Annotated in this window: 43 protein-coding genes, 2 tRNA genes and 1 riboswitch (1 of these 46 running past the window's edge); of the genes, 6 read left to right on the top strand and 39 right to left on the bottom strand. The window is 45.0% G+C overall.

Annotation, left to right across the window (positions count from 1 at the left end; translation table 11 throughout):
- Both OB236_RS18105 and OB236_RS18100 read right to left on the bottom strand, forming a co-directional pair.
- Positions 1-1,075: the 5' portion of an ATP-binding protein gene (locus tag OB236_RS18105; protein WP_262685273.1), read on the bottom strand. 743 nt of this gene lie to the left of the window's left edge; only the first 1,075 of its 1,818 coding nucleotides appear in the window; the start codon lies at positions 1,073-1,075; its stop codon lies off the left edge, out of view.
- Positions 1,076-1,210: 135 nt separating this feature from the next.
- The gene (locus OB236_RS18100; RefSeq protein ID WP_262685272.1) at positions 1,211-2,128 is read right to left on the bottom strand and encodes a nucleoside hydrolase; all 918 of its coding nucleotides are present in this window, start codon (positions 2,126-2,128) and stop codon (positions 1,211-1,213) included.
- 138 nt (positions 2,129-2,266) lie between these two features.
- On the opposite strand from OB236_RS18100, the gene OB236_RS18095 reads away from it, so the two are divergent.
- On the top strand, positions 2,267-3,022 hold the full coding sequence (locus OB236_RS18095) for an AraC family transcriptional regulator (RefSeq protein ID WP_262685271.1): 756 nt from the start codon (positions 2,267-2,269) through the stop codon (positions 3,020-3,022).
- A 68-nt stretch (positions 3,023-3,090) separates the two neighbouring features.
- A complete protein-coding gene (locus tag OB236_RS18090) occupies positions 3,091-3,438 on the top strand; it encodes a hypothetical protein (protein ID WP_262685270.1) in 348 nt (115 codons plus the stop codon).
- 81 nt (positions 3,439-3,519) lie between these two features.
- On the opposite strand, the gene OB236_RS18085 is transcribed toward OB236_RS18090, so the two are convergent.
- From OB236_RS18085 to OB236_RS18010, 16 genes are all read right to left on the bottom strand, one after another.
- Positions 3,520-4,488, bottom strand: coding sequence for an aldo/keto reductase (locus tag OB236_RS18085; protein WP_262685269.1), 969 nt, complete (start codon positions 4,486-4,488; stop codon positions 3,520-3,522).
- Positions 4,489-4,526: 38 nt separating this feature from the next.
- Complete coding sequence (dhaL, locus tag OB236_RS18080) at positions 4,527-5,195, bottom strand: dihydroxyacetone kinase subunit DhaL (RefSeq protein WP_262685268.1); 669 nt, start codon at positions 5,193-5,195, stop codon at positions 4,527-4,529.
- Positions 5,196-5,247: 52 nt separating this feature from the next.
- A complete protein-coding gene (locus OB236_RS18075; protein WP_262685267.1) occupies positions 5,248-6,243 on the bottom strand; it encodes a dihydroxyacetone kinase subunit DhaK in 996 nt (331 codons plus the stop codon).
- Between the two features lie 383 nt (positions 6,244-6,626).
- Positions 6,627-8,951 carry a helix-turn-helix domain-containing protein gene (locus OB236_RS18070; protein ID WP_262685266.1) on the bottom strand — a complete coding sequence of 775 codons (2,325 nt, stop codon included), beginning with the start codon at positions 8,949-8,951 and terminating at the stop codon, positions 6,627-6,629.
- 147 nt (positions 8,952-9,098) lie between these two features.
- The gene (locus tag OB236_RS18065; protein WP_262685265.1) at positions 9,099-10,664 is read right to left on the bottom strand and encodes a type 2 periplasmic-binding domain-containing protein; all 1,566 of its coding nucleotides are present in this window, start codon (positions 10,662-10,664) and stop codon (positions 9,099-9,101) included.
- A gap of 26 nt (positions 10,665-10,690) precedes the next feature.
- Positions 10,691-11,572, bottom strand: coding sequence for a carbohydrate ABC transporter permease (locus OB236_RS18060; RefSeq protein WP_076234037.1), 882 nt, complete (start codon positions 11,570-11,572; stop codon positions 10,691-10,693).
- A 14-nt stretch (positions 11,573-11,586) separates the two neighbouring features.
- On the bottom strand, positions 11,587-12,540 hold the full coding sequence (locus tag OB236_RS18055) for an ABC transporter permease (protein ID WP_262685264.1): 954 nt from the start codon (positions 12,538-12,540) through the stop codon (positions 11,587-11,589).
- A 10-nt stretch (positions 12,541-12,550) separates the two neighbouring features.
- A complete protein-coding gene (locus OB236_RS18050; RefSeq protein ID WP_262685263.1) occupies positions 12,551-13,027 on the bottom strand; it encodes a heme-degrading domain-containing protein in 477 nt (158 codons plus the stop codon).
- A gap of 187 nt (positions 13,028-13,214) precedes the next feature.
- Positions 13,215-14,066, bottom strand: coding sequence for a phytanoyl-CoA dioxygenase family protein (locus OB236_RS18045; protein ID WP_262685262.1), 852 nt, complete (start codon positions 14,064-14,066; stop codon positions 13,215-13,217).
- 397 nt (positions 14,067-14,463) lie between these two features.
- Positions 14,464-15,468 (bottom strand): copper amine oxidase N-terminal domain-containing protein, encoded by a 1,005-nt coding sequence (locus OB236_RS18040; protein ID WP_262685261.1) that lies wholly within the window; start codon positions 15,466-15,468, stop codon positions 14,464-14,466.
- A 440-nt stretch (positions 15,469-15,908) separates the two neighbouring features.
- Positions 15,909-16,928 carry an ABC transporter substrate-binding protein gene (locus tag OB236_RS18035; RefSeq protein WP_262685260.1) on the bottom strand — a complete coding sequence of 340 codons (1,020 nt, stop codon included), beginning with the start codon at positions 16,926-16,928 and terminating at the stop codon, positions 15,909-15,911.
- Positions 16,929-17,175: 247 nt separating this feature from the next.
- Positions 17,176-21,036: an Ig-like domain-containing protein gene (locus OB236_RS18030; protein ID WP_262685259.1), complete on the bottom strand. Its 3,861-nt coding sequence runs from the start codon at positions 21,034-21,036 to the stop codon at positions 17,176-17,178.
- 94 nt (positions 21,037-21,130) lie between these two features.
- Positions 21,131-22,792 (bottom strand): extracellular solute-binding protein, encoded by a 1,662-nt coding sequence (locus tag OB236_RS18025; protein ID WP_262685258.1) that lies wholly within the window; start codon positions 22,790-22,792, stop codon positions 21,131-21,133.
- Between the two features lie 112 nt (positions 22,793-22,904).
- Positions 22,905-23,780 (bottom strand): carbohydrate ABC transporter permease, encoded by an 876-nt coding sequence (locus OB236_RS18020; RefSeq protein ID WP_262685257.1) that lies wholly within the window; start codon positions 23,778-23,780, stop codon positions 22,905-22,907.
- A 15-nt stretch (positions 23,781-23,795) separates the two neighbouring features.
- The gene (locus OB236_RS18015) at positions 23,796-24,716 is read right to left on the bottom strand and encodes an ABC transporter permease (RefSeq protein WP_076237617.1); all 921 of its coding nucleotides are present in this window, start codon (positions 24,714-24,716) and stop codon (positions 23,796-23,798) included.
- A gap of 205 nt (positions 24,717-24,921) precedes the next feature.
- Positions 24,922-27,174, bottom strand: a complete 2,253-nt coding sequence (locus OB236_RS18010) for a helix-turn-helix transcriptional regulator (RefSeq protein ID WP_262685256.1) — start codon at positions 27,172-27,174, stop codon at positions 24,922-24,924.
- A 228-nt stretch (positions 27,175-27,402) separates the two neighbouring features.
- Between OB236_RS18010 and aspA the strand changes: the two genes are divergently transcribed.
- Positions 27,403-28,827: an aspartate ammonia-lyase gene (gene aspA / locus OB236_RS18005; protein ID WP_262685255.1), complete on the top strand. Its 1,425-nt coding sequence runs from the start codon at positions 27,403-27,405 to the stop codon at positions 28,825-28,827.
- A 93-nt stretch (positions 28,828-28,920) separates the two neighbouring features.
- Here aspA and OB236_RS18000 read toward each other — a convergent pair whose 3' ends face one another.
- Positions 28,921-29,223: a Dabb family protein gene (locus tag OB236_RS18000; RefSeq protein WP_262685254.1), complete on the bottom strand. Its 303-nt coding sequence runs from the start codon at positions 29,221-29,223 to the stop codon at positions 28,921-28,923.
- Between the two features lie 111 nt (positions 29,224-29,334).
- On the opposite strand from OB236_RS18000, the gene OB236_RS17995 reads away from it, so the two are divergent.
- Positions 29,335-30,192, top strand: coding sequence for an AraC family transcriptional regulator (locus OB236_RS17995; protein WP_262685253.1), 858 nt, complete (start codon positions 29,335-29,337; stop codon positions 30,190-30,192).
- Positions 30,193-30,222: 30 nt separating this feature from the next.
- Here the strand turns inward: OB236_RS17995 and OB236_RS17990 are convergent, their stop codons facing one another.
- The 16 genes from OB236_RS17990 to OB236_RS17915 all read right to left on the bottom strand — a co-directional run bounded on the left by OB236_RS17990 (position 30,223) and on the right by OB236_RS17915 (position 54,680).
- Complete coding sequence (locus OB236_RS17990) at positions 30,223-30,981, bottom strand: phytanoyl-CoA dioxygenase family protein (RefSeq protein WP_076237623.1); 759 nt, start codon at positions 30,979-30,981, stop codon at positions 30,223-30,225.
- Positions 30,982-31,172: 191 nt separating this feature from the next.
- A complete protein-coding gene (locus OB236_RS17985) occupies positions 31,173-36,698 on the bottom strand; it encodes a glycoside hydrolase family 99-like domain-containing protein (RefSeq protein WP_262685251.1) in 5,526 nt (1,841 codons plus the stop codon).
- A gap of 133 nt (positions 36,699-36,831) precedes the next feature.
- Positions 36,832-38,472: an extracellular solute-binding protein gene (locus OB236_RS17980; protein ID WP_262685250.1), complete on the bottom strand. Its 1,641-nt coding sequence runs from the start codon at positions 38,470-38,472 to the stop codon at positions 36,832-36,834.
- 81 nt (positions 38,473-38,553) lie between these two features.
- Positions 38,554-39,429: a carbohydrate ABC transporter permease gene (locus OB236_RS17975; RefSeq protein WP_076237625.1), complete on the bottom strand. Its 876-nt coding sequence runs from the start codon at positions 39,427-39,429 to the stop codon at positions 38,554-38,556.
- A 24-nt stretch (positions 39,430-39,453) separates the two neighbouring features.
- On the bottom strand, positions 39,454-40,413 hold the full coding sequence (locus OB236_RS17970; RefSeq protein WP_408638491.1) for an ABC transporter permease: 960 nt from the start codon (positions 40,411-40,413) through the stop codon (positions 39,454-39,456).
- 277 nt (positions 40,414-40,690) lie between these two features.
- Entirely contained in the window at positions 40,691-42,931 is a 2,241-nt protein-coding gene (locus OB236_RS17965; protein WP_262685249.1) for a helix-turn-helix domain-containing protein, read from the bottom strand.
- Between the two features lie 138 nt (positions 42,932-43,069).
- Complete coding sequence (locus OB236_RS17960; protein ID WP_262685248.1) at positions 43,070-43,687, bottom strand: rhomboid family intramembrane serine protease; 618 nt, start codon at positions 43,685-43,687, stop codon at positions 43,070-43,072.
- 23 nt (positions 43,688-43,710) lie between these two features.
- Positions 43,711-44,589, bottom strand: coding sequence for a radical SAM/SPASM domain-containing protein (locus tag OB236_RS17955; RefSeq protein ID WP_262685247.1), 879 nt, complete (start codon positions 44,587-44,589; stop codon positions 43,711-43,713).
- 176 nt (positions 44,590-44,765) lie between these two features.
- Complete coding sequence (locus tag OB236_RS17950; protein ID WP_262685246.1) at positions 44,766-46,649, bottom strand: SpoIIE family protein phosphatase; 1,884 nt, start codon at positions 46,647-46,649, stop codon at positions 44,766-44,768.
- 102 nt (positions 46,650-46,751) lie between these two features.
- Complete coding sequence (locus tag OB236_RS17945) at positions 46,752-47,693, bottom strand: aldo/keto reductase (RefSeq protein WP_262685245.1); 942 nt, start codon at positions 47,691-47,693, stop codon at positions 46,752-46,754.
- 57 nt (positions 47,694-47,750) lie between these two features.
- A complete protein-coding gene (gene ybaK / locus OB236_RS17940; protein WP_262685243.1) occupies positions 47,751-48,230 on the bottom strand; it encodes a Cys-tRNA(Pro) deacylase in 480 nt (159 codons plus the stop codon).
- A 143-nt stretch (positions 48,231-48,373) separates the two neighbouring features.
- Entirely contained in the window at positions 48,374-49,771 is a 1,398-nt protein-coding gene (gene thrC / locus OB236_RS17935) for a threonine synthase (RefSeq protein WP_262685241.1), read from the bottom strand.
- A gap of 243 nt (positions 49,772-50,014) precedes the next feature.
- Positions 50,015-50,950: a YbjN domain-containing protein gene (locus tag OB236_RS17930; RefSeq protein WP_262685240.1), complete on the bottom strand. Its 936-nt coding sequence runs from the start codon at positions 50,948-50,950 to the stop codon at positions 50,015-50,017.
- Positions 50,951-51,057: 107 nt separating this feature from the next.
- Positions 51,058-53,940 (bottom strand): hypothetical protein, encoded by a 2,883-nt coding sequence (locus OB236_RS17925; RefSeq protein ID WP_262685239.1) that lies wholly within the window; start codon positions 53,938-53,940, stop codon positions 51,058-51,060.
- A 106-nt stretch (positions 53,941-54,046) separates the two neighbouring features.
- Positions 54,047-54,355 carry a hypothetical protein gene (locus OB236_RS17920; RefSeq protein ID WP_076237643.1) on the bottom strand — a complete coding sequence of 103 codons (309 nt, stop codon included), beginning with the start codon at positions 54,353-54,355 and terminating at the stop codon, positions 54,047-54,049.
- 40 nt (positions 54,356-54,395) lie between these two features.
- Positions 54,396-54,680: a hypothetical protein gene (locus OB236_RS17915; protein WP_262685237.1), complete on the bottom strand. Its 285-nt coding sequence runs from the start codon at positions 54,678-54,680 to the stop codon at positions 54,396-54,398.
- 203 nt (positions 54,681-54,883) lie between these two features.
- Positions 54,884-55,028, top strand: a riboswitch (cyclic di-AMP (ydaO/yuaA leader).
- 74 nt (positions 55,029-55,102) lie between these two features.
- On the opposite strand from OB236_RS17915, the gene OB236_RS17910 reads away from it, so the two are divergent.
- The gene (locus OB236_RS17910) at positions 55,103-55,270 is read left to right on the top strand and encodes a hypothetical protein (protein ID WP_179097729.1); all 168 of its coding nucleotides are present in this window, start codon (positions 55,103-55,105) and stop codon (positions 55,268-55,270) included.
- A 513-nt stretch (positions 55,271-55,783) separates the two neighbouring features.
- Positions 55,784-56,353 (top strand): ribonuclease H-like YkuK family protein, encoded by a 570-nt coding sequence (locus tag OB236_RS17905; protein WP_076237636.1) that lies wholly within the window; start codon positions 55,784-55,786, stop codon positions 56,351-56,353.
- Between the two features lie 151 nt (positions 56,354-56,504).
- On the opposite strand, the gene OB236_RS17900 is transcribed toward OB236_RS17905, so the two are convergent.
- The 4 genes from OB236_RS17900 to OB236_RS17885 all read right to left on the bottom strand — a co-directional run bounded on the left by OB236_RS17900 (position 56,505) and on the right by OB236_RS17885 (position 57,650).
- Complete coding sequence (locus OB236_RS17900; RefSeq protein WP_262685236.1) at positions 56,505-57,044, bottom strand: hypothetical protein; 540 nt, start codon at positions 57,042-57,044, stop codon at positions 56,505-56,507.
- Between the two features lie 16 nt (positions 57,045-57,060).
- Positions 57,061-57,309 (bottom strand): hypothetical protein, encoded by a 249-nt coding sequence (locus OB236_RS17895; protein WP_262685235.1) that lies wholly within the window; start codon positions 57,307-57,309, stop codon positions 57,061-57,063.
- A 167-nt stretch (positions 57,310-57,476) separates the two neighbouring features.
- A tRNA-Leu gene (locus tag OB236_RS17890) sits at positions 57,477-57,562 on the bottom strand.
- Positions 57,563-57,576: 14 nt separating this feature from the next.
- Positions 57,577-57,650 (bottom strand) — tRNA-Cys (locus tag OB236_RS17885).
- Positions 57,651-57,671: the final 21 nt, after the last annotated feature.

Here is a 57,671-nt window from a genome sequence, read left to right as displayed (position 1 = left end):
CGGCTTCTTCTTGATCCGTAGAGACGGGCTCGACACGCATTTCTATGTAATACCTGACCTTATCCAGCGGCATCGAGAAACGCACTCGATAGGAGGCTTCGCGTCCTGCGAGTACATCTTCCGCATGCTCACGAAGCTTCAAATTCGCTGGCTGTACGAGGCGCTGCCAGGAATGCAGCCAAACCATAATATTATCCCAGTGTGCACAGCCCAAGCCAAGCTGCTTCATTTGCTCGTTGGAATAACGGATATGACCCGAAGCATCACATAAGATCACTCCATCCGAGCTGGCTTGCAGAATACGCTCAATCATCCCGTATTGAGATTCATTTTTTTTCAGCATCGTTTCCAATTCGTCCTGTTGGGTTACGATTTCCTCGTTCTGTGCTTCCAATTGCTCATTCTGCAGCAGTGATTGCTGCAAATATTTGCGGTTCTGTCTGGCCATCACGGCAGAGCTCTTCAACAGCTCGACCAGATAGGTAACACCCGCTCCACCGACAACGCTTATTAATGAAAAAGCGGCCGCACTGCTCCATAATTTATCGGTGCCCCATAGCCCCAGAGCCAATAAGCCCAATGTGCAGATGAGACTCCATGCAGTAGCCAGGGACCATACCCGCCATAAGCGGCCCATCCTTGTCACAGCAGCCACCCCTAAAGTGGTCACAATAATGGACAATGCTGCAATCAATGAAGCCTCATTGAAGCCAAAGAGCAAATAACGCGCCAATGCAATCAAGCCACCTGCCAGCATCGCCGGAACCGGACCACTAAATGCCGCAATAATGATAATCGGTATGTTCCGCAGATCAAGTCGGATATTATTCGTAACTTCAACGGAAAAATACATCAAAAGGATACCCAGAAAAGCAGCACTGAAAGCCGCCTTTATTTGCTCACTCCTGCTTAAATCAGGCCTGAAGGGCTCCTTGACAATAATACTGACCAGAAAGAAGTAGGAGATCATGATACCTGCATTGAGAATCAAATCTTTTATGATGTAAACCCCATCCTTCGGCGCAATGATGATGCATTTATTATATAACGTTTCAACCTTGTTGAATATAGCCATACCTTAAGCTGTAGCGCTTTGCGACACTACGGCAGATAGTGGACTCTCTGGCCTAAAACAACCGAAAAGCCTATATGCACAAAAAACTGCAACCGGTTCGCCTTCACCGATTGCAGCGTTTTCAATTTGAATGTGTTATTTGCTGGCAGCAAGCCGCATTTTGGTAAACAAATCCTTAAAGATATCATCTCGCTTAAGATCATGAACATAACGAATGAAGTGCCGATTAGAATCAAAGCTCCAGCGAAAATCCTCTGAAATCAGCGGACTGTGTACCAGCGTGCTCGGCAGCCAATCTGACTGTACGAGATAGGCTATGGCCGATATATCCCAGATCACACGAGAGTATGCATAGTGGTCCTCTCTGCAATTTTTGTAAGTCTCATACAAATATTCGCCGATAGGCCCACTGTCCTTGACGTAGTCCCGTATTTCCGAGAGACTTGTGCTCAGATGCGAAGCAACACCCTTGCAAGGAATCAGTACCAGCGGCACCCCGCTGTCAAATAGGATACGGGAAGCGTGCAGATCCTGCTTTAAGTTAAATTCCTTCGTATCCTTCCAATGGAGCGCATGACCACCCAGCCAGACGACCACGATTTTATCAATAATTTTAGGCTCCATTAATAGGGCCGAGGCTACATTCGTTATAGCCCCAATCGAAATTACATATAGTGGGTCATCTGCCGTCGATGCCAGCGCCCTCTCCACCAGGTTACGCGCCCCTTCGCTCTCTACAGGAGTTGAAGGATCAGGCAAATAAGCTTCCGATCCTCGATAGGATGGAATGGATTCCCGCACCCCCATAATCTCTAAAATACGCTGCAGCTCATCAAAGCTCTTTTCCATACCGTCCTTGGGTCCATTTGATAATTCATTATAAAAGGGTGCTGCGTAGAACGCCTCCATCTGCAGCTTTTCTTTGGACAGCAGGCTGTAAACAACGGCAAATTGGTCATCGATCTCATTAAAGGTGTCCGTGTCCAGAACCGCCCGTATTCGGCTCGTAGGTACCTTTAATCGATTTATTAATTGTTCAGTGGTCAGTGCCATAATTCAATCTCCTCACTATTTACGATATGTAAATCCCGGTGCTATTATGGTAACAGAAGAACGTTGAAAGCCTTATCATGTTTCGGTCAATTTTTTATATGATATGGCTATTTAATGAAAGTGAGGCGTGGCTGACACTTGTGCCGTTTTGAATTCCTTTCCCATCTGACTCACCCGCAAGCAAGCTACGTTCAGCCCCATCAGCATGCCTGCTGTGAGCTGGTTTACTATGTACAAGGAAGCGGACAAACCTGTATAGGCACCCAAACCTCGACATACGTTTCCCACTCCTATTCTTTTATTACACCCGGGATGGTTCATGATGAAAGGCATCTGGAAACGACAGAGGTTCTGTTCATCGGGTTTACTGCAGATACAGCGATATCGATCGATAAAAATGCCATCTACCATGATGATACGCAGCACAGTCTGCTTGAACTGCTGTTACGCTTAAAAAGCGAATTTACTCTGCAAAAGCAGGACTACGATAAGATGCTCAATCTCCTGACCGGAGAACTCATCATTCATCTGCAGCGCTTATGGGGACAAAAAAGTCAGCCTGTGCTGCACTACGATCACCTCGTCTACACACGCAATTATATGGATGAGCATTACCGGCAAAAAATTCAAATCGAATCCTTGGCTGACATGGCAGGATACAGCTACGACAGGTTTCGCCATCTTTTTAAAGAAAGGTATGGAGTTGCTCCCCTGCAGTATATATTTCGCAAAAGGCTGGCATACGCCCGTCACATGCTGATCCATTTCAACCATAGTGTGGCTGAGATTGCTTTTGAGGCCGGATTTTTTAATGATGCCCAGTTTTGCAGTATGTTTAAGCGGGAAACTGGATTAACCCCCAAGCAGTTCCGCAAGCAGAACGCTCGGGTCTAATTGATCCCCCCATCCCATACATATGAAGAAAGGACTGTAGAAATGGAGCGATGGGAGGGCTAAAACCGTTGTCCGATAAAGTCATTGGCAAATATTCATTACTTCCGTTAGGCGGCTTGCTGCTGCCGATTGTGCTGCACAGTATCCATCTGCTGCTGCCGGTACTTATGGCTGGAAGTGCAAGCTTGAACAGCGGCCACAGTCATACGCAGCATCAGGGTATGACTGGCACAATGGTACCGTTCACTATGACACCCTGGTTTACTAATACGCTGAGCCTGATAACGATTGTGTCGGCTGGATTTACCCTGTGGTACTTGATTCGGCTGTGGAGAAACAAAACCTACAGTCGAAAATGGGTCTGGTTCTATACAGGCCTTTCCGTTGTCTGCTTTGGCTTGATGGCTGCTCTGTAAAGACTGATAAGCAAATGAACCTCCCATCCACAGCTTACGTGGCATTGGAGGTTCATTTATTTTCATGCTGCTATCGGGTGATTACACTTCTTCTGCACGGTCTGTTGCTGGTGGAGGTGTTACAGACATCGCCGATATTTGCTTACGCAAATCCGGTGTCATCTCAATGTCGAGCGCGCCCAATAAAGGCTGCAGTTGCTCCATATTGCGGGCACCAATGATCGGAGCGGTAACTGCCGGATTGCCCATAACCCAGGCAATAGCCAGTGAAGCGGGATGTGCTCCGAACTCACCTGCGAATTTGATAAAACGATCGGCCACCTCATAGTTCATCTGATCGGCGTAACGATCCTGTGTGCCCTTATGGTCGATAAATCGACCTTCCTGAGGCTTAACGCCCTGGTTATACTTGCCGGATAACAGGCCTGCCGCAAGCGGACTGTAAGAAATAACGCCAATTTGCTCGGATGCTGCCAGAGGCAATATTTCGACTTCGGCTTGACGCTTCACCAGATTGTACATCGGCTGGATACATTCAAAGCGGGCCAAAGCTCTATGGTTTGAAATCCCCAAGGCTTTGGCAATTTGCCAAGCCGCCCAATTGCTGACCGCCGGATACAAAATTTTGCCCTGCTTTTGCAGATCGTCCAGGCCGCGCAGCGTTTCTTCCATATCTGTCGTAGCGTCGAAGTGATGTACAAAATATACATCCAGGCGATCAGTATTCAGACGCTTCAAGCTTTTCTCAACCGAAAGCATCATATGTCTGCGGGACATACCCTTCGAATTGATCCCGTTACCCATCGGCAGACAAAACTTCGATGTAATGACAACCTCATCCCGACAGTCGGCGATACATTTACCCAAAATTCCCTCTGAACGTCCACCTGCATACACATCTGCGCAATCAAAAAAGTTGATGCCCACCTCGCGGCAACGATTAAACATAGCCAGGGATGTCGCTTCATCAGCAATCCCGCCAAATGACATCGCTCCAAAGCAAATATTGGATACCTGTATTCCTGTCTTACCCAACGTACGATAATTCATTGTGTTTCCTCCACGGATTCTTATTTGGATAGATCCTTTTATTGAAATAGTGATTTCTGCACATTGATGCGCTGCAGTTCTTTGATTTGTTCATAAAAGGTAGACAAAATCACGTAAGCTGAGGTCGCCCCCGGGTCCTGATGTCCCAAAGCGCGGTCGCCCAATTTGTTGGATCGTCCTGTTTTGGACAGCATGTTTTTCGTCAATTCCATCCCAAATTTGCCTGCCTGAACGGCTTCATGGAAGCAAGCTGCCAGATCCTTGTCCTCACGATACGCTTGCTGCAAGCTCTCGATAGCGGGTATCCACGTATCGAGCATTGTTTTGCTTCCTCGCTCGGCTTTTCCCCGTTCTTGAATCCCTTGTACCACCGCTGTCCAGAATGCGATCATATCGGCCTGACTGATAACCGATTGGCCTTGCAGCACAGCTCCTCCCCGGATAAAACCCGTGGCATACAATGGACCTACCGAGGAGCCCACCGCATTAAGAAAGCTCATTGCCATGTCCTTGCACAACAATCCACATTCTTCCTTTTCAAAAGCATTTACCGTATCAGCTATCGCCTGCCATCCTAGCGACATCGTTACACCGTGGTCACCATCGCCTAATGCTCGATCCAGCTCGGACAAATATTCTTTTTCTTCTTCGATGCGAACTTGAGTAGCTAACAGCATGTTTTTGAATTGTTGAATCGATATGTTCATGGATTTCCCTCCTAAGAGTTTTGCGTAGCAAAACTGACTTCGTAAGCATGATTTACACCTGAACAAACATGGCGCAATCGGCTGGCTCATCGATCAATTCGGCAAGCTCATCATCCAGCTTCATGATGGATACGGAGCAGCCACCCATTTCCAACGATGTCACATACTCACCAACGTAGGAACGGTGGATCTGAACGCCTCTTTCCTCCAGCAGCTTTGCAATGCTTCTATATATAATGAATAACTGCATTTGTGGAGTAGAGCCCAATCCATTGACAAGCACCGCAGCACGTTCACCTGTACCCATCGGCATATCCTCCATAATACGGTCAAACAAGATCCGGGCAACCTCATCAGCGGTTTGGAGCGGTCCCCGCATAACTCCAGGTTCACCGTGGATGCCCAAACCGATTTCCATTTCATCATCACCCAGCGTAAAGCTCGGCTCTCCGGTTTGTGGCAAGTAACACGGCGATAATCCAACCCCCATGGTTCGAACACTATCATTTGCATGGGAAGCTAGTCTGACAACCTCGTCCAGTGACAAGCCTTTGTTAGCTGCTGCCCCGGCCGCTTTATAAACCAGAAAACAGCCTGCAATTCCACGGCGCTGATCCGAGCTCGCTGCTGAGGCTACATCATCCGTTACCCGGACCGTCTCCACACGAATGTCCTCAAAGCCTGCCAATTCAACCGCCATGTCAAAGTTCATACAGTCTCCTGCATAGTTTCCATACAAATAAACGACACCTGCGCCCCCGTGTATTTCCTTGGTAACCTCCAAAATAGGGGCAGGTGGTGGAGATGCGAATACGTTGCCGACGGCAACACCATCAGCCAGTCCTTTGCCGATCAGTCCCAAAGAAGCAGGTTCATGACCTGAGCCTCCACCGATCACGATACCCACTTTGCCGGGACGTGCCGTATTGACGCTCACGATCGACCGCTTGTTTTGTGGCAGAATTCTCACATACTGAGGATAGGCCGCTGCATATCCTTCCATCATTTCATCAACTACCGAGTTAGGTGCATTGATTAGCTTTTTCATGGTTGAATGTTAGCCTCCCATTGATTTCTTGCAGAAAAGCCGGATTGCCAGCTTTCCTCGTTCACGTACTCATTATAGGGTCACTTCCATACAGCATTAAACTGACAATTCATATGAATCGGGACTGAACAAGATTTGTCAATTGAATCGAGATGCAATAAGTGGATCGTAAAGGGTTGAGGCTGCACTTTTTACGGGTATCCTACGTACAGGACATTTTTTGTCCAATCTTCAGCAGCTTAGAAGTCCGGTGAATAAGTCCCGCTGCGCGTCCAAATATCCCTCAGTAATACCACTGCATCCTTCCAGTATTCAAATTTCACAGGATAGACTACAGCAAAAAAAGCCGTTCATAAATGAACGACTTTAAGTGCATGACTAAGCTAACGATTCGAAATTCGATACTGCTTCGGCGACATGCCTACATAACGCTGAAAGGCCCGGTTCAAATTCCGTTCCGAATACCCGACCACCTCTGCAATTTCCATCACACTCAGATCGGTATCCTGCAGCGATTGCTTCGCCTTCTCCACCTTGTATTCAGTCAAATATTCAATAAACGCAACGCCAACCTCCTTTTTGAACATACGGCTCAAATAGGAAGGACTCATCCCGATCATCTCGGCACTTTCGATCAGGGAATGATTGGCACCGGGATTTTCGCGGATATGCTTGCATACTTTCTGGATGGCGATTTTGACACTTTTTTTACGGAATTCTTCAGTAAGCTGTTGATACAATGGAAAAATAATCTCAATGTACCATTCATAGATTTCGCGTGCGGTTTGCCTTGCCTTGAGCTGATCAAACCAGTTGCCCTCCAACGAATCGATCACGCCCGGCCCCTGCTCCTCCAATGATTGAATAATCGAAGAGAGCAGCACATGATAGCAATGATAGATCGTATTATAGGAGCCGGAGTCACGCAAGGTTTTGGCAAATTCGTTCAAGCCTTTCTCCGCATACACAAGCTCGCCTCTGGACAAAGCTTCGACAATGACCCTTTCCTGTTCACGAGGATAGAAAAATAACGATTGCTTCGCTGAAGGCTCCAGCTCGTCAAAAAATAAAATGGCCTGCGAATCACTGAAAATCCGGTTTTGCAAAGCTGCCTGAGCTTCATGATAACCATCCGATAATCGGGTGATGTCCAGATAAATACCACCAACGCCATTGGATACCGAGAAGGATAAGTATTTGTTAAGAGCTTCCTTGATCTCCTCGGCAAACGTCCGTGTCAGCTGCAGAATCCGTTCTCTCGGCACGCTTTCATCAAAGTGCAGAATGGTGATGCTCTCCTGTTCATTGTTCTCGACAACATAGCCATTTAGCTGGGATTTGGTCAGCAGCTCCTTGATTACATTCATGACCGCAAACAGAACAATAGCTCCTTCATTGGGCAAAAAGCGTTTTTCTTTAAATAAATTTTCAACAATCGTGATCAATACAACAAACGAGCCCTTTGTCGGGATTTGAAAATCAGCACAGTCTCGCCGCAGCGATTCACCGCTTCCCGTGAAGCCCTTCAAAAACTTTCTCAACAGCTGATCTCTAAGGTTGGGCTGTGTTTTTTGCATATACGTTTCCAACGCCAACGCTTGCTCGTTCAAATGACCCAGACACGATTTCAAGAACTCAATTTCATTGCCCTGCTGCTTGATCGACCGTCCGCCCTGCAGGTTCTCTCCATATTTGATCAAATTCTCGATCGGATTATAAATCCTTCTGGAAGCAAAGAACGTCAGCAGCAGACCAACAATGAGAAAAACCGCTACCGTAAATACAATCAGCCACCGAATCCAGCTGACCTGCTGCAGCAATTCGTTCTCGGGAAGCAGGGAAATATAGGTTCTGCCCAGCAGCGATTTCTGAAAAACAGCTATATAGGAATCGCCATTTTGAGCTTTAATCAGATATTGCCCGGAGCTCGTTTCGTCTTTCAAAATATCCGTCAGTCCCACCGTATCGCCAGCCAGCTTGCCCCAAGTTAAATCATTGGTGGAATGTAAAATAATTTTGTTATTGGAGTCCAGTATAAGCAGCGATTGGTTTTTGGAATAGGTGGAATAACCTGTCAGATTATTTTTGAGCACCTCTTCCTTCACATGAACGAGCAGTGCGCCCTGAGGCTGGTCTGAGGGAAGAATCGGCAGTCTACGGAAATAAGTGATGTATCCGTTTACAGCCGCATCGGGCAGATAAACCCAGCCTGCCGGAATATTCATATTCAGAGCGGCATCCAGATCGCTGCGGCTTTTGTAATTATCGTAAGTCACATAACCATAATTCTGGGCAAGCACAATCCCGGATAAAGCTTCATAAAAAACAATATCATCGATCAGATTATTGGAATTTTTGTGTATCAGGAACAGATCCTGAACCCCGCTCTGCTGAAACCAATCGGTTTTAAAGCCCGGCTTGCCGATATTATCCTTCACAACAGAACTGATCGATATTTTCAGAGAATCATGCTCGACACTCGTCATCAGATTCTCCATACGATCCTTCATCAGCACCAATGCAGCCTTGTTGTCTTCTTTAAATTGATCGCTCACTTTAACAATCGAAAAATGATAGTAAGCGCTACCAGCAATAATTATGGGAATAGAAACTGTCAGGCAGCCAAACCAAATCAACCGCTTTAAATAATTCGTTCGCGGCAACAGCGAGAAAAAAGTTCTTTGTATGAAATCCAGGCATCTTCTCATTGGTGCACTCCCCTGACCGATGGATGGTATTCCATGTAACTGAATTATAACAAAATTAGCTGAATATCACCATAAAACAGCAATATTGCGGCCACCGGAAATCCTTCGTTCCGGTGGCCACAACGGGCTCGATCACATATAATTGTATTATTTACCAGTAAATGTTTTGTAGGCATCGCTGAATTCTTTGAATGCCTTTTTCATTTCAGGTAAAGCTCTCAGCTTGGCTGTATAAGCTTTAAACTCATCCATGGAAATTTGGCCAACAATCGCTTTAGCCTCCATCGTTTTCCATTCGCTTTCATATTTTGGCCAAGTATTCAACCAGGTCGGGGAAATGATACCTCTGAAAGGGTCTACCAAGCCAAGCTCATCGAATTTTTCGACTTCTTTTATTTTCGCATCGTTAAAAGCCTTTGAACCGGAAGCACTGATGACCTTGCCCCACTTGGAGTAAGCCAACACGCCTGCGCCTTTACTGGTTACGTTGACTTCCTTCACGCCCTGCTCCGTCAGCGTTTTTTGTCCATCTACCACTTTGTAGTGGACGCCTTCAATACCATAGTATGCAAAATCGGTCATCTCTTGGGACGCGGTTTGCTCCAAATATTTAAGCAATTGCTTCACTCTGGCTTCTGGTACTTTCTTGGAAATGTAGTAGCCGCCGGATACACCTGTTTGAAGTTCCAGAGCATAATCTCCTTTAGGTCCTTTTAACAGTAGATTCAAAATTTTGGCATCCGGCTGCGTCTTTCTGTTTTCCTTCTCCCACTCATCATCCCACCAGATACTGTTTGTATAGGACGCTGCTTTACCGGTTCTGAACAATTCCTCATTCTGGGTTCTCTTCATAACTGAGAATTCCTTCGGCAATCCACCATCCGAATACATTTGGCGGAAGTAAGCTATCATATCATCCCATTGAGGCGTCAGTCTCGTTTCAATCATACCGCCCTCTTCATTGTACGTAGGATTCAATGCACCGAATCCGGCTGCAAATAAGGTGGTGCCGTCATCTACAACAACGCCTTGGCCGATGATGCCAAGCGTATCCTTTTTGCCATTGCCGTCAAGATCAGCATCGGTAATTTTCTTCAATGCCGCTGCGTACTCATCCAATGTGGTCGGAACCGGAATGTTCAGCTTATCCAGCCAGTCCTTACGGATTTTCAGGCCCAGATCGACACGGGAACGGGAACGTGGCAGCGCATACACTTTTCCGTCAACGGACAAATATTTGAGTGCATCCTTAGCCAGATTGTTTTTCAGGTTCGGGTATTCTTTGAAATCCCCCAGAAAAGGACCCAAATCCCAGAAAGCGCCGTTCTTGGCTGCATTGATCAGTGACGGTCTGTTCGCATTGGGAGAGGACAGGATTTCCGGAAGATCTCCGGAGGCCAGAACCAGATCCATTTTCGTATCGATATCGCCGGATGGCACCCATTCCATTTCCAATTTGGAATTCGTTCGTTTTTGCCATTCTGTCCAGTAAGCATTGTTCATGTCAGGAGCATCGTTATACAAACCTGCGAAGATTTTGACGGTTAGCGGCTTCTCGGGTTCAGCAGCTTTAGGTGCTGCCTTGGGGTCTGCTGCAGGTGCAGGTGCAGCAGTCTTCGAGCCGCTGCCGCCGTCCGAACAAGCAGCCAGCATCGAAATGGCTAATAAGCAGGACAAGCTCATGGACAATCTTTTCACGTGTAGTGGTTTCATTTGTTAAATCCCCCTCATCATTTGTGTTAACCTTTAACTGATCCTAACATAACTCCCTTGGCAAAATGCTTCTGTAAAAACGGGTATACGAGCAGGATTGGTGCCATTGCAAGCATAATGGAAGCCATCCGAATCGTTTCCTGAGGTACCGCACGGGAATCGCCTCCCGCACCTGCCTGCCCTACACCATTGGAATCAGAATCGATTACCAATGTTTTAATAAGGACCTGCAGTGTCCACTTCTTGGAATCGGACAAGTAAATCAGCGCATTAAAATAAGTGTTCCAATAAGATACGGCGAAAAATAGCGTGAAGGCTGCAATCGCCGGCATGGATAAAGGAATAACGATTCTCAGGAATACGCCAATATCGGTGCATCCATCGATCCGTGCGGAGTCTTCCAATTCCGCAGGCAAAGATTCAAAGAAGCTTTTGATAACAATCAAGCTCCACGCGCTTGTTAAGCTCGGCCATATTAAACTCCAAAGTGAGTTAATTAATCCTAATTCCTTAACCAGGATATAGCCGGGTACAATCCCCGCATTGAATACGAGTGTGAAGACAACCGCGCTCAGCATAAAATTCCGACCAGGCATTGCTTTTTTTGTAAGCGTATACGCGAGAGTGAAGGAACAAACAATACTCAGCGCTGTACCGATAACGGTAATAAATATCGTGTTGCTCAGAGAGTTCAGAAAGCTGTTGGTCGACAACAAGTATTTGTAAGCGGCCAGCGACCATTGGTCCGGGAACAAATAAAATTTAAGCGGCACATACACATCAGGATCGGTGAAGGAAACACTGAATACGTAAATGAAAGGGAACACACAGACGAATGAAGTGATCGCCAGAAGCGTATAATTCACCCAATCAAAGGTGGTCATTTTCTTGCTTGCAACAAAGCTCATGAGACGTCTCCTTTCTAATATATACCGTCTTGGCCCATCTTCTTAACGGTATAATTGGATGCCAACACCAACACCAAACCAACCAAGCCCTTGAACATCCCAACCGTAACCCCTACACTGATCTGGCCTTTAAGGATACCATGTGTGTAGGCATACGTATCAAAAACCTCAGCAACCGACATCACCAGTGGATTTAACATCAGCAGTACTTGTTCAAAGCCGACATCCGCCATATGACCCAAACGCAGAATCAACAAAATAATAATCGTCGGACGAATAGCCGGAAGCGTAATATGCCAGATTTGCCGAAACCGGCTGGCTCCGTCAACAACAGCTGCTTCATAACGCTGAGGATCAACGCCTGCCATCGCTGCCAGGAAAATAATCGTCCCCCATCCCGCTTCTTTCCACATATTTTGAAACGTGATAAGCCCCCAAAAATAGTTAGGATTGGATAAAAACAAAATACGCTCATAACCTGCATCACTTAGAAGTTTGTTGATAATACCAATTTCCGAGGAGAAAATAAAGAACGTCATACTGACCACGACCACCCAGGATAAAAAATGGGGTAGATACACGATCGATTGGTTAATTTTTTTGAATACTTCACTTCTCACTTCATTGAGCATGAGGGATAGAAAGATGGGTAATGGGAACATCAGAATCAGACCGAATATATTGATGGCAAACGTGTTTCGTAACATGAGGTAAAAATTTTCGTCGGCGAACAATTCCTTGAAATGCTTGATACCGACCCATTCGGCGCCAGCGAAGCCCGTATAGGGGTTATATTCAAAGAATGCCAGGAGCAAGCCCCACATCGGAACGAATTTAAACAATAGGAAATATAAAATGCCGGGCAGCGCGAGCAGATACATGTATTTGTACTGTAAGATACTGTTCCATAACCGGGAACGCGCAGCTACACTTTTGCTCGGCTTGGATAATACATTGGATTGCGCCATAAGTCCACCTCTATTTTGCTGTATTCACAAATTCCTTCAGTACCGAAGTGACTAGTTGATGATCTTGCTCCTGCGGAAGACCCGACACGGTAACGGAGCCTACAACGCCAACACCTTCAATCATGATGGGAAACGACCCGCCAACCGCCGCGTATTCATTGGGATCCACAAAGCCCCATTCCAGCATCGTAATTTGCTTCGATTTGAGTAAAACACTCATGTAGTAAGAGCTGCGGCCAAACTGGTTGACCACATTGCTTTTACGTTTAACCCATTGCGCATTATTCAAGGTCTTGCCTTCCATCGCACAGTGAAAGATCGACTGTCCATTCTTGGTAATATCGACCAAAATCGATTTATGCTCGGATGCAGCCTTAGCTACGATTCTACAGCCGATTTCAAAAGCCATTTGATTCGTAAATGTCTTAAATTGCAATTCCTGCTCTTCCTGTAAAAGCTGTTCCAATAATGCTGTGCAATCTTCCAATTTGAACACATCCCAATCTTTGAGTGGCTGACAAACCGCTGCACCGTCTTTTCGTCAGGAGCTGCAAAAAGACGGATGCACGTTTGTCCGAGATTAACTGTAAGGATTACAAGCCCATGCCTTCCACAGTGACTGCAAAGCACTAAAATTTCCGGCCATACAGCGCACTTGTTTGTTCGCGGAACTTCTAGGAATCGATTGTTGCAGCGCCCTTGGACTGCTCAGGAGCATGCTCTCTTAACCAAACGCGCAGCGGCACATCGGCATCCGTTGGTGTGTAATAACCGTTTGCGTTCACGCAATCACCCAGAAGCTGGCGTTGGATCGGCGTGCATTGATCCCATAAACTTTGTACCGTCATATCATCCTTGGTTTTGATCCAGCGGTAGCCGTAGCCATAGAACAACACTTTACGAGTAATATCCGACCAGTTGGTGCTGGCGGCATGCCATAGTCTGCGGTCGAAGAATACAGCCGTTCCCGGCTTTACGCATACTGGAATTGCACCTGGGATTTGACCAACTGTCGGAATATCGATATCATCTGTCAAGTGGCTGTTCGGTACGATGTAGAAGTTACCGCGATCCGGCTCGGAGATATCCGACAGGAAGTAAGCTACTTTTAAAGAAAGACGCGGACGTGGGTGAGATTCGATCTCCTGGTTCACGCGGCCGCTGTCTTGATGCCATGGGAACGGTTTATCGTAATTTTTGGGCTGCCCTGTCGGCGGCGTTACAATCAGATGGCAATGATATAAGTAAATGTTCCAGCCCAGTATGCCCCATACCTTAGGAAGAACCTTTTCGTAATCGACCAGCTTCAAAAACTCAGGATGGTCCGGAATAAAGTTCGGGTGGAACAACGCTTTCGTTGGATCGTGACCGTTACTTACGCCTTCTTCATATATTCCATCGACGATCTCCGTCAACTTGGCAACGTGTTCTTCCGAAAGGACGTTCTCCAAAATCAAATAACCTGTCTCATCAAAAGTCTTACGCTCTTCCTCCGTCAGTCCGTACTGCAAGCATGATTTGTCCATGAATCGTTAGCCTCCATAATTTGGTTTATGATGCTGCCCCTCAGGCTCAACCCTCTTATCTGTGGTTAACCGGTGCTGCTGGGCTGATTTGATTATAGGGTCATCTCGTTACAGCATAAAACTGACAATTCATATGAATCCGGGCAGGACAATATTTGTCTAAACCACTTTTGCTATATAAACGCTGGTAGAATGGGGATAGTGAGGGCATTTAGGCCATAGTTATAAGGCGAATAACAATTATTGTCTAGCTAATGACGAATATTGTGTATAAAGCTTGAAGCCCCCTGCAGCCAAAAAACAGCTTCGCGCTTATGTACAATTGTGCTAATCTGAACGAACGTAAACGCAAAAAAATCCCCGCCATGTGATTGACGGGGGGAACTACTTGTACACATTATTTAATTCTGAATGCGATAAAGGAATTCTCATATTCCAAATTAGTGTCTCGTTTACGAAGAGTCAGAAGATTCTCTTGATTTTTATACACCGTAATCAAGATTTTACCGGAAACCTCATAAGACTTGGAGTCTCCAGGATTAACCTTAGGAAAATCGGTATATTTGTCTTTAAAGTTATTCATAATTGAACCATCAAAACCCGATTCTTGATAACCTATAATGCCTCCACCTTTACTGCCAAAAACCTTCGTACCCCAAATGTCCGGGAACATGGAAGACATATACTCATAGCCTGAATTTGAAGGATCAGAACCCTTATTAATAGTTAAATTTGATGCTTTAACCGTAACATCGACTAAAGCAAATTCTGTTAACGGATCGTCTGATGGTTTCTTAAAGCCTAATGCAGCTATTTCCTCCGGTGTAATAGGAGTCGTTCCATTTACTGTAACCGCATATGTACCAGAAGTAGAATCATTAATACCCTCCTTGTAATTATATAAATCGGTATAAGTGAACGTAGTACCCAGCGCAACCGGATCGGATACGCCTCCCTTATTTCCTGTTGGTGCCGAAGACGAACTTGTTGTCGGCTTTGCAGGTGCAGGAGTTGGTGCTGGCGTATCAGGCTTAACCGGTGTGGAAGGTGCTGCGGCGGGTTTTTTAGTGGTGTTATCCTTAACAGGTAATGCACCTGCATATTCAGTTGATACAACTACAGTACTCGTTGCTTCATTCCAACTCACATTCCCGCCCAATGCCTCTGCTAATGCTTTAGCCGGAACATAACTATGTCCGTTATAAATAATGGGGTCCATAGCTAATCCGTCGTCGTCGGTAAGATCAAGTATTTGTTTATTTACCTGAATCTTAATGGCTCCGTTTTGAATTGCAGTTATCTGTTTAGCCAAATTATCAGCGTAAACTAAAGCTCCCGTAGTACTTACCAATAATAAAACTAATACGATTGCAATTGCCTTCTTACCAAATAAATTACGCATTTACAAATCCACTTCCCTGAACATTAGTAGAGAATCTTAGGTGATTACCCTTTCTCCCCATATTAAAAAAGTGGTAATAGGATTCGAACCCATTTAACTTCCAAGACCACTCGATACAACTATCACCAAACCGCATTGTCCGTTTGTACGGCCTGAAATGATAGATTTTTTCCATATCCTCAAGTTGACCGACTCACATACATTTTACTATATTAACATAATTTTACACGAGGATATATATTTTGGATTCGTTTATATTTTTATTAGTATTGTTTATTATATATTTAGTTAATTTCCTTCATGCCATACCAAGAGGTAGCTATTTGGAACAACAAAAAGCCGGATCTAATGAGATCCGGCTTTCAATCCGCTACACGTCGCGTTTAACCCATTAAACTGTCTGTCAGCTAAGAGGTAATGTGGCTGTTATCCCATTGACGCTATTTCTTCAAGACGAATTTCTCCAAATCGGATAGCAGCGCATTAGCCGAAATGATACTGCCGGATGAATTCCAAATATCGTCGTTTACTTTAAACACGTTGCCTTTTTTGACAACATCCAAATTTTTCCACAATGGATCATTCGTCCATTCCTGCTCAACCGAGCTGGCTTCCTTTTTATCATTATCCCAAGTGTAATAGAACAAAATATCGCCTTCCATGTCCGGAATCCGTTCCTTGTTGATATCATCGGCGAATTTATCCTGATTCTGTACAGCCGGACGTTGGAAGCCAATCTTCTGCATCATGAACCCGGCGAATGTATCATTAAAATAAATCCGTGTCTTGCCCGGAATAAAACGGACCAGAGACACTTTCATCTTCAAGCTGTCACCCGCTTTGGTCTTGAAGTCTGCAATACGTTGGTCCAGCTTGCTGAGTAATTGATCACCCTGATCCTTCTTGTTCAAGGCTTCGGCATATAATTTAAAGTTTTTCTGCCAGTCTGCATTAATTTTCTCGGAATATATAGTAGGGGCAATCGCAGACAACTGAGCGTACACCTTCTCCTGACGAAGCTTGTTACCGATAATCAGATCCGGCTTCAAGGTTGCGATCACTTCCAGGTTCGGCTGGTTCTCGTCACCAACAACAGTTACACCCTCTAAATCCTTCTTAATATGATCATAAAAAGGAGTTCCCGACCATGATTTGACAGCGCCAACAGGCTTAATGCCTAAAGAAAGCAGCACTTCGGTTCCTTCATTCGTCAGAACGACAATCTTCGTAGGGTTGCCCGTAATCTTGGTTTCGCCCATCGCATGCTTGACGGTGTACGATTCAGCAGGCTTAGGTGCCGGTGCTGGCGTCGATGGCTGTGCTGTTCCACCAGTTGAACCTTCTTTGCTAGCCGTCGGAGTCGACTGGCCGCAGCCGGATAATACGAGCGCAGCGCTTAGCAGACTGGCTACCAATAATGTTGATGGTTTCTTGAAGCGTTGTAAATTTGTAAAAAACAATGAAGTTCTCCCCTTTATTTATGATAATGACAATCATTATCAAATGATACTTGGAATGATGGGGCAAGTCAATATCGCGGGCCTTCCAAATAGATAATTCTGCTTGGATTGTCACAAGGTGCACTTTCATAAAAAAGACGCAAGACTGAACCCGTAAAGGTCAAGCTTCGCGTCTTCAGTTCTTTATATAAGGATGGAATGAACATCAGTCCATAATCATTATCAATTCGTGCTTATAAACTTTACATCATGATCTCGCTTCGAGCGCCGATACCCTGCGCTGTCCAGCAGGTATGGCTGTTGCCTTGTCAATCTCAGGGACAGACTCTCCTGTGTGTCCATCCGGCTGGAGTGGCGAAACGGACGCAGTCGTAACGGGTGTCGTATGATCTACCGTTATCGCAATGCTGCCGACAAAGGGACCGTACGATGCTTGAATGATCGCGCTGCCTTCTTTGATCGCCTTCACTGTACCATAAGTATCCACGGTTACGGTCGATGAATCGGATGAATTCCAAGCAACTTTGCCAGATAAATCTACAAACCCGCTTGCTGTCAGTCCGTGAGCACCCAAAGTCTGTGTTTGTCCCTCCGTCATACTCGTTTGAACTGCTTCAACAGCTATCCCATTCAACATCCACACTTTCCCATATTGCGCCGGATTTTTATCACTGCCAATCCCACCGCTCCACTCAAGCCATCCAAGCCGGCCGCTGCCGTTATTGTCGTTGACCAGCACAGACAATCGAAGTGGACTTTTCGGATCATGTACATAAGGATACAATTCAGAAGAATTCACATGGATATAATAAACCGTTTCATTCGGGACCGTTTGATCTACCTTTAAAGACGCGTATTGTGCTACACTATTACCCGGTGTCCAATTTGTTGGCAAATTACCGCCAACATAAGGCACCAATTGTTTATAAAGCACGGGTCCCTGTGGTGTCAAGGCTGCTTGAAATTCCACCTGATCTCCCGTAAATCCCTGTCCAAACGTATCAATCGCGAACTGTACGCTGTCTCCTTTCCAGAAGCTGCCGAGTGGATTATCCTGAACAAATGTCCCATCCTTCACACGAACGATAAGGTCTAGTCCGTTATCCGAATACCCCGCTGCAAACGAAACGTCAAAATCCTCCGGCTTCGTCGACTGGGCAGCTGCTTTATAAGCCCAACTATCGGTAGTCCAAACAGTATTGTCAGCGACTTCTAATGTGGTAGGATTGAACAGTTCTCCACTCGTACCCTTCGACTCAGGGACAACTATATGATTCGTATTACGGTCGAAATCCGAGATCAAAAACGGCTCTGAGACTGGCAGTGCGGCTAGTACTGCGCTGTCTGCATTACTTATCCAATATACCTTGCCAGGATGTAAGTTCAGTGTGCTATTGGCACTTTGCGTCTTGCCCTCCCAGTCCGTAACAAGGGTCTCACCAGTGAAAGCAGCAGCTAGACGCGTATCGATTGGAGCTGCTGAGGATGCTTCAGACCACAAACCTACGAGCCGGTTTCCGTCATTGTCAAGTACAACTGCTTTTTGTCCGTTCCCAAGAACGTACTCCGCTTTATAAACGAGGGATTGGCCTGCAAGATCGAGAAAATGATGGGCTACTGACGCTGCGAGCCTTGGCTCCATCCGCGGCTTGGATCGGAATAAACCCGATGCGTGCGTAACATTACCGGTACTCTTTGCATAAGATAACGTTTCCATCTCCGATAAATTCAACATATGAAAAAAGGCAATTTTTTGTGTCCCCCATTTGAGCTGTGACAGGAAGTCAACGATCATGCGCTTGGCAACCTCATATTCCGTAGGCACTGTGCCTGTTACCGAGTTCGAATTGACCAGAATCGCATGACTCTCCGAATCCACCCATGGCTTGGAGGGGATGCCGAACGTTTGATCTACACGTTCGAATTCGCGCGGATCGGGCTGGTAACCATGCAGCGCAAGCTTATCGAAATAGGATGCTCCTCCCAAACTGAGCAATTCTTTATAAAAAGACAAATAGTTGCGCCCAGCGAGTCCGCCAATCCATACATCTGAATCCGGCTGCTCCGTTTTGATTGTCTGATACGCCGTTTTCAACAGCTCCACGAATCGTTCCGTCGTATCCAACCAAAACACACTCAACCCCGGCAAGTTTGGCTCATTCCATACTTCCCACGACTTAATCTGTGTATTGTACCGGGTAACAACGGCACGAACAAAATCTTCCCAGTCCTTCATATCCACAGGAGCATAAGCGGAATATGCCGGGACACTTATATTCGCCTGCGTTTGCTCAGGATGTGGAGACGCCCACTGCGGCGTGTATAACAGATTTCCAGTCAGATCGAAGCCGTAACTTGACAGCTTGTTGATTTGGTCATCGAATTTCGACCAATCATAAACACCGCGGGATGGTTCAATCGCCCAGCTCGTATCGCGGAACTGCGTTCCCCATGGCACGGCATGGATTCGCGCAAAGCGAAATCCCACTAAATCAGCCAGTTTCATGGCATTCTCGCCTTCTGAGAGCTGGTAGCTAAAGCCCATGACCGGCCATCTTTGCGATACTGGTTTAGTTGGACCCTGATTTACAACCAATGAATACCGCTCACGCGAAAAAGTAGTAAGATCGGTCTGTGAATACGTATATTTGACGGGCAGATCTGTTAAATCGGTACTACCGTTCTGTTGATATGCAAAAGCAATTTCGTAATACCCCGGCTCCGTAGGCGTCCAGCTCCAGCCTTGATCGAGAAACGTCTGTCTCAACACAGGCACTTGTGCGATCCATTCATTATCAGAATTGTAAACGCTGCCAATTACAGTTTTGACCGAGCTCGGTACTGCTCCGGCATTCAATTGATACGTTACGGTATCCCCCAAATTCCACCAGCTAGCAAATTTATTGGATTTCAGCGTAAAAACAACCGGTCCCAACGATTGGTTCGAAGCTTCCGCCAACACATCATCGTAATAAAGCTTACCGCTTGCTGGTATCGCAGTATCTACACGGGTGGTCGTCAAATTCAGCACAAGCGTGTTGGTACCCGCCGGAAATTGGCTGCGATCAACGGTAAACGACACTTCCGTCCAATCCGCAAGCGACAACCCCTCCGACTGATCCGTCGTGTAGGATCCTAAAAATGTCCCGTTGTTCTGGAAGGAAACCCAAAATCGTGGTTTATTTCCCGAATAATCTTGTGACGCCTTCAACTTGGCAGTAATTCGAAACGATGTCATATTCGAAGGGAGCGTTATGGGACTCGACACCCATCCCGCGTATCCATTGCTGACACTGTCGATATACACCGAGTGCAAACCGCTGTTTTTTTCATTCTCTGTATAATTCGCTGCAGATATCGGTGGAGTGTTCGCGGTTCCGTTCCACCACCACGTCTTCCAATCTTTCGGACTGTATACACCGCTCGTTACTGTCAACGTTTCAAATCCCGGATTCGAGACCGGCAACTGCTGTACAACCGGAATCGGTTCATCTGATGCTTCCACCATCACATCATCATAGTAAATTTTGCCGTTTGCTAATATCTCTGTATTCATGCTGGTTGTCGATAAGTTCAGCACAAGTGTGTTGGTACCTTCCGGGAATTGGCTGCGATCGACGGTAAAGGAAACCTCCGTCCAATCCGCAAGTGACACCCCCTCCGTCTGATCCGTCGTGTAGGATCCCAGAAACGTCCCGTTGTTCTGGAAGGAAACCCATAAACGCGGTTTATTTCCCGAATAATCTGGCGATGTTTTCAGTTTGGCAGTAATTCGAAACGATATCATACTCGAAGGAAGCGTGATAGGATTCGATACCCATCCCGCGTATCCCGTGCTGACACTGTTGATAAATACGGAGCGCTGGCCGCTGCTTTTGTCATCCTCCGTATAACTCGCTGCCGATATCGACGGATTGTTTACGGGCCCGCTCCACCACCATGTCTTCCAATCTTTCGGACTGTAGACACCGTTCGTTACAGTCAACGTTTCAAATCCAGGGTTCGAGACCGGCAACTTCTGTATAACCGCCGCATGAGCCGCATGTGCTCCAATGACCATAAGAAAGAATAAACCCAAAGCACAAATAAATGTCTTATATTTCCCCATTAATAACCCTCCCTCGTATTCCTGCAAGGATAAAGTACAGCTGAGGACCGCTGATTGGTATAGAGGCCCCCATCCTTTGTTAAATGTGTGCAGCTTATTTCTTCATTTGTGCTTGCTTGGCAACGGTTTCCCACAAATCTTTCATCATGAAACTGCTGTCTTTGCTGTTTTTATACCACCCGATGATGAAATCGTCCATTTGCTTGCCACCCGCTTTATCCCATTCGGTCAAAACATCCTTGTAGGCTTGATCAGCAGAATATTTATCCCCGCTTAAAACTGATTTCAACCACGTATCGGTAATTTGCTTTTTGGCCGTGTTAAATGACGTTTGCATATCCTTCGGGAAAGCTGGTATAAGTTCTTGTAGGGTAACGAAACGGTATTTTTTAGACGAATCTAGATATAAGGACTCGGCTTTGTTGAACATGTCCAGTCCGGCTTTTTGTTCTGGAATGTCAGTATTGTATTGATTTTCAAAAAACGAACACTTGCCGAGCAGCAAACGGGAATAGGATTGCGCATAGTCTCCTGCCCAGCTAACCTCGGTTTTACTTTTATTCGGATCAATATTTTGCGGACATCCGTTTACATCATTCTTATAGTGAGAGCCTTCCATTCCAAAAAGCAGAGCGGTTCCAGTCGAAATACGATCCATAAAGTCGATATATTTAATCGCTGCAACCGGGTCCTTTGTTTTTGCATTGATCGCGGTTGTCATTTGCACTGGACTTTGTACGTCCGGAATAAATTCACCTACTGGACTTTTTGGTAATGCTATAGGGATCACATCAGCATCTGGGACAGCCTTTTTCAAGGTTTGTATGTCGGTTACTGTCGAGTCGAACCAGCTTCCAACAAAAGTTGGGAAAATGCCCATCTTACCATTTAAAAAGTCTTGTTTGGCCTTTGCCCCATTTTTGTCATTCACGAAGTCTTTATCGATTAGCCCCTCATCAAACAAGCGTTTTTTAAACTCGGTCGCCAATTTCGCATTTTCAAATGCACGGCTCGGTTGATCGTTGACAAGACCATACAGCTCAACAGGGTTCCCGAACATCATATCGATCACATACTCGGAACGATAACTCATTGCCATTCCGTATGTGTCCTTCTTTCCGTTGCCGTCAGGGTCCTGCTCTGCAAATGCTTTTGCTACTTTATACAAATCCTCGGTCGTTTTCGGAACGTCCAGATTCAATTTCTTCAACCAATCTGCGCGGATAAAGATCGCATAACTTGGAAATGATTCCAGCACCCGTCCAATTTTGTACATATTCCCGTCAGGACTGGTCGCTACTTTCTTCAATGCGGGGTAATCCTGAAGAACCTTCTTGTATTCCACACTGTTCTTCTCGATCAGATCGTTTAGCGGCATAAGCTGCTTCTGATCGATAAGCGGATTTATGATATTTGGATCAAACTCGTTAATAATGTCAGGCGCCAATCCCGAAGCAAACAGTACATTGAATTTTTGGGCAGCATCATTGCGCGGGATTGGCACATATTTCACATTCGCAGGACCGTTTTCATTAATAAACTTGGTCCAACGGTTATTTTCTAAGGTTCCTTCTGCAGCGGGAATATTTCCGCGGTCATACACTGATACGGATATATCCCCTTTCTTGACTGGAGTTGTTGATGTTGTTGAAGCATCAGAGGAAATCGGTTGTTCTGTAGCTTTCGTATTGCATGCTGTTAGAACCATTAAAATTGATAATGACATAGTAAGTGATGTCGCAAACCATTTTTTCATGTTGGATAAACCCCTTTTAAATTCGTTATTTGTTTGCTTAAGCTTAGCTCATCGGATCTTTGGGAGCCACATTTCCCTTTGTAACCCACCTCCCCATCGCCCTCATGCTTTCTTATCCTTTCACAGAACCGAGCATAACGCCTTTGACAAAGTATTTTTGCAAAAATGGATACACCACCAACATCGGGGTAATCATGACAATCACGCCCGCAGCTTTAATGCCTTCCTCCACTACATGAACCTGATCGTCAGGCTGCACCATCATCGTTTGCTGCAGGACGCTCTGGCTTTGAATCATTTGCTGTACAAGTACGGTTAAGTTGTGCTTATCGGTATCGTTGATGTAAATCAGCATACTCATAAAAATATTCCAGAACGCAACACCATAAAAAAGCGTTAATGTCGCGATAACAGGCATAGAAATGGGCAATACAACTTGAAGTAAAAGACGTACTTCACTGCAGCCATCCATTCGCGCCGCATCATCAATTTCAGACGGGATATTCTCGAAGTACGTGCGTAACAGCAGCATGTTATACGTACTTACTAAACCAGGTAACCAAAGAGCCCAATAGGAGTTAACCAGCCCCAAACTTTGGATAACCAGGAAAGTAGGAATAATGCCTCCCGAAAAGATCATCGTAAAGATCATTGAAAGTGTAAAGAAACGTCGTGCATAAAAGTTGGGACGCGATAAGGGATATGCGGCCATAATTGTGGTTAGCATGCATAACGAAACACCTACGAACGTGATCACAACACTGTTGTTGAATGATTTGACGAGCGGTGTTCCCTTGATCAAAACATTAAACGTATCCCATGTGAAGTCGATGGGCAACAGATTTACTTTCCCGGTTTCGATGGCAGACGAACTGCTAATGGAAAGTGCAATCAAATGAAGAAGTGGAAACAGGCTTGAACAAGCAATTAAGGTTAATACCAAATAGTTTATGGTGTAAAAAACTCTATCTCCATAGGATGCACGCATCTCGATTCCTCCTTTCTAAAATAGACCCTTTTGAAAGCGACGGGCAATCCAATTGACAGAGAGCAGCAGAATTAAAGCAATCATAGATTCAAACATTCCCATTGCTGTAGTTAAGCTAAATTGCGCGCCTTGCAGTCCAACGCGATAAATATACGTGCTGATTACATCCGAAACGTCGTTCACCGCAGCATTTTGTAAGACGTAAATGGGGTCAAATCCGACTTCCATCACACGCCCCATAGAAAGAATAAAGAGCAAAATGATGGTCGGCGCAATTCCGGGAATCGTAATATGAATCATCTGTTTCCATTTATTAGCGCCATCCATGCTTGCTGACTCATACAGTGACGGGTCGATAGTCGTCATTGCTGCCAAATAGATGATCGCATTAAAGCCCATATCCTTCCATATCCCTGCACCCACAAAGATCGTGATCCAGGATTTGATATTATATAAGAATGGAAACGGTTCACCCTTAAAAAGGATAATCCAATGGTTTAACCAGCTTCCTTCGATTCCAAAAATACTAAAGACGATCCCACCGACGATAATCCATGAATAAAAGTAAGGTAGATAAACGAGCGTTTGAACGATCTTCTTGAACCACATTTTTCTCACTTCATTCAAAAGAATAGCTAATAGGATCGGAAACGGAAACCCCACGAAAATATTCAGACTGCTAAGTAGAAGCGTGTTTCGGATAATTTTTAACGAATTTGTGTTATTGAACAACTTTTGAAAATTTTCTAATCCAACCCAAGGACTGTGAAACACCCCATCAAAAAAGTTATAATCCTTAAAAGCGATGATCAGTCCAACCATTGGCGCGTATTTGAAGATTAAGTAAAATAAAATGACGGGTATGAACATAAGGAGAAGTGGAATATTCTCCCTTAATCTCTTCGTGTCGATTCCCCTTCGGTCTATTGCTTTCATGTAACTCCCTCTTTCTTTGTAGTAACCTGCGATCCAACTGTACAACTGAAAGGTGAGGTAAAACAATCGCTCATTTTCCCCCGATCAACAAAATTCTCAAATAAAAAAGAACCGTCATCCCTGGCTTTTTCTCCAGTGAATTACGATTCTATGGCAATCCAAATCCTATTAATCAACAAAAAACACCAATCAACAAAGTTCTCCACTATAGATTCATATGAGTAGTCTTGCGAAAGTCTCCTGGTGTTTGACCTACCAGCTTTTTGAATGATCGAATAAACGTGTTTGGATGCAAATATCCGATTCTGACCGTAATCTCTTGTATGGAATAATCGCTATGAACCAGAAGTTCTTTAGCGTGTTCCGTACGAATTCGGGTCAAATAATCAATAAAATTTTCTCCAATTTCTTCTTTAAACGTTCGACTGATCTGTTTCATATGCACATGAAACACATCACTTAAATGAAGCAATGATAAATCCGGATTCTTGTAATGTTCCTCCATATACAATTTAATTTTACGAATCAGCATATAATTGCTGCTCATCTCACGCAACGTCGCCACGGCTTCCGTAGTTTCTGTAAGAACGCTTCTCAACATATGCTGCAGTTCGTCCAAGGAGTCCCACTCGTCTACCGCTTTTTGCAGTTTATCCTGCACGGCGTTTGTCCATATTTTTTGCACATCCGCAGGTAGGTCCGTAAACTCCTTTTGAAGAAAAAATATCATGTAGTTCATGAGATTGTCCAATTCCTTGCGCGCATACAGACCCGCTCGGATACCATCGAAAAATTGTGTGAGGCTGCCCTGCCAATCTCCTTCTCCCGTTCGTAATGAAAAGGCAATCGCGCGGATATATTCGAGCAGATCGAGCGACTGTTGCTTACCCTCAGGCTCAATCTGCCAATAACAAATCACGCTATCCTCACCCAGTGAAGGTTTGTATTGAAGTGCTTCCAAGGCTTCGACATAGGCATAATGTACAAGCTCTATGCGATCGACTCCTGATCCTATGCCGATCGTAATATTGAAATCAAGGTAGGTCTTCACCCATTGCATCATGTCATTCGCAATATCACTCACGATCTGCTCGGAGTTTCTTTCCGACGTAACTCTCGGAATCTGGTGCAGCAGGGTCAATTGATTGTTGGACGTCCATTCGGTCCATATTGTCACATTTCGCGTGGTCGCAATTTCCATTACTACACTAGATAAAACGAATTTAAGCAAATTTTGATCGTGATGTGAATATAGACTGGTGAATTTACTGTATTTATTAATTTCGAGCACGCTAACACATAACGAGACAAAATCGCAAGGCATTCTGAGATTCTCCATCTCCCGTTGCCATTCTTCATACTTCAAGGGGCGATTACCTTCAATCCATTCAAAAAAGAAATGCTTTCGCTTAAAAATCAAATCTTCCTCAAGCTGCTTCTGATAGGCATTTGACTGCTCCATCAAATTCAGCAAGGCGGTATCAATGAACTTGAATTCATCTTGATTGCCTTTACGGAACAATTCGGCGCTTTTTTGCTGGGAAAATAGTTGAATACGCTCGATGATCGTTTGTACAGGTTTATAGTTCCGTCGGGTAACCAGAACGATCCATAAAACGCCGATAAAAAAGAAAATTATACAAACGAATATCCAATATTTGGAGATCGCGGAGACAAGGCGAAACAAATTACCATTCGCCACACTGCTGGAAATGGTCCATTCGGAATAACTGGAGTGCAGTTCTGTCATTAGGGAATCGTTTCCATGAATATCACGATAAATAGGCGTACCCTCACGGTCATAAAGGCTGAGATGGTTGGAATTTTCCGTCGTCAATGTTTGAACAAAGCGGGCAACCGCTTGAAGCTGCACATTAACAATGACTAGACCGTCATTTCCGGAATTTAATGGGACATATCGCACTAACGATACGAATTCGGAAGGTTCACCTTGCTCCGTGTAACCTTTCCGGACATTTGTCCAAAGAGGATTCAGCCCAGATTGCTTCAATGCTTCTGCAATCAATTGGTTATCGTTAAATGCAGCCAGCTTGGAAACGGAGTATGGCGTCTGCACCGTATCGTCCGATAGCCTGTATAAATAGATCGAATCGATAAGAGGCATTGTTGCCATAAGACTTTTCACTTTTAAAGATGACAAATAGCCCGAATAATATCGATCATCGCGCAAGGCAGGATTAAAAAAACCCAATAGCGTATCATCACTGGCGATCTCATTCGTGATTGTGTTATCGATCAACTGCATCTGATTGTCAACAGATTGGAGCATTTGCTTCGTGAAAATTTTATTCGATTCGACTGCGGTTTTTCGAGACAATTCACTGAATGCCATCAACAGGATAAACATGAGGAGAGGTACAATAAAAAGAAAAATCGTTACATAGGAAAACAGGAGACGACGAAACCATGTCTTGTTCAGCGAGATATTCTTTATCATCGTGTACTCTCCCTTTCTAAAAAATATTAGTTATGATTCACGCTTTATCCCTATGCTTGATCTCCCGCTCATTATGGTACCAAAGAAATTGGGTAAAATCCATTACTTACCTGGCAGTAAGGCGAATCGATTTGAAATATGTAACAACGATTTTCCGTACATTGCACAAAATAATGATAACTGTTACATTCATAGTAGGTTTCTTCATACAAACAGGAGGCTATTACAATGTCACAAGAGCAAGTTCGGATCGAAAAGGATTTTCTGGGTTCACGCGAAGTACCAGCAGATGTCTATTATGGAATCCAAACCTTACGTGCAGTGGATAATTTCCCCATAACCGGTTACCGTATTCATGAAGAACTCATTAAAGCTATGGCTATTGTTAAGAAATCCGCCGCGCTTGCCAATATGGAAATGAAGCAATTGAACGCAAGACTTGGCGAGGTCATCGTTAGGGCTGCTGATGAAATCCTGTCAGGACAGTGGCATGATCAATTTATAGTTGATCCCATTCAAGGCGGAGCAGGAACCTCCATCAATATGAACACCAATGAGGTTATTGCAAATCGCGCATTAGAGCTGCTTGGCGAAACCAAAGGTGATTATTTTAAATTAAGTCCAAATACGCACGTGAACATGGCACAATCCACGAATGATGCTTTTCCCACAGCCATCCATATCGCGGCTCTGTCTTTAATTAATCAATTGTTGACCACGATGGAGCAATTAAAAGTAACGTTTGAAACCAAAGCCGTAGAATTTGACAGTGTGATCAAAATGGGACGCACGCATCTTCAGGACGCGGTTCCGATTCGTCTCGGTCAAGAATTTGCTGCTTACAGCAAGGTTCTGGGAAGGGATATTAAACGGATTGGACAAACGAAGGAGCATTTATACGAGGTTAATATGGGTGCAACCGCAGTGGGGACTGGCCTTAATGCCGATCCACGTTATATTACAAGGTGCGCCGAGCTTCTGGCCGAAATAAGCGGCTTTCCCTTACAATCAGCTGAGCACTTAATTGATGCAACACAAAATACAGATTCCTATACAGAGGTATCTGCTGCGCTCAAAATTTGCATGATCAACATGTCCAAAATCGCCAATGATCTCCGCCTGATGGCATCTGGACCTCGTGCTGGTCTTGGTGAAATATCTCTTCCAGCCCGACAACCAGGCTCCTCCATCATGCCAGGCAAGGTCAATCCTGTCATGTGTGAGGTTGTGAACCAGGTTGCTTTCCAGGTAATAGGTAATGATCACACGATTTGCCTGGCATCTGAAGCAGGACAATTGGAGCTCAATGTGATGGAGCCGGTGCTTGTTTTTAACCTGCTGCAATCCTTAAGCATCATGAATCAGGCGCTGAAGGTGTTTAGAACATATTGTATCGAAGGCATCGAAGCCAACATCGAGATCTGCAAGCAGTATGTGGAGAAAAGCGTCGGTATTATGACCGCTCTGAATCCGCATCTTGGATATGAAGTATCAGCCCGAATTGCACGCGAAGCTATCTTAACAGGCAAATCCGTTCGTGATTTGTGCCTGCTGTATAATGTGCTGTCGGAAGAGGACCTCAATACGATCCTCGATCCTTTTGAAATGACCAATCCGGGAATTGCCGGGGCTTCCTTGCTCCTGTCGCAGTGATCCCAGCATACACAAAAAGTGATGGTTTCCGAGTGGAATCATCACTTTTTATTTTGGAAAAACTATGCACAATGACTGTATTTATTCCAAATATTAGGATATCTGATAATCAATCACAATAACACTTTCAATAATGCCATCCAATAATTGGACGAATTGCTGGTGCACGGGATGCGGTCCATACTGCTGCAAAGACTGCTTATCCTCAAATGTGACGCGAAGTCCCAATGTGTAACCGCGAATATTATCGGTTTCTTCGGTCACATTCACACCCGCTGTCATATCAACAACCCCCGGAATCCGACCTTTAAAGGACAACAGACTCTCCAAAAGCTGTTTTTCGTGCTCCGGTTTGTAGTTCTCGTTAAATTTAAAAGCTACGATATGCTCATACATGAACGATTCTCTCCTTTAACCCTCATTACGTGACTATAAAATCATACCATAATCCTAAGATTTGTAATAAACTTATCTTATTATTAAAGTAAATTCGGAAGGTTCGATGCTATGGATCAGCCCAGCTCCTTCATGATGACAGAAGCCTTTTCCATTGATTACACCGATAGTGGAAAGGAAAGCCGCAAACCGCTTGAGCATTTTCATGATTCTTATGAGCTCGCTTTTTTCATTCGGGCCGATATCGATATTTTTGTTAAAGATACGAAATATCGTATTCAGGATGGAGATCTGCTGCTGATCAATGCCTACGATTTGCATCGCATCTTCTATAATCCGAATCATGAATATACCCGTTATGTGATTCAGTTCAAAGAAAGCTTTATTAATGAGCTTACCCAAACACTTCAGCTCGGGCAGTTGATTCATAAGCTCCAGCACCAACAAAATAAAAAAATCAGTCTGACGATCAAACAGCGAGTCAAATTGGAAGAAATTTTCCGCAATATCGTGAACCTTCGCAAAAAGCTGCAATTTCGCCATGACGACTTCACGCTGGAGCCGGCGCTAAAGCTGCACTTGCTTTTGCTGCTAATGGAATACGACAAATTAAGCGACTTGCGGCGCAATCTGCGTAAATTGAACCCCACAGAGAATCAGGTGCATGACATCATCCGGTATATCGACGAGCATTATGATGAAGCTATACAGTTGGATGATCTGACAGCCCAATTTGGAAAAAGCAAATATTATATCAGTCATTTATTCCGTGAGGTGACCCGGTTTACGTTTGTCGAATATGTGCAGTATCGCAGGGTGATCGAGGCCCAAAAAAAGCTGCTGCAAACCGACAAGTCTATCATAGACATTGGTATGGAATGCGGTTTTCAAAGTTTGCAGCACTTTTATAGAGTTTTTAAGAAAATATCCAAACAAACACCCGCCGCTTACCGTAAGGAAAATAAATAATGAATTTCGTTATTCAGCTCGCAACGAATCTCAGTCCATGACAACGGTAAACTGCTTGCCCATAGCGGAAACGGTATTGGCATCCATATAGCATACACTAAAAGCACGACGGGATTGCTCGCTTGAATTTCCTTCAGATCCGTGAACGGTCCAGTTATGAAGGAGTACGGCTTCGCCGGGCTCAAGCTCCAAATGAACGGGCTCCCCGTTTTCCACCAGCTGGCTGACCTGATCCGAAGTGATGAAGCCGGAAGGGTCCGCCGGGTTGATTAATTGATGCTGAGTTTTGGGGAATATCTTCACACACCCATTCTCTATGGTTGCCGGGTCCAATGCGGTCCATACCGTAACCAATGGGTCTCGATCCAGATCGGTCCAACGATCCTGATGATAGGCCAGAACCGAGCCGTGACGCGCTGGTTTATTCATGAACATAGCACGAAAGCAGGAAATGCGCGTATCCTTCCCATACACCTTATCACATATTTCGCGAAACAACGGTTTTTGCAAATAGGTTAAGAACATGGAATCGAACTCCAGATTTTCTATCTTCCGATAGTTCAATGTGGAGCCTTTAAAGCCGAGTGTCTGACTGGATTGCTCATGCCCCTCACCGGCCTCACGCTGCATCATCAAACGATCGTAATCGCAGCCAGCTTTGCCCAGCATAATATAATCGATCTGCTGAGAAAGCGCGGCCAGTTCAAGCTCCGTAAGTACTTTGCCCAATTTAAGATACCCCTGCTCTTCAAACGTTTGCCATTGTTCATCAGTTAAAGTAACATCCATATTATTCCATTCTCCTTTAACAATAAGTTAGTTCTGCTTGCATACTTCTTATTGTAAAGGTCCATGCATCAACTATCTTCGCCAATCTTGTGCGCGGCGCGTAATTAACTTATCTTGTCATCAGACAAACAGGACTATCCTCTCAGCCACGAATTCAGCTGTTAGAAGATAACCCTGTTATACCAACGCAACTACTGAACAACCCCGTCCCTGTTTCCTTTAAAGGATGCCCAGTCTGTCTGAACTCCTTCCAGCAGCATGATCCCGTTCAAGCTCTCCTTCAGGCTTCCATCCAAAGTTCCAATCGAAATCTTAGTTCCCTTACTAATACTTCCTGTAAATCCATAGAGCTGGCTCTTTTTCATGATCCCTTCCGTCAACACTCTTCCCGACGCTCCTGGTACAATTCGTTCCAGTGTGATGCCGACAAAGCTATCAGGAGAATCAGTGGCGCTCATGAGCCGCAGCGTGGTATGGTCAGTGTCATAACGCACAGCAGCAAAGCGCGGAATGCCAACCCCTGTATGATTAGTTAAAGTTAATTGCTTATCCGGCACCTGCGGATAATATTCAGAGCCTGTAACGTTGTATTCCGCCGCTCTGCCCGAAGTACCCAATACCGCATTTATTTTTCCTAAAATATAGGAATTAGGTTGAACGGTATAGTTTTCATTAAAAATAATCGTTTTGGTCGTGCCATTTTCAAAGGTTACTTGCAAGGTTTTGCTGTTGACTGTACAATCACCCAGCCTTCTTCCCAACGTATTATTGACATCGATATTGGAGCTCAGGCCCACTTTGATGCCCGATATATCCCAGTAGCCATATAAGTAGCCACTCAGACCACCGCCTCCATCACGAGTTTGATACGCTCCCAGCAGATCCGCTACTGCATTTCCGCTAACCCTTACATACGTATTGTTCGTTACAGAGCTGCTGAACAAAGCCAGTGCTCTACCCCTATGTTCATCGGAATAGCCAATAGGTGTGCTGTAATTAAAGGTAACGTTATAATCCGCATGATTGGCATATTGATTCTCCGGTCTTTGCGTAATCCAGGGGGAATCGTCCTGAACCATATACGTCCCTACAATCTCAGTATGATTGAAAATGACTTCATCCTTGGTTCCGCTGCCTAACGATTGTATAATAATAGGCTTCAACGTTTCCGTGGATACGATTTTACTATTGTTAATAACATTGATCTGGGGTTTGGTGAAATCCTCCCGATTGTGCACGTACCAACCGTCCGCTTTAGATACAAAAGTGGTGCCGTAAACTGTCTCACTAACACCGCTCGCAGAGCCATAACCCCAGGCATGAGAACCTACACCGCTGATCCCGCCCCATACCTTGGTTGGGTCCAGATCTGCCGTTGGCGTAACCCCGGGATGGGCCGTCACCCAGTTTTGTCGATACTCAACAGCTCCCCGATTGCCATAATGCTCGATATAAGAATTTTTCACAACATGGATAGCATCCTTATTGTTGCCGCTATCTTCACTGTGAACCGGATACCTCATGTTTCTAGCAGTGATCGTGAGGTTCTCCAGATTGGACGTACCCTTCAACCATATCGTGGATTGGTTGGTAATCTCATTGTTCGTAGCTGAATCACTGTTCTCTCCCTTTAAGAAAACCTGATCCCTATCCGTTCCCCGAAGAGTCGTGTAGGATTTGACAACCCAGTTTTTCTCCGTGTACACCCCTGGATAGATCAGAATGACATACTGTTTGTCAGAGCTGCTGTCCGGAATACTGTCATTGGCCAGCTTCGGAGAAACGAAGTCCCCGGTTCCATCAGGCTTCACGGTCAAGGTTACGATTTCATTAAACCCATCCTGAACGGTTACAGCAGAAGTAGCCATTTTGAGACCATCCACTGTAGTAGCCGTGATATGAGCCACTCCCGCTTTTTTCCCATATACAGCACCATTCACATCCACAATAGCTACCAGCGGATTATCTGAAGTCCATATAACCGCTCTCTCTATGGCATTTAGAGGCTGTATGGTCGCCTTCAGCTGTCCGATATTACCCGTACCCATCTCCATTGTCGATTTGTTAAGGCTGATACCCGTAACACGAGCCGGAATGGGATCATTGGAATAGGTTACAGGCCGGATCTCGACATCATCCAGATAGTAAGAATCCCCGAGCGCCGGAAAATCGGTATAGATATACATCGTCAAATTGGTGATATTTCCGGTCTCATTCAGCTTGAAATATCCTTCTGTCTGCTTCCAGCTGACAGCATCCATAGCAGGTCCAGTCACCATAACCACCTGTTTGGTCACACCATCTACCTTGTACTGCAGACAAATTCTCAGCTTCTCCCCTATTGTGGTACCGGATGCCAGCTTCCCCCAGGCCGAGTAATAGTATTCCTTACCATTCTCAACTCCGTTAAAAAGAATCTTACCGTAAGGATAGTCTTTAGTAACTTTGACCGACTGATGGCCGGAATGATACTCGGAGGTCGTCAGTTCTGCAACAATTCTTTCACCAGCATACTGCAGGGTACCCAATTCCATCCCTGGGTCGGTTAATAGATTATCGCCTTTTATTTTGAGCGAATTGCTGGATACATGTAAAGTTTCTGCTGCCGCGTCCCATGTAAAATTGAATCCAAACAGCTCTTTTAGATCATCAGCTGAAATCAGCAGATCACTTTCAGTCCATACAGGAGCATGCTGCAGGTTGATAGGCGTACTTCCTCTGTAAGCCAGACTTTGTCCGTACACGACCCGAATGACACTGCCATCCTTTAAGGCGAGTATAGAGCCAGCATCATCTCGTTCCGCAGGAATGTCCGCTTTCTTCAATACCTCAGCGAGTGGCACCATCACGCTGCCATCCCTTATTTCGAGAGGAGTCACGGTTGTTGTCGGCTGCCCGTTGAGGTTCATTTTCACACCTTGAATCGGAACCTTTACCAGTCCAATCCTGTCTATGCTAAAATCACCCTTCGTTGTAATGGGATCAAGCCTGATAGCTTTTACAGCTCCTGTCCAGTTCTTGTTGCTCCACATCGGTACATAATAATCCGTATAGTTCCCGTCATTGGGATTCACATAAAAATCGACACCCATAACTTCTTTCCAAGCGGGGTCCTTTTCAGTAATAAAATAAATTTTCCCTGCCATATCGTTCGTACTGTTTTTCATACGGACATGAATATACGGGTTCTCCTCCGCCGAAATACCTAACGCATCGGGCGAAAGAATACCGGGATCGTTACCTGACGATGTGCCGGAATAATAGCCCCCTGCAATGCTGACTGCATAGACCTGCTTAGCTACAGTCCAACCCTCACTGTCTCCATTGGTATTGAAATCCCATACTTTGCTGTAAGTTATACTGCTGGTATCCGTAATCGGTGCAACATCTACTGATTTGGGAGGTATGACCCTGCCTTCTGGATATAACCCTTGAATTCTTTTCTTTTGCACCTCGGTGGGCAGCACATTCGTGTGTTCGCCACCTGCCGTAAACACATTGCGGATAGCATCGAGATACCCAAATCCGTGCAGCCCAGCCGGCATTATAAAGTGACCTTCCCCATATTCATTCCAATTATCGAGCAATATCAATTTTCGACCTATGCTGTTTACCGGTAAAGATGGGATAAAGCTGTTCTTGACCCATTGTGCCGTTGACTGAAATTCTTGTGGAGTTGCATAATAACCCATCGGTCCGCCCCATGCACGATCATCCCTTCCCATACTAATAACGGGGATCACATCCATCGAGCCAGCATCTCTCTGCTGCTCAAGCTTGAGCTTTTGCAGCGTTTCCTTCCCTGCAAATTGCCCCCACGAATACGAAAATACGGCATTCAATCCGGCAGCCTGCATTTCCTGCATCTGAGCAGCATCCGAGCCCGAGGAGATCAGGATAATAATGTCATCAAATCCGGCGCTTTGAACTGCCTGCCTCAAGTAATCCATTTCTGCTTTGACAGCTACTGCAGTGCCACCGAAATTCTGCTTCAGACTGGAATAGCTGAATATCCCAATGACAGGCTTGTTATCGATGACAACATATCTAGGATCTTTAAAATAATATTCCATCCAATACGGAACCACATTATTTCTAAAATCTTCACTTCCGCTCACTTTGGAGGACGAAGACTCCCACATAATCATAAAATCCGCTTGGTTACTGTATTTGGCGTTAAAATACCCGTCATGAAGCGACGTTCCGAGACGTGGTTCCTTGAACGGTTTTCCCTCTGATCCCGTCGGTCTGTACCAGCAATACATCTGGTAGTCTACTCCATGCTCTACCATCCATTTGATTTCCCAGTCCGCTTCTTCCGGACTTCCCTCGTCATAAAATCCGAGCAGCGGCACTCGCTCCGGGTATGGATTAATTCGATCCCATCCCAGGTGCTGCCCTTCTCTCCACATGGAGCAGGCTTGCGCGCCTACTAATGCATCCCCTTCCTTATTCACCTGGACAGGTGCGGGAACATAATCCTGCGGCTCTTCAGCCTCCTGGTACAGCAAAATATCGTCAAAGGACATGCTTCCTTTATTAGAGGCTGCTATGGAAAAGTTGATCAAATTCACGCTGTTCGCCGGAATATCCAGCTGCTCTACTTTCAATTTACCATTCAGGTAAAGGTCTGCTTTTCCTGTAACCGTATTCATTTTTAGCTTTACATGATACCAAAGGTTGGGAATATAATCGTAAAAAGCTACATCTTGCCCGCTAGTATTTGTATAAGCAAATTTCCCATCCTTTGTAAGCCATTGGAAGGCCGTTGAAGCTCCATTCTTTAATGCCATCGAGAAACCATCCATCTTGGCCGGCATGAATACCTTGTACTCAACAACCAGATGCCCCGTCTGGGATGGAAACGATTTTCCTATGCTCATCTCTGCGTCCGCATTGGCGGCATTCATTTTGAGGCTGAATACATCCGGCGCCTTGGAATTATTCGTTTTTTCAACGACAACAGCTCCACCATGAAGCTGTGAGCTCCAGTCCTCTGGAATCGGCCCTTCAACGGTGGAGATAAACTTTTCGTTAATGACATACCCTTTATGAAGCTTGACCGGTGCAAAAAACATTTCGCCCGTTGTTACATCACCTGTTGCCACATGGAAATTGTCAATAAGCGCTACATGGTGAGTAAAGCTTTGTTCAGATGCTTTTAATGCGCCGTTGACATAAACCTGTACTTTGTTTTCATCCAGATTGGCAATCAATTTAACCCCATATTCGACATTGGCTGTTAGTACCTGGAGTTGATAATCGCTATTGCCGGTTTCCAGAACCAGATTACCATCCTTTACGAACAGGCTGACCCCTTCAATTTCACCACTGCGAAGCTGCCACTTTACTCCATTCATAATCGAAGGCATTTTAAATCTATATTCCAGAGTGATGCTACCGGAATGCTGCTCACGAATTTTTTTGGTCATCGATACCGGAAGCAAATTACTGGTGTCACTGATTTTAAACCAGTTGTTGTAGCTGTAGGATAACGAACCACCGGCTTTTCTTACATCCCAACCGCTAGCCACGATATCGTTGGAGTCATAGGATGTAGCCAGAATGGAAAAATCCTCATCCAGTACGTATTCCGCCTTTTCAGGCGAAGCAACCGCTTCTGCATTAGCTGTATTCGTGCTCCATTGACTTACTGCGACTAAAGACAACATGCCTAGAATGAGAAGAAATCCAAACAATCTTTGCTTATTTCCCATATACGGCGTACCCCTTTCATTAGTGAAGTCGCTTTATTGGTTTATTGGATTCTTGTGGTAGAATGGCCAGGAAACCTGCTTACAGGCTTCCTGGGTAAGTTCATGCGTGCTGATTCCTCTATCCGTGCAACGATTACTTCTTAGCCAGAAATTGATAAATGTCCTTGGTCAGAAAAGCATTCTTTTTGTTCTGCTCATACCATTTGGCATACCAATCTACGGTCTGGTTTTGTCCAATCTTCTGCTTCAAGCTCTTGAGATCGTTCATCGCTTGATCAACCGAAAAGCTACCTCCACTAACTACGGTCTTGGCAATAAGATCCTTGCTTTGCTGGGTCCAATCGTTATTGATTTTCAACAAGTCAGCCGGAAGCGTAGGCATATGCTCAGCATGTGTCAATGTGTACAGCGGCACAGCAGGATTTTCGTACATGTCCCGTGTTTCATTTCTGATTTTGTACCATTCCTCGGCATTCGGAATATTTTTATCAACAACAGGCACGTTACATATCTCTTTGGAATCAATCGTTGTCGATACCATGTACAAGTCCGTGTTATAGCCGATTTCAGCTTTACGGACATCTGGATTAATCGGTCTCGGACATCCCAGCTCGTCATTTTTCCAATGTACGTTTTCCGTGCCGAATTTCAACATTTTCCACGTTGACTCAGCCAGCATGAAGTCAATCGTTTTCACAGCAGCAGCTGGATCCTTGGCACCCGCATAAACCACCGTCGTCATCTGAAGCGGATTTAACATACGGATCGTGTATTGTCCGAATTCTGTCTTCGGCAGCAGCATCGGAGCAATCGTCGCCTCTTTATTGGTACTGCGGAGCGTCGTTAATACATCAACGTTCGCATTGTCAGCCACATAGATGCCGAGCTTACCTGACAAAAAGTCTTTTTTGGCCTTCTCACCGTTTTTGTCCGTCAAATAGTCACGATCAACAACACCTTCGTCGAACAGTCGTTTCTTGAAGGAAACAGCTGCTTTCATTCTCGCATCGTCTTCGACCAGCTTGTCATCTTTGATAAACATCGTATTGCCATGCATAGCATCAATCGCTTCATCCCCAAGATAGGCGAGTGAATAGCCGTAGGTGTCCTTCTTCCCATTGCCGTCCGGATCCTGCTCTGTGAACGCTTTCGCTACTTTCAGCAGATCCTCTGGCGTTTGCGGGATAGGCAACGAAAGCTTTTTCAGCCAGTCGGTGCGGATGAATACGGCTACTTGTACGGTGCTTGGAATAACCCGCCCTATCTCATACAATTTGCCGTCAGGCTTTGTACCGATCTGGCGCATAATCGGATACTTCTCCAGCATTTTGCTGTAATTCGGCGCATATTGCTTGATCAGATCCCCCAGCGGCAGCAGCTGCTTCTGACTATACAGCTGATCCCGATAAGCCGTCTCAAATTCGTTGATCACGTCCGGTGCTTCACCTGAGGCAAACAGTGTATTAAACTTCTGCTTCGATTCAAACCTTGGAACAGGGATAAACTCAACATCCGCTGGTCCGTTTTCGTTAATCCATTTCGTCCAGCGGTTATTCGTTATCGTTCCTTCTGCTGGCGGAGTATTGCCACGGTCGTACAGGGACATCTTGATCTTGCCCCGTTTCTCTGGTGCTGCCGACGCTCCCTCTTTGGCTGGTGCTACGGTGGCTTTGCCTCCTTCCTCGCTCGATTTACTGCAAGCAGCAAGCAGCATCCCCGCCGCCAGCACAGCCGTCATGGTCATAAACGTACTTTTCTTCATGTTAACCGCCATATGTTTTCCCCCATTTGTTAGTAATGAATCTCTTTTGCATCCGTACTTATCTCTTCATCCCTCTTACTGAAATTGTAAGATTTATCCTTTGATCGCACCAAGCATGACACCTTTTACAAAATACTTTTGCAATAACGGGTATACGATCAACATCGGCAGCGTCATGATTACAATACCTCCAGCTTTCACAGCCTCAGGTGACATATTCTCCAGATCTTCCGGCTGCAAAGCAATCGCCTGCATCAACATACTCTGACTCTGCACCATCTGCTGAACGAATACGGTCAAATTCATCTTCTCCGCATCGTTGATGAATATGAGAACGCTCAGAAAGGAGTTCCAATAGCCGACAGCCAGAAATAGACAAATCGTCGCAATAACAGGTAAAGATAACGGAAGCACAATTTGTACAAGCAGCCGCCATTCACCGCAGCCGTCCATGCGAGCAGACTCTTCGATCTCGACGGGAATCCCTTCGAAATGGGTCCGCATGATCAACAAATTATACGCTCCAACAAGCCCGGGAAGCCATAGTGACCAGTAGGTGTTGATCAGACCCAGACTTTTCATCAGTAGAAAGAAGGGAATTAGCCCACCACTGAACATCATCGTAAACACCATGGCCAGCGTAATCCATTTTCGACCGTAGCAGTATGTACGTGACAAGGCATAGGCGGCAAGCGTAGTACACAGCAAGCTTAAAATCGTTCCTCCGACCGTGATCTGCAAGCTGTTCAGAAACGAGGGGATGACTCTGGAGCCGAGAAACAATGTTTTATAAGCTTCCAGATTGAAATGGATCGGCCATAACCAGACGAACCCTGAAGAGATGGCCGCCGAATCACTGAACGAAACTGCGATAATGTTAATTAACGGAATGAGACAGCTGACGGCCGCCAGCAGCAGAATGATATGTACACAGGCTTTAAACCATTTCTCCGCGTAAGTCTCTCTCATATTCCCACTTCCTTTCATGCCGGATTACCATAGGCTCTGGTTGAATTTACGGGCAATACTGTTTGCGGACAACACCAGCACGAAGCCTACCAGTGACTCGAACAAACCCATCGCAGCGGGAACACCGAACTCGCCCCCTTGAATGCCCGTCTTGAACGTGTACGTGCTGATGACTTCGGAAATATCGGCAACGACCCGATTCTGCATTACATAAATGTGGTCAAAACCTACCTCCATCACACGGCCAATCCCTAGGATCAGCAGCAAAATGATCGTAGGTCGAATGCCTGGAAGCGAGACATGCCACACCTGCCTCCATTTGCCTGCACCATCGATTGCGGTTGATTCGTACAAGCTCGGATCAATCGTCGTAAGCGCCGCCAAATAAATGATTGCCGAAAAGCCGGCCTCTTTCCATATACCTGAGCTGAGATACACGGCGATCCAGGTGAACGGCTTGTAGAGAAAGGGATACCGTTCGCCGATCAGCTTATCCAGAATGTCGTTCACCATACCGGAATCCTGTGAAAACAAGGTAATAAAGATACCTCCGACAATAACCCAGGAGAGGAAATGGGGCAAGTACAGCAGGGTTTGCACCATTTTCTTAAACCACATCTTCCGAACCTCGTTCAGCATCAAAGCAACCATGATTGGAAATGGGAACCCGATAAAGCTAAGTAAACTTAGCACGAACGTATTACGGATGATTTTCCAGCCTTGCGGGTTGTTAAACAAATAATCAAAATGCTTGAATCCGACCCATGGACTTCCCCAGATTCCATCCCAAAAGCTATAATCCTTGAAAGCAAGGACGATCCCGCCCATCGGCGCATACTTGAATATGACAAAACATAAAATAGCCGGAGCGAGCATGATGTACAGCGGAATATTTTGCTTCAAGTACTTGTGGCTCCGCTTCTTCTTCGTATCTCTTGTTCCGACCGACATGTCCAAAGCGGTTTGTTTGGATGATACTCGCATGAGACTTCACCTCCTATGTTGCGCTGCTGAGCGTAGTATCGGATTGTCATCGTTTCTATTCCGATCACAATTACACCTTACACCGAAGGTTGCTGACACGGCAATTCACACATTTACACTCCATGCACAACTTCAACAATCCGCATCAGGCCTGAGTTTATACCTATCTTATCATGTAAGGTTTGACATCAATCCCAATCCACAAACAAAAAAACAACCGGTCAAGCAGAGAGTTTGCTGATTTCTCCCTGATCCGGTCGTTGACATCATTGTACGATTATAATTGCCGGAACTCCTTGCGGTAATCGCCAGGCGTTCGACCTACTAGTTTCTTGAATACACGGATGAATGAAAACGTATGCGTATAGCCAACTCGCTCTCCGATGTCCTGTATCGGCGCCGAGGTTTCGACCAGCAATTGCTTGGCTTCCTCAATACGCAGGCTGGCCAAGTAATCAATAAATTTCTCACCGAATTCTTCCTTAAACAAGCGGCTTAAATAGTTCGGAGTCAGCTTAAACTTCTCACTCAGCATGACAAGCGAAAAGTCGGAATTGTTGAACTCGTTCTCTATATACGTTTTCATTTGATCAATCAACTCATGCTGGCTGCGCTGCGCGCGAAGCTCGTCCAACCTCTTTCGGGCGTCCTCCAATATACGTTGCAGCTCTGCCTCCAATTCTTCCACGGTGTCAAAGGTCGTAATCCATTCGTTGATTGGATTCATGGCATATTCTCGCCAGCATTCCAAATATTCCGCCGATAATCCCGACATTTCCTTGTAAAAGTGGAATAACAAATAATTCATCAAATTGGCAACCTGCTCGCGTGAAAAGAGCTGAATGCGAATTTCCGCAAACAAAGAGCTATAATGGCGTTGCCATTCGGGTTCACCAAGTCTGTAAAAGTGGACCAGCTCACGAATATACGGTAGAGACCTGAATATTTCTTCGCCTGTCTTGCTATCGATATCCGTGAATGCAATGACACTGCCGGTTCCGAATGTCGGCTTATAGCCAAGAGCTTCCAATGCTTCCTCATATGAGCTGGATACCCTATGAATGCCCGACACCTGCGTACCCAGTCCGCATGTTATTGTAATTTCTACATTTTTACCGATCCAATCTACCGTTTTGCGCATGATGTCCAAGAACGTATCGGCGGCTGTGGTCTCATCGGACAATTGACAAACAATACATAGCCTGTGCTTCTCAATCCATTCTGGACAGATCAGGAGGCCTGTGCTGTTATTCAGCTCCTGAACGACATTATCAATGATGAATTTAATCAAATATTGATCCTTATTATTGTAAGTGGACGTAAAAGAAGCATACTTGTCGATCTCGATAATGGCCACTATATATTGATCGTACGATTCCTGAAATCCGAATTGTAAATACTCCTTTTCCCGGACCCCTTCCTGCCTGAGCAGCGTCCCAGTCAGCAGCTCTTCAAATAAATATCGACGACGGTAGTTGAAGTTCTCATCATTCTCGATCCGATACTTACCGAATTGCTCCAGCAGATGATCCAGCAAATTGTCGATAATTTTGAATTCATCATGCTTGACCTGACCCAGTATGTGCGGTTTCTGTAGTGGAACCGATGAAAGCCGATCCAGAAGCGACTGAATCGGCTTGTAGTTCTGCAGACTCGCATATATGATCCATATAGCGCCAGCGAGCACTGTAATGACCCCGATGACCAACCAAAATACATTCAGGTTCGATAGAAAACGAAAAGCGACTCCGTCGACAAATCCGCTGCGGATCGTCCAACCTGTGTATTCCGATTTCATTACAGTAAAATCTTTTCGGTCTGCTCCGTCTTGTTCCTCGAATGTGCCACCATCCCCAATGATGTATTCTTCATTCGCATCCAACAGATGAACATAACTCAATTTGGAGCGGGATACATTACTGACAAGCGTTGAGAGCGTGTTTATTTTTATGTTAGCAACCAGTATTCCGTCTGTACCAAGTGGCAGTGGCATTCGCTTAACCAAGGACACGACAGGCGTGGTTATATCGTTGTTATCGATATACTCGCGACCAATGCTCCAACGATTGTCAGCAGGAGCGGCTAATAAAGCTTTCAAATATTGGCTATTGGCGAATTGATCAAGTGGCATCATGGACGTATTGCTTAAAACAATCTGATCACGGTTACGATACAAATAAACCGAATCAATCTCGCTAAAGCTCTCGCGCATCAGGATCAATTTTTTGTACACGTCGCGGTCATTGAGATAACGATTGGGACTGGATGGAGATACACTATAAAAGTCGATGACGGACTGGTCATCGAGAAAGGTCTGCACAATATATTGTTCAACCGATCGCAGCTTGGAATCGACATATTGCATCGTATTTTCAGCATAGATCTCGTTCGCCTTCAGTGCCTGCTGCTTGGACAATTCACTCGTGATGACAAAAAATATGCACAGCAGCACGATAATGACCAGAATGAAAACGGGAAGATAAGCAAATACAAGACGGTTTCCCCACTTGTTCCTCATGTAAATTTCACCCTTTCATTGTTCAAAGTACAACGATTAGGGCGGACAAGTCAATGCTCAATAAGATGAAACATGCACAATTAGAAGAATCCAGGTGGTGACAACCCATGTCTTTCCTCACCTTGTTCAAGATAGCAGCTATGCTCTGCGATGTCTTCTTTTGATCGATAACACGATTAACGCCATCATCACAATACCGCCAACAAAGCCGCCCAGATGGGCATAGATATCGATGTTGGGAACGAACAGAGAGTTCGCGAACCCAATCCCTACAATAACGAGAAGCGTCTGCTTGGTCTGGTAATCGATAATGTCCTTTCGAAATATCGCCAAAAATAAAAACGCAGCATATATCCCGTAAATCGCTCCCGATGCACCAGCCGAGACAAAATAATCCTTATGCAGCCACATACTGAATATATTTCCTGTAATACCACATACGATATAAGTCAGCAGGTATCTCCATTTACCGAGCATGCGCTCCAGCGGCGCTGCAAACACATAGAGAGCAAAGCTGTTAAAGAACAAATGCGCAAACCCGATATGAATAAACATCGCAGCTGCATAACGCCAAACCTCCGCCTTCATATTCGGCAAATCAAATATTGCACCGAATTGCAGCAAGGTTACGTTCGGGTTCTGGGATAAGCTGAATATCTCCATAAGTCCCCACACCACGATATTCACAAGAATCAATAGAGCTGTGATCGGATACAGGGTGATATATTCCTTTAAACTTTCTCTTCGTGCGAACATGGACTCACTTCCTCTCGCTTTTGCTACATGCTGAATCTTTGTCGGTAACCGCACTTTCTGCACAACTCTTCCACGACTTCTCTTCGGGAAAAACCATTATACAAATTGTTGGCACGTTCTCCCTCTACAATCTCTGAGAAAGGGGTCTGATTAATGTTGCCCAAATTGATAACACCTTCTCCGTCGAGACAGCAAGGTACCACCGTACCATCTACCAGAATCGCAGCCTGATTGCGCAGCGCATGACAGAAGCCCTTGCCCTCATCCTCATCTTCCTTTAAATCCGGCCATTGAAATTCATGATCCTGATTCAAATAAATTTGCTTTGCAATTTTCAGTCCGCTGCCGCGCACAAATTTCTCTTCGATTTTGAAATCAAGTTCAAATGCTTTTTCAATCATTTCAAGAATTTCGCGATTTCGGCTTCTTTCGAGGTTAGTGGTATTGTCCGTATCCAAATTCCACAGCCTCAGTGAAACCAATAATGGGGTCGTAGCGACCGCTTCCTTCACGAAATCCAAAATATTCATAATATAGGCTTCCTTATTTGTCGAGCCTTCATGCCCGTCAAAGCTGTGTAATGAAAAATTCATCTGTCTAAGCGCAGGCTTGGGTAAAATTTTATGTTTGTTTTTGGTGATCAAGGTGCCATTGGTCGTAATATTGACCTTGAAGCCTCGCTCATGGCTCAGATCCAGCAGTTCATCGATCCGGGGATGAAGCAAAGGCTCACCTTTTACATGAAAATAAATATAATCCGTGTGCGGCTTAATTTCATCAAGAATTTTAGTGAACGCATCTATTTTAATAAAATTCGATTGTCGCTTCGTTTGCGGGCAAAAGGTACAGGCCAAGTTGCACACGCTCGTTATTTCGATATAAGTCTTTTTGAATTTCTTCATCTGCTATCACTCCATTTCTATTAAAAGCTTTGTTCACATTGGCATAACAAAAAGCCTGCAATGAGTCACAAGTATGCTCATGCAGACTTTCCATCATTTTAAATATAGCACAGGATGGGGCTGGATGACAGTCTATGTCAATAGTCTCCTCGTATGTTTGAAGTCTATCAGATCCACTATATTCCCTCTTCTGTACTTTCTACTGCCGCTCCCGCAGCAATCTGATCGGCAGCTCGAAAGGATAGCACCGTAATATCATCACGCTGTCTTTCAGCGCCCATATACGTTTCCAGCTCATGGAGGAACGATTCCTTCTGTTCCATCAGGGACAAATTCCCGTAACGAACGATCATATCCGCGAATCGTTTTTTACCGAATGAATAATCGCGTTCACCGCCATTTTGATCGAAGAAGCCGTCCGTAGTCATATAATAACGAGCCTCACCTTCTGGCATCATATGGTTTGTATATTCATAATCGGAAGGGGTTTTACGATAACCCACGCTTCTGCGGTTGCCCTTCCATGATTGCAATACCCCATCCTCATCCACGCGATGCAAGGTGCAGGAGGCCCCTGCAAATATGACACTATTCGGTTCAATGGCACAAATCCCGATATCCAGCCCGTCATCAGTCACACCTTCATGCCCATCCTGACCGAGTGTTTCTTTCAACAGGCGATTCAATTGACTCAAAATCGATGCCGGGTCCTCTATCTCACCGCTATCTGCAATACGGTTGAGTGCGGATACAGCCAAAAGTGTCATGAATGCGCCGGGAACACCATGACCTGTACAGTCACCAACAGCTACAAGCGTCCGTTCTCCGAATTGCTTCGACCAGTAAAAGTCACCGCCTACGACATCCCGCGGCCGCCAAATAACAAAATGCTCATTAAACAATACCTTTAACTGCTGCTCCTTCGGTAAAACGGACTCCTGCAGCAGCTTGGCGTAATTAATGCTGTCCAGTATTTCCTGATTGCGCTCGTACAATTCCTTCGTGCGCTCCATCACCTGCTTCTCCAGTTCCTGATTTAGCAGAATAGCTCGTTTATAAGGATTGGCCAGCTTGCAGGATATATAATAGAAGAAGAACACAATCGAAACCATAGAAACGGCCACGGCCAGAACCGTATTCCATTTAATCGTCCGCAGGAAAGACACCGTCTCATTGCGTTCCACCTCAACAAGCAGATGAAGATCCGTCGATCTCAATGGGTAGCTGATCAGATCCATCCGCTCGCCCGATTTGGAATCATATTCAAAAATTCGCATCGTTGTATCAAACTGCTTGAGCACGTCGCTGGAGGCTGAGTCTATCATCACATCTCGGATATTTTTGCCATTATGCTCATACACATCGGATAAATAAATCGATCCCTTGCTATCGATCAGCCACAGATTGATACCCTTACCATCCTTGTAGGAAGCAAAATTATTGGACAGCTCATGAAGATTGATCCCTACACCCACAATCGCCAGGGGCGCGTCCACCGGACCCGCTAATGCGTTCACGAATGCAAACGTATCTTTAAGCTCGTTATTGTAATCAAAGTTTACCGAGGAGGCCTTCTTGAGTGCGATGGAATCAAAGAACCAGCTATCATCAGGATCTTGCTCGCTTATCGTATCAATTATCTTTCCATTTTCATCCCAGTAATGCCTTGATTTCGTGCTTGCTATAAAAGTCGTGCTGTAGCCCAGTTTTTGATGCAAATAATTCGTTTTTTGGTGAACCATGGCCTCAAGCGTCGCATTGTTCTCCCCCTCCTGCAGCCATTTCAATAGAGTAGGATCGTTGGCAAACACCAAAGAGGTTTCGATTTCCTTATCAATCCTTGCATCTACCTTGGACGAGATAGACTCGGCAATCGTCTCGAGATCACGGCTTTTCAACTTTTTGACGACTTCGTTTTCTGTAAAGAAATACACAAATGTGCCGATTAGCACAATCGAAAACACGATCAATACACTAGCCAATATCATGACCTTCGTTACTCCCGAATCGAAGGCAGGTTTGGCTTTCAAATTTGTCTCTGGTTTGAATACATTCGACATCCGTGCACCCCTATTTAAAAGCTTTAGACATCCTCGCAGCCGATTCTTACATTCATTGGATAATATTCGTCGGTAGAGCTGCTCCAGCACGTGTGCGTCAGCTTAATTGCCCGTCACGCTATCAATCGTGCCAAATATATTCTTCAGCTTCTGAATATCAGCCTCTGGCAGTGGAGGTCGGTTCGCCGATGCAATATTATCCGCTAGATGCTGTACATTGCCCGTTCCCATCAACACGGAATGAATGCCCGGCTCATATCTGCAAAAGCGGTAAGCCGCATCCATGATGCTTTCAGCACCATGCTGATGCACGAGGAAATCCAGGCTGTTGACTGGGTTGACCTTATCAGGATCCAGCTTTCCTTCGGCAAGCAGGCTCGCAATAATCTCAGCTAATGCCTCGGGATGTGACAAGGCTCTCCGTACCGCGAACATGTCGAGAACTCCAATATTTTTGGCGATCGTAGCTTCAAAAATTTGAGCCCGTGCGCTCTGGTTTAACATATTAAACCCGACCATCATCACATCCCAGCAATCATCCTGAATAGCTTGATGCAGCATCTGATGAGCAGGGTCTGATCCAAAAGCTTCAGTGATACCAAGAAAACGAATTTTACCTTTTTCCTGCATTTTGATCATTTCCGGTACCAAATGCTCTACCGCATATGCGTAATCATCAGCAGCCACACCATGCAAATGATAAATATCGATATAATCGGTTTTCAAATTGGACAAGCTTTGATCGACACTTTTTTCATAATCCTCTGGCCTCTTTAATACCTTATTATGTTGAAGCGAATACTTGGTGGATATGTATACGGACTCTCTTGGGACATGCTGCAGACCTGCCCCCACTACATTTTCTGTGCCATAGGCTTCGGCTGTGTCGATCAGATTAATGCCCAGCTCGATCGCTTTTGCGACAATCGTAGCGGCTTCCTGCTCACTTTTAATCGTTTGCATACCTAACCTGCTGCTTCCGCCAGCCCCCAGGCTCATGACGCTTACCTGTAAACCGGTCCTACCCAAAGTTACATAATCCACGGACAATCACTCCTCAATTATGGGATTAAAGATTCTGCATACGTCTACATTATCGTATTATGAATGGCTTGTGATGTCTACTAGAATAGCTTCAGAGGCGGCAGCCAAATCTTCACCTTTAAGAAATATTTGCAAGCCGCGGCGACCTGCACTGATGCTGACAGGATTTACGCTCGTAGCAGCTGACGCTAAATAAAAAGGATACTTTTTCTTGGTACCAAGAGGTGAGACTCCTCCACGAATGTAGCCGGTTAAAGCTTGAATTTCTTTTACGGCAACCATCTCGACCTTCTTATTCCCACTTGCCTGGGCTAAGCTTTTTAAGTTAAGCTCGGCATCGCCAGGAATACAGGCCATCATAATCCCCGTTTTATCACCGCGCAATACAAGCGTTTTATAAATTTGATCCGCCGGCAAGCCGACCTTATCGGCTACAGTGTAAGCATCCAGCTGATCTTCGTCCCAATCGTACTCATGTAACGTGTATGAAATATGGAGAGCGTCCAATATTCGACAAGCATTGGTTTTTGCAGACATAGAGATTTTATTCCAACCCTTCATTTAAACAATTCAATCGTTTTGAGATATTTATGGTTATGAAGAAGGCGAACGCAGAGCACGGTTGCACCGAATCCCGACGTTCGCCTAATTATATTACAGATACAAGAGATGCTTTAATCCTAAGCACGGTTATAGAACGCTTCAAGCTGTGCAACAATTTCTTCCTTGCTGTTATTCACAATAGTTTGATACTGAGGCAGGGAAAGCAACTGCTCGATCTCAGCCGGGAATTGCTGCTTAATATCAATCAGACGGATGGCTTCGTCGAATTTCGCAGGATGTGCGGTTGCAAAGGATACACATACCTCATTGTCGTTACCAAACGTCTCATATGCCGCTATACCGCAAGCCGTATGCGGGTCTAGCAAGTAATCATGCTCGGCCTTGTATTTTCCGATAATCTCCAAACACTCGGCATTTTTCACACCATGGGCGGAGAACTCAGCTTGTACCCGTTTCAGGTCTTCGGCATCAATCACAATTTGCCCTTCTTGCTGGAACTTCTTCATATACTCGGATACCTTCTGCGAATCCTCACCCAAGAAATAATACAAGTAACGTTCAAAATTGCTGGCAATCTGAATATCCATAGACGGACTGTGCGTGCTAAGGAAATCACCGCTTTTGTAGACGCCGGTTTTGATAAAACGCTCCAAAATATTGTTCTCATTGGTGGCAATAATGAGTTTGTTGATCGGAAGCCCCATTTTTTTGGCCAAATAACCCGAGAACACGTTGCCAAAGTTACCTGACGGAATGCTGAAATTGATCTTCTCCAGCTTTTGCTGCTTGGCTACCTGCAGATACGCATAGAAGTAATAAACGGTTTGTGCCAAGATCCGCACGAAGTTGATTGAATTGATAGCCCGCAAATGATGCTTGCCTTTAAAATCCAGATCACCAAACAGTTCCTTGATGACCCCTTGGCAATCGTCAAAGTTGCCCTTAACCGCTAAATTCAACACATTCGCATCATTGACGGTTGTCATTTGAAGCTCCTGCACCTTACTCACCTTGAGATGCGGATGCAGCACACAAATACGAATGCCTTCTTTACCGCGAACTCCCTGGATGGCTGCAGCTCCCGTATCTCCCGAGGTCGCGCCGAGAATATGAATAATCTCGCCTTGCTTCTTGGAAATATACGAGTAAAGCTCGCCCATAAATTGCAGAGCAACGTCTTTGAATGCGAAGGTCGGTCCATGGAACAGCTCCAGGATATGGAGTTTATCGGTAATCGTTTGTACAGGCGTCACTTCCGGATTACGGAAGCTGGAGTAGCTTTTAGCTACCATATCCTTTAAATCCTCGTAAGGGATTTCATCATTCGTATAATAAGAGAAAATTTTCAAGAATAGGTCCTGATAGCTTAAAGCTTCCCATTCCTTCAAGGTCGCCGCTGAAACCACAGGGATCTCCTCAGGGATCATCAGACCGCCATCGTCAGCAAGTCCCATTAGAACTGTTTCTATAAAACCTCTTGCTTCCACATTGCCTCTGGTGCTGATATACTTCATCTTTCGTTCCTCCAATAATTTCATTCCATTAGGATAGGGATATAGTCGTCATTAACTCTATTTTACCTTTATTCGGAGCGATAACCAAGTGATGATTTGAAATTTGTTGATAATCAAACGCCTGCTGTATAAAAGTCAATAAAAAAACATAAAAAACACCCGTTTTTATCAACAGGTGTTCCATATCAATTTTCGTGTTCCCTCTTATTATCTATGTAGAATGCGATCATTGCCCGCTTGGATCTAGTTCATTTCCTCAGCAATTCGCTCAAAATACTCGTCCATGATCGCTATATTCGTTGTAAGCAGCTGTCCAAACAACTCACTCGTCAAACGACCATGCTCTACATCAATTCCTGTACGATACCGTAGTTCTCCATCTGACATGTCCATCTCAAAGTTGCCAACAGCCAAATCATAATTTTCCTGATTCAGAAACACAGCCATAGCTGTTTGATACGGCTCGGTTACCAACTGCGGGTAAATCGAATATACGATACATAACTGCTTTTCTTCATCTGTACGAACAAGGACAACCCATTGTCCATGATCTCCTCGAAAGGTCAATCGAAGAATTGCGTCGTCAATGCGTTCATAGCTCCATTCCAGACGGGTCAGGTAGCTTTCCACGATTTCGTTCAATGTTGCAACCGATTGATCAGCTTCCTCCGACTTGATAACTCCCTGATCCGCCCATAGGGTGCGATAACCCTGCTTCAATACGCCACCCGTCAATTCATCAGGAAGCTCGACTAACTGCTTAACCTCTTCTATTAACCAGCATTCACTCATTCTAAGTGGAAGTACGCCATCAGCTTGTTCTTGCAGCAAGGTCTTTAGAATATCCTCTACATCAGCCTGATTGTGCAATACAGCCTTGAGCAGGCTTTGCCTTAACGATGCCTGGAGTTCAACCGGCTGTCCCTCATCCAGAAGCCCAGCAGTGGTACCTTCTCTCGTTGCAGAGAACATACCAAACCAATCACCTGCAAGTATGAGCGCATACGTTGACCATTCCACTTCAAAGCCGATCGTACAAGTCGCTAGATTATCCCCTGTGGCCAGGGCCAACCGCTTCAAACGAGCATGTATGGGGTCGCCTGTTAATGTTGTGAACGTCAGCGGATGATCCAGCTCCAATCTTGACTCTACTTCGGTATTTGCTCCATGATCCGCCATCTGCTTCCTCCTAAGTCTCATTATCGCTATATACCACCATCGATATCCTTTATCGTAATCTTTGGATATGAATTTTTTGAAATTGCGAATTGCCATCGCTTGGTATCCTAGGCAATCTCATGGCCCAACGCCTCAGCCGAACCGCTCAGCGCGCCGCCCTTGCTGGCAAGACCAATTTTGCCCAGTCGCTTGGACTTCTCCACTGCAACCTTGACAATTTCGGCATCAACCTCCATCGACTTCACCTGGCTGGCCTCAAGAGCAACCTCCCAATCTCCCCCGACACCCGCAGCGTTCCATTTCTTCTCAAACGATAATGCAAATTTAAGCGCGTTGGACAATCCGATCTTGTTCACCGTCTCCGATGCGCTGGAGCGCATCTCATCGCCTGTAACCCAGCTGCGAATCGTGTCATTTACGGTCTCGTCACCTTGAATTTTCTCTGCAAGGCTTGCACCTATCTGGTCAAAATGATCCCCCATGAACAACGCATCACTGCCGGAATCGAGCGCAGTCCCCACAGCTCGCTTGCCTTTATCTGACTCCTGATTCGCAGTCTTTTTCAATAAAGCAATCAGATTCTTGCCGCTGCCTACGCAGGCTGCTGAAATCTTCGATGCAATCCGTGTGAACTCGCCGCTCTCCTCTCCGAATTGCGATGGTACAGTACCGGAAGCTTCAAGACTCAGCTCTCTTATTCTTAAATCGTCACCCGTCCTCACAAAAACCATGGAACCCTCAAGACCAAAGGCGACGCTGTCCTTACCGAATTTAACCTCAATCTCTGTCGCAGCATCAACTACGTTTCGAATCTCGCCTTTACCGATACTGTCTCCTCGCAGATTTGCTGGAAGCTTAACGCCTGCAGCATCCTTGCCCTTCTCTGCAATGACTTCCTTGTTGTAACGGCTAAGCCGTTTGTACGCAAGCTCCGCGGAAAACTCGGCAACACCTGCATTGGCCTCCATTGCAATTTTCATAAGTAAACCAACATCGACCGAGCCGTCCCCGCTCATATCCTGCTCTTCAATCATCATGGCCCATTTTTCCGCTTCAATCCGTGTTGATTCGCCTGATTTACCGCCTTGGCCCCAGAAATATTCGGCTGCGCTTTGCGGTACCTGTCTGTACAAACCATAAGAGAGCAAATTCATCACATTCGTGGTGTCTTTACCTTTGGCTTCCAGAAACAGACCTAAACGGAAATTGGCATCAAAACCAAAGGTTTGAAAACCAGCACCTAATGTAATCTGGGTGTTGACCGATAATTCGTCACTTTCCCTCTCGGCCTCGCCCCCGAAGCCGAACAAGAAGTAAGCTTGACCGCCGCCGCTGGCCGATGCAAACGGAATTTTCAATTCAACATCGAAGGAGCTTGCATCTCCGGCATTCGGCGTGGAAATATCAATCAGTTTGCCGAGTTTCGCAAATCCGCTGCTTAAATTGTCGGCCGTTACAGATTCCTTAATAGCCTTCTTGCCTATTTCATCTCGGGTGACTTCCGTTTTGACACCTGTATTGATTGCAGCCGTCTTAGCCGCATCGGGAGTTGATCCTGCAACTTCCTTATCTCCCTTCGTCAGCTTTCTGGCATCATTGATCGCTTCGCTTTTCTTCTCCTTTAACAATTCTGTTGCCTTCAGTGTAGCTCCCGATACCGCCGCTGCCTTGATTTTGTCAGTTGCTTGTGCATTCTCTCTTGCTATATCATACGCGGATGTTTTACCCGCCTGCTTCAGCCCCTCAGTTGTGGTTATTTTGGGTACTACTTTTTCCACAATGGCATCAGCCTCTGTACCCATCACGGCATCAACTGAAACCTTGGAGCTTGCATAAGCCTTCGTTTTAGCAGCCATCGCATAGTATTGCTTCGTCATTTCTCCCTTGCTTGCCGTTAGCGAATTCGTGTCAATATCCGAATCAATATCTGCACGTGCCTGTTCGCGCGCACTGTCCTTAAGCTTTTGACGGAATTCGTTCAATTCTTTAGATCTGCGGAATTCTCTGCGGCCTACGCCCAGTTTAAGTAATGCCGCCTTTTTCATTGGCGCTACCAACACATCTTGGTATACCTTCTCGTACTCTGCTGTAAAAGCAAGACCCCCATCCAAGCTGTGCCGCTTCTGAATCTCCTCGCTGCCCGCCGTACCCACGTTGACCTTGGTATTTATAAAGGTATTGTCCTGCTCTGCATTTCTGACGATTTCCAATTTGGATGTGCCGCTATACGTCTTGATTAAGGTCTTGGCATATGTATCCATTTTCTTTTTTGCTTCCTCAGCAGCCTTGCTCTTTTGAATATCAAGGGCTACCTTGGTTTTCGGTACAACCAGTTCAAAGCCTTCCTTGGCTTTCTTCTCTAGCTCTGTCTTATTATCATCGGCAACCTTTGCCGTTGTCAGCTCCTCGGCATAAGCCACTAATGCCTTGCCAACAGCTCCACTGGATTCAGCATGCTGAGCCGCATACTTCTTGGCGTCTGCCTTCTCGTTAGCCGATGCTGTCACGTCAGCATCGATATTTGATTTCACATCTGCAATCGCTTTGTTGGTTACACTCTCACGTATGCCCTTTGCTTTCGAATCCGTTTTCAAATAGGCAGTCGTTTCCTGTTTGACCTTTTCTCTCACTTCCCCGAGAGCTTGTACGGCCAACGCTGGAACTACAATATCGCGCTCCGCCTCCAAATCCAACTTACGCTGCTCGGCAGGCGTTATTGAAGGAACGGTTGGGGTGACTGCTGTACCGCCTGTAGGAGTCGCCGTGCCTGCCCCTCCTGCCCGTTGAATGACAGAAGAATCATTACGCATTCTTTGCACCAAGCCCTGAACGGCCCGATTACCAAGCGTGCTTTGCAGCTGCAAAATGCGTGCAGGCGTCAGTTGGTGCGAATCCATCACAGGTGCAATTCCCATCTCAGTAGTGGGAGAACTTGTTTGAATCGTTTTTGTCTGGCTATTAGATCGATTATCAGGCACACGTTCACTCATAACGAACACTCCTTACCCTTCGTCTTTATACGCAAATACAACAACAGCATCTGTCTCAAGCAACAGATGCTGTTGTCGTACTGATTTTTATTTCATGATACTTCCGTTATTTGACAACCTCTGTTTTAAATACGTTATCCAGCTTGCCTTCGAGTCTTTTCTTTAAAGGAATTTTGATATCTCTGCCCAGTTCCTTGAAGAAGGTGTCCACGTCACAGTTAACATTTTCCAGTGTCACTTTTAAAGAGCCGTCCGCAACAATGCTCTGATTTCCTTCGACGGGTACGACAGCATCAACCGCATATTTCTTGGTTAACGTATTGATATACCGCGCAAAAATTTCAAGCAATTCATCGTTGGTAAAATTTTCGATGGCTACTTTTCCTTTAATAGTGAAATTCAACTTGATCAGCACTCTCGGTGTTCCCCTTTTCTTGATAACCATTTTTTTACTTCTAATCGATAAATTCAAATAGCAGATACAATTCATTCGAGTGATACAATTTGGCACTTTTCTCTTCATAATGAGAAGTACAGCCTTCCAGCATGAACGACCATGCACGCTTGCCCTGATTTTCAATAATGTTCAGGCTATCGTAAGAGGCCATTTCAAAACTGATCCCATCACAGGCATGTTCGCTGACTTCCTCACCATGACCGTATCGGGTGATTCTTAGTATCTTCGAGCTGTCCTTATTCGTATCGCAAAATAAAAATAAATGAGCCAAGATCCGAGACATTTAACCAAACCCCTATTCTTCCTGTAAAAAGCCAGCTGTTCAACGAGCTGCCCTCCGTACCACTCTAAACTATATATACATCATACCAATTTTCACCCGATTAGTATATCTGTGAGTCGATTTATGTAGAAAAAAGAATTTGTGTTTCACTTTTGAAGAATCTGTGTAATAATTAGAACGTTGACTCTTATAATTTCATATTTGAATAATAATCGCTGAGTTTTCTGTATAGAAAACCGGGGGAACCAAGTAATTGGGGTGAATCGATATGCATGAGTGCATGTCGTAGGGCTAATTCTCACAGTCCGAATCCGTCAGCTAACCTCGGAAGCGAAAGTGGGAAGGATAGATGTGTTCATTAACACAAGGTCTAGCCTTGTGTTTTTTCTGTTTTTCAAAATACTCGATAGGAGGATTTTACCATGGTCCATAAGGAAAAACTATTTCGTATGCTGGAAGGCTTGAACGAAAATGATCAGCGCGCCGCTTACGAATTCATCCACTCCTTGGTCGAACGCCAAGAACAATGTACAGAGGAAAATTCAAGCATTGAGCTATTTGGAAAAAATTATTTTGTAGTCCCCGACTGAATCCAACTTCGATCAGCCTATGCGTTATTTTCAGACATAGTGCCTTCTGATATGCATTCCGTCAATATCCAGCATATGGCTGATTACTATTCAATCATTCCCATCATTATCTTACCCTCTATCACAGTGTTTCAAAATATTTTTCACAAGATTTCTTGCACCCAGTACTAAATCCCCGCAACCTACACTCATATGGAGAGCCATCATACACATCGATTATTCTGATTGCACCTTGAATTTGAATATTAATCCGAGCCAACTTCTCTGCAAGCATCCACGATTTGATTTCACTCCTTACAATTCAAATCGATCTGCAGCAGCTTTGACTAAATCCTGCATAACTATGGGCTCATGGGGTCACAGGTTCAAATTCTGCTGTTTCGATCATAATATATAGAGTATAGCCAAGTGATAACCGTACTTGATTACGTGAGCAGTGGTTGGATTCCGCCTTTCCTGCCAAAATAATAAGAAGAGAGGAAGAATACCGAGCCTTGGGTACAGGTGAATTTCATGAACAATCAAGATGATGTGCTAACCCATGCGTTAACGTTTCGCAATACTTCGGAGCAAGGCTTAAGCCTTAAGCAAGTCCATGAGCGAATTATCGGTTTTATTCAGCTAGATCCTAAAGCAGCTTATAAATTTATTATAGGCACCGATTGCCAGGTCCATCAAGGCTATACACAATTTATTACGGGTGTTGTGATCCAGCGTCCTGGTAATGGAGCATGGGCCTGCTACCGGCAGGTTATCATCCCACGGGCCATTGCTTCGATCAAAGAAAAACTTTCGACCGAAACCGCATTAAGTGAGGAAATTGCTTTGTATTTTAGTGATGAAAAACGTCGGCAAATGGAGGATATCGTTCTCCCTTTTGTATATAAAGGAGCTTCTTTCGAATCGTATATTCATATTGACGCAGGCTCGGATCACGTTAAAAATAAAACGTCTTTATATGTAGCGGAAATGGTATTACGTGTTCAATCGTTAGGTATGGTGCCGATTATTAAACCGGATTCATATGTAGCATCAGCTTACGCCAACCGCTATTCGAAGAAAAAACATCAAATTATTATTTGACCCCTAAAATTGTTATCGAGGTACTAGCGAAGGGATCATTCTCTGTACCAGGTTTGCCGGTACAACTCCGGCATTTCCTTGGGTGAGATTTTCAAATATGCAGGCTTCCAAGACCCCCACTGTTTCCTCAACTTTTAACTATCCTTAATTTTTATAGCATTAAGAACCGAACCAATCCTAATATCGCAAAGCAGAGCAGAACGGTACCAGCGCCTATACCTGTTATAGCACTATTAGCGATGTTAAACTTTTTAGATACGAATAGTGAAATGAATGCAACTCCAATAAGGAGTACCGCCAATATATACAAGCTTGGATCTTTAAAAACACTTTTTAACCAAAAAAAATGAACACCTACAACAAATGCAATCCATGGGGCCGTATAGTCATTACGTTTAAATTTAATTAATAGAAAAGCACCTATCGCTGCTAAAAAGAATTCAATAAATACGAAATACAAATAATTATGAAACACACCTGGTTCCGATAAAGCAGTATGATCATGCCAATGTTTAATACTTAAGTAGATACCAACTAAACCTAATATAAGTGGAGCTGCTGAAGCAATCCCTATATACTTGCGCCAGCTTTTTCTTGGATTCTCCTGAGCCCAGCCAAACCAACTAAAACTAAAAATACCGAAAATAGCCGAATACATCACATAATCTCTAACATATTCCACATCATTCATCTCCCTCTTTCCTAATCTATAGCTTCTTTAAAAATCGATACCCATTGATATCATATCCCTTGCTCTTGTAAAATTCATGTGCGGCAGCTCGCTCAGGTTTAATTAAATTATCCATTTCGGCAATAAAAGTACCGTTCATTGGGTTTGATTCGATGGCTTTCATGCGTTTGCGCATAGATTCTGCGGATGTTGGATAGCCAAGTTCACCCATTAATTGTGCCAATGCGTGGTTATCTGATTGTCTAGATTCTCTTATAAGAACCATACCTATCACTTCCTCATCACATTTTAGTTTGCGTCAACTATTTTCATTACTATAACAAAAAAGCTTCTTTGATACCTAATCTGAATGTTGTATTCAGGTAAGAATCAAAGAAGCTTTTAAGTTTGTCTTGCAAAAGGCTTAACCAACAACTCTTGATAATTCTCGTATGCCGAAGACCAGACTTGAACTGGTACGGTAGTCACCTACCGCAGGATTTTAAGTCCTGTGCGTCTGCCGATTCCGCCACTCCGGCGAGTGTTACAAAAATGGAGGCGCCACCCAGACTCGAACTGGGGGTAGAGCTTTTGCAGAGCTCTGCCTTACCACTTGGCTATGGCGCCAATAATACGTAATAATACATT

This window comes from Paenibacillus baimaensis, assembly GCF_025567575.1.
This window is presented reverse-complemented; position numbering and strand designations above follow the sequence as displayed.

Excerpts from the sequence above, each read along its gene's own strand:
- OB236_RS17975 (WP_076237625.1), bottom strand. The coding sequence starts at position 39,429 with ATGAGAGAGACTTACGCGGAGAAATGGTTTAAAGCCTGTGTACATATC.
- OB236_RS17950 (WP_262685246.1), bottom strand. The coding sequence starts at position 46,649 with ATGTCGAATGTATTCAAACCAGAGACAAATTTGAAAGCCAAACCTGCC.
- OB236_RS17995 (WP_262685253.1), top strand. The coding sequence starts at position 29,335 with ATGGATCAGCCCAGCTCCTTCATGATGACAGAAGCCTTTTCCATTGAT.
- OB236_RS18045 (WP_262685262.1), bottom strand. The coding sequence starts at position 14,066 with ATGGACAAATCATGCTTGCAGTACGGACTGACGGAGGAAGAGCGTAAG.
- OB236_RS17900 (WP_262685236.1), bottom strand. The coding sequence starts at position 57,044 with ATGAATGATGTGGAATATGTTAGAGATTATGTGATGTATTCGGCTATT.
- aspA (WP_262685255.1), top strand. The coding sequence starts at position 27,403 with ATGTCACAAGAGCAAGTTCGGATCGAAAAGGATTTTCTGGGTTCACGC.
- OB236_RS17965 (WP_262685249.1), bottom strand. The coding sequence starts at position 42,931 with ATGAGGAACAAGTGGGGAAACCGTCTTGTATTTGCTTATCTTCCCGTT.
- OB236_RS17905 (WP_076237636.1), top strand. The coding sequence starts at position 55,784 with ATGAACAATCAAGATGATGTGCTAACCCATGCGTTAACGTTTCGCAAT.
- OB236_RS18065 (WP_262685265.1), bottom strand. The coding sequence starts at position 10,664 with ATGAAACCACTACACGTGAAAAGATTGTCCATGAGCTTGTCCTGCTTA.
- OB236_RS17955 (WP_262685247.1), bottom strand. The coding sequence starts at position 44,589 with ATGAAGAAATTCAAAAAGACTTATATCGAAATAACGAGCGTGTGCAAC.
- OB236_RS17910 (WP_179097729.1), top strand. The coding sequence starts at position 55,103 with ATGGTCCATAAGGAAAAACTATTTCGTATGCTGGAAGGCTTGAACGAA.
- OB236_RS18085 (WP_262685269.1), bottom strand. The coding sequence starts at position 4,488 with ATGAATTATCGTACGTTGGGTAAGACAGGAATACAGGTATCCAATATT.
- OB236_RS18010 (WP_262685256.1), bottom strand. The coding sequence starts at position 27,174 with ATGATAAAGAATATCTCGCTGAACAAGACATGGTTTCGTCGTCTCCTG.
- OB236_RS17915 (WP_262685237.1), bottom strand. The coding sequence starts at position 54,680 with ATGTCTCGGATCTTGGCTCATTTATTTTTATTTTGCGATACGAATAAG.
- ybaK (WP_262685243.1), bottom strand. The coding sequence starts at position 48,230 with ATGTCTGCAAAAACCAATGCTTGTCGAATATTGGACGCTCTCCATATT.
- OB236_RS18025 (WP_262685258.1), bottom strand. The coding sequence starts at position 22,792 with ATGAAAAAATGGTTTGCGACATCACTTACTATGTCATTATCAATTTTA.
- OB236_RS18030 (WP_262685259.1), bottom strand. The coding sequence starts at position 21,036 with ATGGGGAAATATAAGACATTTATTTGTGCTTTGGGTTTATTCTTTCTT.
- OB236_RS18100 (WP_262685272.1), bottom strand. The coding sequence starts at position 2,128 with ATGGCACTGACCACTGAACAATTAATAAATCGATTAAAGGTACCTACG.
- OB236_RS18055 (WP_262685264.1), bottom strand. The coding sequence starts at position 12,540 with ATGGCGCAATCCAATGTATTATCCAAGCCGAGCAAAAGTGTAGCTGCG.
- OB236_RS17980 (WP_262685250.1), bottom strand. The coding sequence starts at position 38,472 with ATGGCGGTTAACATGAAGAAAAGTACGTTTATGACCATGACGGCTGTG.
- OB236_RS18000 (WP_262685254.1), bottom strand. The coding sequence starts at position 29,223 with ATGTATGAGCATATCGTAGCTTTTAAATTTAACGAGAACTACAAACCG.
- OB236_RS17990 (WP_076237623.1), bottom strand. The coding sequence starts at position 30,981 with ATGGATGTTACTTTAACTGATGAACAATGGCAAACGTTTGAAGAGCAG.
- OB236_RS17895 (WP_262685235.1), bottom strand. The coding sequence starts at position 57,309 with ATGGTTCTTATAAGAGAATCTAGACAATCAGATAACCACGCATTGGCA.
- OB236_RS18015 (WP_076237617.1), bottom strand. The coding sequence starts at position 24,716 with ATGAAAGCAATAGACCGAAGGGGAATCGACACGAAGAGATTAAGGGAG.
- OB236_RS17960 (WP_262685248.1), bottom strand. The coding sequence starts at position 43,687 with ATGTTCGCACGAAGAGAAAGTTTAAAGGAATATATCACCCTGTATCCG.
- OB236_RS17925 (WP_262685239.1), bottom strand. The coding sequence starts at position 53,940 with ATGAGTGAACGTGTGCCTGATAATCGATCTAATAGCCAGACAAAAACG.
- OB236_RS17985 (WP_262685251.1), bottom strand. The coding sequence starts at position 36,698 with ATGGGAAATAAGCAAAGATTGTTTGGATTTCTTCTCATTCTAGGCATG.
- OB236_RS18070 (WP_262685266.1), bottom strand. The coding sequence starts at position 8,951 with ATGAGAAGATGCCTGGATTTCATACAAAGAACTTTTTTCTCGCTGTTG.
- OB236_RS18060 (WP_076234037.1), bottom strand. The coding sequence starts at position 11,572 with ATGAGCTTTGTTGCAAGCAAGAAAATGACCACCTTTGATTGGGTGAAT.
- thrC (WP_262685241.1), bottom strand. The coding sequence starts at position 49,771 with ATGAAGTATATCAGCACCAGAGGCAATGTGGAAGCAAGAGGTTTTATA.
- OB236_RS18020 (WP_262685257.1), bottom strand. The coding sequence starts at position 23,780 with ATGCGTGCATCCTATGGAGATAGAGTTTTTTACACCATAAACTATTTG.
- dhaL (WP_262685268.1), bottom strand. The coding sequence starts at position 5,195 with ATGAACATATCGATTCAACAATTCAAAAACATGCTGTTAGCTACTCAA.
- OB236_RS18040 (WP_262685261.1), bottom strand. The coding sequence starts at position 15,468 with ATGCGTAATTTATTTGGTAAGAAGGCAATTGCAATCGTATTAGTTTTA.
- OB236_RS17970 (WP_408638491.1), bottom strand. The coding sequence starts at position 40,413 with ATGCGAGTATCATCCAAACAAACCGCTTTGGACATGTCGGTCGGAACA.
- OB236_RS17930 (WP_262685240.1), bottom strand. The coding sequence starts at position 50,950 with ATGGCGGATCATGGAGCAAATACCGAAGTAGAGTCAAGATTGGAGCTG.
- OB236_RS18075 (WP_262685267.1), bottom strand. The coding sequence starts at position 6,243 with ATGAAAAAGCTAATCAATGCACCTAACTCGGTAGTTGATGAAATGATG.